The sequence below is a fragment of the Methylocapsa aurea genome, assembly GCF_000746085.1.
Taxonomy (GTDB): Bacteria; Pseudomonadota; Alphaproteobacteria; order Rhizobiales; family Beijerinckiaceae; genus Methylocapsa; species Methylocapsa aurea.
The window spans coordinates 57672-115000 of the sequence record NZ_JQKO01000009.1 but is presented as its reverse complement, the minus strand read 5'-3'; the positions used below and the strand labels follow the sequence as shown (position 1 = coordinate 115000).

Here is a 57329-nt window from a genome sequence, read left to right as displayed (position 1 = left end):
ACCGACAGGTGCATTTTCATGCCCTGCACGCGCCGCTTGATCGTGACGCAGCGCTGGCCGAGCAAAATCGTGCGGCGCCCACCGTCGGCGCGCGGATCCTGGCCGATTCGAGCGGCGATTTCCTGTCCTGTGCCGGGGGTGAAGCTGGCTTGTTTCATTATGTCCGCCTCAGAGAGGGCATCGAGCTAAGCTGTAGTCTGGCCCGCAGAGATGATCGATTTCGCTAACGTCTCTGGTGAATGAACGGTAAAATTCCAAGCTTGAGTCAGTCTGTGCTGCCGCCGGCGTCATCTGCGCAAGAAAAACAACAAATAATATCAAATACGTAAGTCTGCACGCGGCGCATTTTTTTCAAGGCTGCATAGCCGGTTTGTTTTCTCGCCTATGGCTGCCGAGCGATTGGCGTGAAAATTCAAATTTTAGCGATTTCGCTCGCTCCCGGCGCTCCTGCGCATGATGCGATCGATGTTCGCCTTCGACGGCGGGGAAATGCTTGTATGCCGCACTGCAGCAGGATACATCCAATCCTGATTTCCTCATTTGCCGGCAAATTGATTTGTCTTCGATCACGCATGAGGCGCCCCTGGTCGCCTCCTTCATCGAGGCCGCTCGGAGCGCGGGTGAACTCGCGCTTGCGTTTTTTCGGCCCGGGGAAAAGACCATCGCTGAAATTTCGCATAAAGCTGGAGGCTCTCCGGTCACCGAGGCAGATTTTCTCGTCGATCGATTTTTAAAAGAGCGTTTTGAGGCCCTGCTGCCGGAGGCGGGGTGGCTTTCCGAGGAATCCGAGGACTCCGCCGCGCGCCTTTCGAAAGACCTCGTCCTCGTCGTCGATCCGATTGACGGCACGCGGGCTTTTGCGCGGGGGGACCGGGCTTGGGCGATCGCGGCGGCGCTGGTGCAAGGCGGCCGTCCGCTCATTGGCGTTGTCCATGCCCCGGCGCTTCAGCAAACCTATGTAGCGGTCAAGGGCGGCGGCGCTCGCCTCAATGAAGCGGCGATCGAAGTTTCGAAGCTCGGAGCGCTAGAGGCCGGGGCGCGGGTGGCGGCGCCGGTGTCCCTTGCCGAGGAGTTGCGCCGGGCCGGGCTCCAATTTGAGCTGCAGCCGCGAATTCCCTCGCTTGCGATGCGAATCGCCTATGTTGCGTCGGGCGCGCTCGACGCCGGGTTCGCTTCTGAAAACGCCCATGATTGGGACATTGCGGCGGCCGATCTCATCCTTCATGAGGCGCGGGGACGATTGGCAAGTTTAGACGGATGCGCAATTGTTTATAATCGAGGCGAAACGCGCCACGGCGTGCTCACCGCCGCGCCGGAGCAACTCCATGCGCAGGTCAACGCCGCGGTCCGGCGGGCGAAAGGCGCGGCAACGGTTGATCGCTAAGCAAGCTTCCTTTCAGGTTCGAATTGAACCGCAAACCTTCCTGTCCACCCGCAACCCTTCGGACCAGACCATGACCGACGCCCCAGACAAGCAGCTTCTCCATTTCGTGTTCGGCGGTGAACTTAAGGATCTGAACGGCACTGAATTCCGCGATTTGACCAAGGTCGACATAGTCGGAATTTTTTCCGACTATGCGACCGCGGTGCAGGCTTGGAGAAGCAAGTCTCAGGCAACCGTGGACAATGCCCATATGCGGTATTTCGTGGTCCACTTGCATCGATTGCTCGATCCCTCGAAAGGCGAAAGGTGAGAGCCGCGGCGCCCCGTTTGGTTTTTGAAACGGGCGCGGTCCGGGGATCGGCTCCGCATGCGCGGCATGTGGTCCGCCCGTGACGCGCTCCATCCTCCTTCCGCTCTATCGGTTGGCCAGCGCCGGATTTGAACCGTTCTGTCCACTGTACTTGCGCTGGCGCGCCAATCTCGGACAGGAGGATCACAGCCGGTTCGGCGAGCGGCTTGGCCGGCCGAGCCTGGCCCGGCCCGAAGGCAGGCTCGCCTGGCTCCATGGCGCCAGCGCGACGGAGATATTGGCGCTGCTTCCGGTTGTCGAAAAACTCGGGTCGGCGGGTTTCAGCGTCGTTGTGTCGACGAGCCGATTGACCTCCGGCGCGCTCGCGGCGCTGCGGCTGCCGCCAAAAACCCTGCATCAATTCGCGCCGCTCGACATTCCTAAATTCATGGCGCGCTTTCTTGATCATTGGCGCCCGGACATTGTCCTTATCGCGCAATCCGAGATTTGGCCCAATCTGATTGTCGAAACCAGCCGTCGGAAAATTCCCCTGGCGCTCGTCAACGCCAGGCTGTCTGCGCGAGCCTTCCTTGTCTGGCGCAAAATGCCGGGTTTCTTCCGCGCGCTTCTGCGGCGGGTCGATCTTTGCCTTGCGCAAACCGATGGCGACGCGGAGCGCTTCAAGGCGTTCGGCGCCGCGCGCGCGCAGGCCACGGGCAACGCCCTTTACGACTTTGCGCCGGCGCCGGTGGACGCCGCCGCCTTGGCGCGGCTCGTCGCGCGGCTCGGAGCGCGGCCCGCATGGGCTGCGCTTTCGACCTATCCTGGCGAGGAAGAAATCATCCTCGACGTCCATCGCCGGGTGGCGCGTCATTTTCCCGATCTGGTCACCATTATCCTTCCGCGCCACGCCAAGCGCGGACTTGAAATCGCGCTGCGCGCCGCAAAGCTCGGATTGACGGCGCGCGCCCTCTCGAGCGATCGCGAGGGCGACGCTTTGCCCGAGATCTATCTTGCTGGGACGCTTGGGGAAGCCGGATTGTTCTACCGCAGCGTAAGCGCCGTCTTCCTGGGCAAGTCGCTCTGCAGCGGCGGCGGGATCAATCCGATTGAGCCGGCCAAGCTCGGCTGCGCGATCCTGCATGGTCCAGACGTCGCCGATTTCGCGGAGGCCTATTCAGCGTTGGATGGCGCGGGCGGAGCGGGCCGGGTGTTCGATGAGGAAACGCTGGCCGCCGAACTGGCCTTGCTTCTCTTCGACGCCGCGGAACTGCGGGCGATGGGCCGCGCCGCCGCCGATACGGTGGAGCGCCTCGGCGGCGCCTCAACCAGAATCATGCAGGCGATCGAGCCCTATGTCGAGCACGCGATGGTCTCGCGATCGGGAATGGACGCGTGACGCTCCGCCGCGAGCTTGGGCCCGATTAGCGCATTCGGAGCGAATGCAGGCGCCGCTTTGCGTCGGGAAAATACCGCAAGATAAAGAGTCGGAGCTGCCTTCGGCGGATCGGGAAGCACTCAAATTCAATGAGTTGGGCCATGTTCTTATGAGACATCGGATATATCCGATGTCTAAATATCGAAAAAGTCGATCAACTTTCTTAAGAACATGCTCTAGGCGAAGATTTCCCTCATCCGCCGGTCCAATGGATTGCGCCGAGGCCGCGCTCCGCTTCATTCGTCTCCGTGCGCGCGCTCGTTGATCGTAATTGTCTTCATGTTTGAAAAGTCGATCGCGGTCGGCATTTTGGCTTTTATGGCCGCCAATTGAAATGTCTTAATGACATGCTCAAGCCGACGATAGGCTTCCTTGTATTCGTCTGTCGTGGTGGAGAGGTCCAGGGGCTTCAGGCAATATTCGATAATCTCGCGCGGTCGGTCTATTTTGTTCATCCCAATTTCTCCTTGGATCGCAAACGATCAAGTCAACGAGCGCTGCAAAAAAAAAGCCTGCGCCAAAAATCGCCGATTCCGGCCGGAAACGTCATTCTATGCCACAGCGCCCTTGGCCAACAGGATATATAATCTTGCGCCAGTTTGGTCCCGCCCACAGCGGTTGGCGCGGGCGAGGCGAGCATAATCATGCGCTTCGGCGCGACAATGCTGCTTTGCTCGCGTGCTTAAAATTAAGCTTTGGGCTTGACGCCAAGCCTTTGCAGTTTGGCCTCGGGACCGGCGTAGGGCTCCTGCAGATCGACGTTCCAATAGCGCAGATCCTCGATCCGGATCGCGACAGCGGTCACGGCGCAGCGGACATAGGCGCCTGGGCGCAGGATCCGAAACTCGCCGTCGAGATATTCGACTTCGGCTTCCCCCACGGAGATCGGGCGGCGTTCATAGCGGTTCATCAAAATCGGGCTCAATGGAAACGGATTTGAAGCAAGGATAGCGTAGTTTCGTTTGGTTTGCCACCATCGACAGCAAATCCGCGGCGAGAATTGCATTTTGCGTCAATCCTTTGCCCTCATGCGGGGGAGGCTTGGCCGATTCGCCGCCGGTATGGATGCGGTTCCCCGAACCTAGCGAACCTGTCAGGCAATCTAGCCGCCAAACTTGCCGAGCGGCCGATTAAGCTTGTATTGGCAAGCCGACGCATGCGCCTGGATTCTTAAGATTTGGCATGATTTTGATGTTTAGGAGGCTCCATGCTTGAGTTTTCCGCTGCTGGGGTCCGCCTCGCCTTCGTTGACGAGGCGCCGGTTGGTTTTGATCGCGGCGAGCCTATTCTCCTCATCCACGGGTTTGCCTCCAATCATGCGGTGAACTGGTATTTCCCCCAATGGGTCAAAGCCTTGACCGAAGCGGGACGGCGCGTCATCGCGCTGGACAATCGCGGGCATGGCCGCAGCGAAAAATTTTACGATCCCGCCGCCTACGCCATCCAGACAATGGCCGAGGACGCGCGGGCGCTGCTCGATCACCTGCGCATCGAGGCGGCTGACGTGATGGGATATTCCATGGGCGCGCAGATCACCGCTTTCCTCGCCAAATCGCATCCAGATCGGGTGCGCTCGGCAATCCTTGGCGGCGTTGGCCATCATCTTGTCGATGGGGCCGGACTGCCCGCCGGCATCGCCGACGCCATGGAGGCGCGCTCGCTAGAGGATCTCGCCGATCCGATGCAAAGGTTGTTTCGCGGCTTCGCGGAAGCGACCAAGAGCGACCTCAAGGCGCTGGCGGCCTGCCGGCGCGGCTCGCGCCAGGTTTTGAGCGCGGAGGAACTCGGCCAAATCGATCGTCCGGTGCTGATCGCAACGGGAACCGAGGACGAGGTCGCGGGAGATGCGCATAGGCTCGCCGCGATGTTTCCGGCGGCGCGCGCACTGGATATTCCGGGCCGCGATCATAACCGCGCGGTAGGCGATAATGTCTACAAAAAAGGGGTCATCGAATTTCTTGAGGAGCGGCCTTAGGCCCCCGCCAATCCTTTGCAAATGATGCTCGGATCTTGACCGCCTGACTGTTCGGGCCGCGCATGAAACCCAGGCTCGCCGCCCTATATTTCCTGTGGTATGGGCTTTGCTGCAAGCGCATGGGAGCCTCAATCATGAGCATACAAAATCTGTTTGGAGCTGTTCCGTGACCTATGTTCGAGGCGCGGCAAAGATCGTCGATCCGGCTGCGATTGACCCAATCTTCGCGCGCCTGCGCAATGAGGCGCAAGAGGTCGTGCAAAACGAGCCGGAGCTCGCCGGGGCGATTTTTTCGACGATCCTCGGTCAGGGGACTCTCGAGGCCGCAATCATCCATCGCATCGCCACAAGGCTTGGGCATCAGGCAGCGCCGGCCGATCTCATCCGGCAAACCTATCTCGACATCATCGCCGATCAGCCCTCGATCGGGGAAGCCTTCCGGGCCGACATCATCGCGGTCGTCGAACGCGATCCGGCATGCACGCGTATCATCGAGCCGGTGTTCTATTTCAAAGGTTTCCAGGCCATTCAGACGCATCGCCTTGCACATGCGCTTTGGAGCGCCGGCCGGCGCGATTTCGCGCTTTACCTGCAGAGCCGCTCCTCGGAGGTGTTCCAGACCGATATTCATCCGGCCGCGAGGATCGGCAAGGGAATTTTCCTCGATCATGCGACCGGCCTTGTCATCGGGGCCACGGCGGTCATCGACGACGATGTCTCGATGCTGCAGGACGTGACTTTGGGCGGCACCGGCAAGGAAAAAGGCGACCGTCACCCGAAAGTCAGGTCGGGCGTCTTGATTGGCGCCGGCGCTCAAATTCTCGGCAATATCGAGATTGGCCGCTGCTCCCGGATCGCCGCCGGTTCGGTGGTGCTGAAACCCGTGCCGGATCACAAAACGGTGGCGGGGGTGCCGGCCAAGATCGTCGGAGAGGCGGGCTGCGCCGAACCGTCGCGGCTGATGGATCAGATCATCGCCGACGGGCCGATCAAGAAATAGGCCTCGATTTGGCGGCCAGCTTGCCTCCAAGCGAAGCTAAGGTTGCCGCCGCGGGTTTTTTCTGGCAAAGCCACGCTCCCAGTCGGCTTTGGAGATCGCTTTGGAAAAGGCGGAATTGCGAAAATTGCAGGGTTTCCTGCGGCAGGCCCTTGGCAATCAGGCAATCAAGGTCACCCAGGGCAAACATAATCCCGAGGATGCCGACGTGCATCTCGGCGAGCGCCGGATCGGCGCGATCATGGTCGATGACGAGGATGGCGATAGATCCTTCGCTTTCGAGATGCCGATCCCGGTCGAGCGGCCGGTTCTTCAAGACTATTTGCGGCGGCTTTTCGAAACCGACTCGTTGAAGATCATGCCCCGCGGCAAGAAGAGCGATTCGGTCGAATTGAACAATGGCGATGATTTTCTCGGCGTGATCTCGGCGGATGATCCCAAAGGCAAGAGCTTCACCTTGCAGATCGCGATTCTCGACTTTGATCTCGATGCTTTCTAAAGCATGATCCCAAAAAGTTGTAGACTTTTTGGATAAGATCATGCGCCGAAACAAAGCGATAGGAAGCATGATCCCAAAAAGTTGCAGAGTTTTTGGATAAGATCATGCGCCGCAAGAGCTCGCGCTGACGCGGCTTATTTTAATTCAATCTTATTGCCCGTTCGAGACGACCATTGCCCGACGCCGGAGATCGACGACATGCCGCTTTACGCTCTTGATGGGATCGCGCCCGTTCTACCGGAGGATGGCGGCTTCTGGATCGCGCCGGACGCGCAGGTCATTGGCCGGGTGCGGCTGGAGAGGGACGCTTCGATCTGGTTCGGCGTAATCCTGCGCGGCGACAATGAAGAGCTCCTGATCGGCGCGGGCTCCAACGTCCAGGACGGCTCCGTGCTCCACAGCGATCCTGGATTTCCCTTGACGATCGGCCCCGGCTGCACGATCGGCCATCGCGCCATCCTGCACGGCTGCGCGATCGGGGAAAACAGCCTTATCGGCATGGGCGCGACGATTTTGAACGGCGCCCGCATTGGCCGCAATTGCCTCGTCGGCGCCAATGCCTTGGTGACGGAGCGCAAGACGTTTCCCGACAATTCTCTCATCGTCGGCAGTCCGGCTAAGGTGTTGCGCACACTCGACGAAGTCGATGTGAAGGGCCTTCGCGAAAGCGCGGCGCATTACGTCGCCAATGCGCGACGGTTCGCCAAGGGACTCGCGGTCTTGGCGCAATAATCCGCCAAAAGCCGCGCCACGATAGCTGGAAAGGATTGCCAGTCAGGTCGCGATCGGTTCGTCCCGGCGCCCGCCCGGATAGATGCGCAAATGGCCGCGCTGGACAAAAAGATGCGTCTTGGCCGCCCAAGAACTGGCGGCCCAAGAATTGGCGGCCCAGGAGATCGGCGGTTCGGCGCGTCTCGATTGGATCATGGATGGGTCCGTAGCCGCCTCGTCGCGAACAACGCGAAGCGCGCGCAAGACAAGATGTTGCGCCGGCAGCAGTCCGAGCCAGCTCGGCTGGTCGGGGCAAGCAATATGGCCAAGGATGCGCGCTTGCGCCTTGCCGTGATGATGGATCGGCAAGAGCAAGAGCTCGAGCTCCGTTAGTCCATAACCCTCGGGTCCAGCGGCGATCCTGGCGAAAATCGGACAGGCCGAGTCGATGACGTTGAGGAGGAGGGCCGGCATGTTCTGGGCCTCCTTCGGACGCCAGAGATCGATGAAGGAGCGGCCCTTCAATTCAGCGTCGAAAAGAGCGTTGACCCGCGTTCCAGAAAGGCGGAACGGAAATTTTTCCGCCCTGTCCGCCTCAAGCATGAATGTGTCGGCGAGAACATGGCGGATCGCCGCGGGATCGATCTCGGCGCGCTCGGGCGCGGCGCGGCCGCGCCGCAGGCCGTTCCAATAAGCGAACAGGTCGCGGGTTCCCTTCTGTCTCATTTTGGCCTCCATGTCCCGTTTCGGTCCGTCCCAATGCGCCGGTTGGCCCGAAATGATGCGGGTTCGGCGGCGGTCGGCATCGCTTGGATCAATCCAGCAGGCCGCGTGCCAAGGCAAAAGACGGAAGGACAGGAACAGGCGCTATTACGAGAACGCCTGGATGCCGGTGATCGCGCGGCCGAGAATGAGCGCATGAATGTCGCTCGTTCCCTCATAGGTGTTCACCGTTTCGAGATTGGCGAGATGGCGCATGACATGGAATGCGGCCGAAATCCCATTTGCGCCGTGCATGTCGCGCGCCATGCGGGCGATGTCGAGCGCCTTGCCGCTATTATTGCGCTTGACCAGCGAAATTGCTTCAGGCGTCAGCCGATCTTCTTCGAACAGGCGGCCGATGCGCAGCGCCGCCTGAAGTCCGAGCGCGATCTCGGTTTCCATATCGGCGAGCTTTTTTTGGATCAACTGATTGGCGGCGAGCGGCCGGCCGAACTGCCTGCGGTCCAGGCTATAGGCGCGCGCGGCTTCGAAACAGGCCTCCGCCGCCCCCATCGTCCCCCAAGCGATGCCATAGCGGGCGCGGTTCAGGCAGCCGAAAGGCCCTTTGAGGCCCGAGGCGTTGGGCAAAAGATTTTGTTCTGGGACCTCGACCCCGTCCATGATGATTTCGCCGGTGGCCGAGGCGCGAAGGGAGAGCTTTTGTCCGATCGTCGGCGTGGTCAGCCCAGCCATGCCGCGCTCCAGCAGGAAGCCTCGGATCGCATTGTCGTGCGCCGCAGATTTCGCCCAGACCACGAAAATATCGGCGAGTGGACTATTGGTGATCCAGGTCTTGGCGCCCGTGAGGCGATACCCTCGGGAGGTCTTTTCCGCGCGCGCGCGCATCCCCTGCGGATCGGAGCCGGCCTCAGGCTCCGTCAGGCCGAAACAGCCGATCCATTCGCCGCGCGCCAGCCGGGGCAGATATTTTCGGCGTTGATCCTCGGAGCCATAGGCGTGAATCGGGTGCATCACCAGGGACGATTGCACGCTCATGGCCGAACGATATCCGCTATCGACGCGCTCCACTTCGCGCGCGGCCAGCCCATAGGCGACATAGCCGAGGCCGGCGCCGCCATAGGCTTGCGGAATTGTCGGGCCGAGGAGGCCGAACTCGCCCATTTTCGTCATAATAACGCGGTCGAATCGTTCGTCGAGATAGTCATCGGTGACGCGCGGCAGCAGGACCTCTTGCGCGAAAGCCCGGGCCGAGCCGCGCACAAGGCTTTCGTCTTCGCTGAGCTGGCTGTCGAGATCGAAGGGATCGCTCCAGGAGAAACTTTGTTTGGCTTCGCCGCGCGCGGACGCCATCCCCTGGTCGCCCGCCCCTGGGTCTCTGTCGCTTGGGTTTTCCATGGTCTCGATCTCCGTGCGCATTGGGGCGGCGCGATCGCCTTGTCTTCAAGCGGTTCAGATATAGGTCATTCCCCGATGCGCCGCCGGCGCCCAAGATCATTGTTTAGAGTGACGAATCGGCATACTCCTCATCGTAGCGGCGCCTTGAGGGGCAGAGCATCTCGATCAAGGCCATTCACTCGGGGGCGGGAGCCTTGGATAAGGCCAAGGCGATCGCAATATAGAAACAACAAAGTGTGATTTGATCGATGCGACAATTATGAAAACCATACTTTAAGCATGTTGAGCGCATGGATCTTGAGCAAGAAGCAGATTGGCGTCGGTTGGGCGTCGCCGGAGCATGTTCTGACAGCGTCGAGCGGGTTTTTCGACATTTAGACATCGGATAGATCCGATGTCTCATAAGATCATGCTCCAGCTTATTGAAGTTGAGCGATTCCTTTTCGATCAGATAACGCCATCCGATCGCGAAGCGCTCTAATGTCCGTCCTGCTCTCTTGTCGGCGCCATCGGCGCGGCGCGCAGAGATTTGGAGTCCCCCTTGTCGATTGAAAATTTTGGTCGGACGAAGCCATCAGCCGCGGCCGGAACTGCTCCTTCAGGCGCAAAGAAGCCGCATGCGCTCGCTCTCGGCTTTGAACGCATTGGCCTTGTTTCTTTGCGCTTCCCCCTGGCGGTCGCGCTTGTCGCGCTCGCCCTCGCCATCGCCGCCGGCTTTGGCGTCGCCAGGATCAAGGTCGACGATTCGCTCAGCCAATTGTTCCGTTCCGACACGCCGGAATTCAAGCAATATGAAGAGGCGACGCGGCGCTTCCCGTCCAGCGAGTTCGACGTCCTCCTCGTGATCGAAGGCAAGACGCTGCTCGATCGCGATTCGCTCGACAAATTGCGCGATCTCGCCACGGATCTTCAGCTCATCGACGGCGCGCGCGGCATTATTTCGATCTTCTCCGCGCGCCAGCCGCCCGATGGCGGCGGGACGCCGGCGCCGCTGTTTCCAGATCCATTGCCAGAAGGCGACGCCTATGACGCCTTGATCGATCGGGTCAGGGGCAACGAAATCATTCGCGGCAAGCTCATGTCGGAGGACGGCGAACTCACCTTGATCGTCCTTGCGCTCGACCAGGCGATTGTCGCGACCAATGGCCTTCGCGATGTCGTCGGCGAGATTCGCAAGACAATGGCCGAGGATCTCGCCGGCTCCGGTCTGAAAGCCGAGCTCTCCGGCGTTCCGGTGATGCAGCTCGAGATCCGCAACGCGGTCGAACGCGATAGAGTGGTCTATAACGCCATCGGCTTCGTCGCCGGCTGTCTGATCGCCATCTTCTTCTTCCGCCGCGTCTCCTTCATGATCATAGCGGCGGCGCCGCCTTTGATCGCCATATTGCTGGCGCTCGGCGCGCTTGGCTGGCTCGATTTCCGCCTCAACATGTTTCTTAACGTGATGACGCCGCTCATCATGGTCATCAGTTTTTCCGACAGCATGCAATTGACCTTCGCCGCCCGCGATCGTTTGCTCGCCGGCCAGGGCAAATACGAGGCTCTGCGCAACGCGGTCCTGATCGTCGGGCCGGCCTGCGTCCTGACCCATGCGACGGCCGCGCTGTCTTTTCTGGCCTTGCTGTTTTCCGATTCCGAATTGATCCGGACCTTTGGCGAGGCTGGCCTGATCGCCACCCTCATCGCCCTGGTCGCGGTTCTGGTGCTGATGCCCTTGCTCGGAGTTCTGCTCCTGCGCCGCGAGGCGGCTTTCGCGGCGAAGATTGGCGGCGGCGGCGACTTTGGCGTCGACATCCTGCGCCGTTTTTGCGCCTGGATCGCCGCCCGCATGGTCAGCCGGCCGGGACTCTATAGTCTCATCGGCCTTGTCGTGGTTGGCGGCCTAGGCGTCGCCTACGCCAGCCTCGAGCCAAGATACAAGCTCGCCGATCAGGTGCCCGACAAGCAGCAGGCCGTCGCGGCCAGCGGCCGTCTCGACGCCAAACTTACCGGCGCCAATCCGATCGATGTCTTGATCGAGTTTCCCAAAGGCGCCTCGCTCTTTGCGCCGCAAACCCTTGACGCGATCGCCAGGACGCATGCGATTCTCGAAAAACAGGCAGGCGTCGGTAATGTCTGGTCGCTCGAAACATTGCGGCGCTGGCTCATGGAAAAGATCGGCCGCTCGGATGTCGCGGTCCTGAAGCAATATGTCGACATGCTGCCAGAACATCTGACGCGGCGCTTTATCTCCGCCGACCGCGACGCCGTCGTGATCTCCGGCCGGATCGCGGACGCCGACGCGAGCCAGCTTGTGCCAGTCGTCGACGCGCTCGACAAATCGCTCAATGAGGTGCGCGCCGCCCATGCAGGCTACGCCATTGCAGTGACCGGTCTGTCGGCGATCGCCGCGCGCAACAGCGCCGCGATGATTGGAAAATTGAACCGCGGCTTGACCCTCGAATTTGTTTTCGTCGCGATTTTTATTGGCGTCGCCTTCCGCTCGTTCGTTGTCTTGCTGGCGAGCATCCTGCCGGGGATTTTTCCTGTCGTGGCGTCGGGCGCGGCGCTTCACGCCATGGGACAAGGCTTGCAATTTGCGAGCGTCGTCGCGCTAACGGTCTCGTTCGGGCTCGGATTGAGCGCGACGATCCATTTCCTCAATCGGCTGCGTCTTGAGGACAAGCCCGGCGCGGATCCAGGCGACGCGGTCGAACGCGCGACCGTGCTTGTCGGCCCCGCCTTGATCCTGACATCGGTGGTGCTGGCGTGTGGATTGGCGGTCACGATTTTTTCCGACCTGCCGTCGTTGCGCCTGTTCGGATGGCTGAGCGCCTTCGCGATGATCGCGGCGCTTGTCGCCGACCTTCTGATTCTGCGGCCGACCGCCATGTTTCTGCGCAGGCTTGGCGGCCAGCTTGCGATGTGGAAAAAACGCCTCGCCACCCCTAGAGCCGGATGATTTTGGACGGAATCGCAACGCGATCTCGTCTAAGGTCTGAATCCGCCTCTCCTCAAAGAGTTAGAGCATGGCGTCGTCCGAAAAACCGGTTTCCACTTTTCGGTATCATGCTCTAACCGGCGACGCGCTTGAGCCTCATCCCTTGCGCAGCGTGATCGACACGCCTGTCACGTTGGTGCCGCCTTGCGGCCTTATCGTCACCGACTGACTGCTTCCGCGGGTCCGAACATCGAGGCTCGCCGTGAAGGCGCCGCCGGCGACCCTCGCCTGAATCTCCGCGCTGCTGGCGCGGCCGGAAATATTTCCCGATACATTGCGGGTCGCCTCGCTCCAAGAGCCGGACACCGCGCCGCCGTCGTAAAGGATATTGCTGGTGATTTCGAGTTTGTAGCTGTCGCTTGCGCAACGCAGGCTTTGATTCATGGCCCTGCCGCTCGAATGAACTGCATAGGTCGCCTTGCAGCGAATCCTTTCACTGGCGCCATTCGCCAAGGTGATGGAGCCGCCGCCGCTCCAATAACCGGCGAGGCCCACGAACGGGGTATCCGCGCGCTGCGCCAATCCCTGCGACGCGAAGAGGCAGACGCCAGCGGCGACGATCGTTTGCCTGAGTAAAGGAGCGTGAAGCTGCATCAAATGGTATGACATGACCTTTACTTCCCATGACGTGTGCGATCGCAAGGACAAGCCTTGCCGGCGCTGATTTCAAATGAGGACTAATCCCAACAGACAGAAAAATCAACGGCGGGCGGCGATGGGCTGCGGCGCGATCTTTAACGCGCAATCACAGATCGAGTTGCGCCTTGCGCCGCTTCAAGTCGACGCTTGGCCGTGCGACTGGGCTATGGCAAGGCCAAGAATGACGCTTGCAAGGAGAGGAAGCGCCGCGCCGAACAGGCCCACATTGACGAAGGCGAGGACGATCAGCGTAATGGCGCAAGCCGCCCCCGCCGCGGAATAGAAAGAATCGCGGCCGCGACTCGCCGCCCCGCGCAGAAGCGAAAGCACGATCATCGCCGCGGCGAGGACCGCGGCCCAGAGGAAGGGTCTGCCCATTTCTATCGAGATTTTGGCGGCCGCGGTTACGGCGTCGAGTTCGCCCGTCTCGGGAGCGGCGGGCTGATAGATGGGCAGCAACGCCCCGAATGTTCCGGCGCCGGCGCCGGCAAAGGGCGCGTCCGTCAGCATGCGTTGCGTCAACTCGACCGATGCCGGGTCTTTTTTGACGAAGGCCAGACGGGGGTCCGAACTGTAACCGGCGGCGCCTGCCGCCAATGCGATTGCGATCACGCTCGCGGTCACGCCGATCGCGGCGGCGCCCCAGGCGCCCAGATCGAGGCGCCGGACGAGAATGACCGCGCCGAACATGCAGAACCCGCAGCTCGCCGCAAAAATAAGCGAGCCTGATCGGGCCGCGATGAGGGCGATCGCGCAGATGAGAAAGGCGGCCGCGCAGGCGATGGCCCCAAGGAAATTGGCTTCGCGCTGCCCTGGCTTGGTTCTGCGCGATTCACGGCGCTCGAACACGAGAGCGGCGCAGGCGGCGGAAAGAATGATCCCGAGACAAGCGCAATCGAGGGCTTCGGCCCGCGCCGTGGGGAAGCTTGCCCCGAAAATCTCGGCGCAAGCGACGACAAAAGCGATCAGAGCGGTCACGGCGGTCAAACCGACCAAGACAGCTTCGGCGCGATCGCGATTGATTGCGACGGCGGCCGAGAGAAGGACGGCGCCGACAAGCGAAAGATAGCGGGCGAGGGCCATGGCTGTCGCGCCGATGTCGACGCTGATGCTGCCCGCAACGCTATGGCGGAATCCGGCGGCGACGCTCGCCCACACCGGATTCGCCAAATCCAAAACGCCCGCCCATGGCTCGGCGCGCCATGCGGGCAGAGGAAGCATTTGGAGGCAGATCCAGATTGCCGGAACCACCGCGCCGATCGCAAAAGGCCTGATGAGTCTGGCCAGGCGCTGCGCCTCGCCGGCCGGCGTGCTTGTTGAAACGATCATGAGACCGCTCGCCACAAGCAGGGGAACGAGGGAAGGCAGGAGGCGCCCTTCCACGGTGAGGAGAGCTGGACAAAGACTGACAAGGCCAAGAAGAATGCCGAGCGCAATAAACATTGACATCGTCTGTCGAGAGAAAAGGGAAAGAAAACGCCCTCGCCATGGCGGAGGCGACCGGCAATTTTCCTCTTGGCAGAGTAAAGCAACGCTAGAGCATTTTCAAGCGTAGGGAGCCGCGCGGAAGAGCCGCCTCAAACCGCGGCGAGGGTAGGTTTTTTCTCTTGAAGAAACCATCGATAGACTTCAGCGATGCCGTCTTCGAGCTTTGTCTTCGGCTGCCAGCCGAGGGCGGCCAGCCGCCCTGAATCCATGAGTTTGCGCGGAGTGCCGTCAGGCTTGCCGGCGTCGAAGACGAGGCTTCCTTCGAAGCCGACGACGCGGCCGATCGTCTCGGCGAGATGGCGAATGGTCACGTCCGAGCCAGCGCCGCAATTGATCGGTTCGTCGCCGTCGTAGCGGTCCATCAAGAACACGACGGCGTCGGCCAGGTCGTCGACATAGAGGAACTCCCGCAAAGGCGTCCCTGTGCCCCACACGACCACTTCACTCTTGCCGGCCTCCTTGGCCTCGTGGAACTTGCGAATGAGGGCCGGCAGCACGTGACTCGTCGACAGGTCGAAATTATCGTTTTGACCATAGAGATTGCAGGGCATGACCGAGATGTAGCGTCGCCCATATTGGCGCCGATAGGCTTGACACATCTTGATCCCGGCGATCTTGGCGATCGCATACCACTCGTTGGTCGGTTCGAGCGGCCCGGTCAGCAGCGCCTCTTCCTTGATCGGCTGCGGCGCGAATTTAGGATAGATGCACGACGATCCGAGAAAGACCAGCCTTTCGACGTCGGCCTGATGCGCGGCCTGGATGACATTTGTCTCGATGACGAGATTTTCGACCAAGAAGTCAGCCGGGTAGGTGTCATTGGCAAGAATGCCGCCAACCTTGGCCGCCGCCAGAATGATGACATCGGGCCGTTCCCGCGCCACCCATCTCCGCACGGCGTCCTGTTCGCGCAGATCGAGCTCCTCCCGGCCGGCGGTGAGAACTTCGGCGCCCTCCCTGGCGAGCCGGCGCAGGATGGCCGAGCCAACCATGCCGCGATGCCCGGCGACCCAGATCCGCCGCTTGGCGCCGGCTTTAGCCGAAAACGTGGTCATGACGCCTCCTTAGACCCGGCCGCGCTTTTTCATCACGATCAGATCACTGGCGACCATTTCCGACACGAGCTGCGGGAAAGTGGTCGTATGCTTCCAACCGAGCTTCTGGAACGCTTTGGTGGGATCGCCAAGGAGCAGATCGACCTCGGTCGGACGAAAGTATCGAGGATCGATTTCGACGAGGCATTTGCCGGTCTTGGCGTCGAAGCCGCGCTCGTCGACCCCGGTCCCCTTCCAGCCGATTTCGACGCCGATCTCGGCGAAGGAGCGTTCGACGAATTCGCGAACCGTATGGGCCTCCCCGGTCGCAAGAACGTAATCATCCGCTTCAGGCTGCTGCAGAATGCGCCACATTCCGTCTACATAGTCGCGGGCATGGCCCCAGTCGCGCTTGGCGTCGAGATTGCCCAAGAAGAGCTTGTCCTGCAGGCCCAGATGGATCGCGGCGACGGCGCGGGTGATCTTGCGGGTGACGAAGGTCTCCGCCCGGGTCGGCCCTTCATGGTTGAACAGGATGCCGTTCGAGGCGTGCATTCCATAGGCTTCGCGATAATTGACCGTGATCCAATAGGCGTAGAGCTTGGCGGCGGCATAGGGAGAGCGCGGATAAAATGGCGTCGTCTCGCTTTGCGGGATTGCTTGCACCTTGCCATAAAGCTCCGATGTCGAAGCTTGGTAGAAGCGCGTTTTCGCGCCGAGATTGAGGATTCGGATCGCCTCCAGAATCCGCAGCGCGCCGACAGCATCGGAGTTCGCGGTATATTCCGGCGTTTCGAAACTCACCTGCACATGGCTTTGCGCGGCGAGGTTGTAAATCTCATCGGGCTGGACCTCCTGGACGATTCGGATGAGATTGGTCGAATCGGTGAGGTCGCCATAGTGCAGGAAGAAGCCAACATCCGATTCATGCGGATCATGGTAGAGATGATCGACGCGATCGGTGTTGATCAGCGACGACCGCCGCTTCACCCCATGCACGATGTAGTCTTTCGACAGAAGGAGTTCGGCGAGGAGGGCGCCGTCCTGCCCCGTGACGCCAGTGATCAAGGCGACCTTTTTTGAAGTCATTCGCGGCAAATACCTTTAAAATTGTTTGCAAATTACTTGCAGCTCCAGCGGATCGCTCCGCCGATTGTGCATAGCAAAAGCACTAGCAGAAAAGCGAACTGGTGGCCAGACGTCCCGGCGCATTGAATCGATTGCGCGAGAAAGATCGCGGCTCGATCGGCGCGCTTAAACCAAGTGGGTCACGGGAGCGGCGTCCGAGGCCGCGCTCTGGCTCTCTCCCTGCGCTTCGGCGACAGAGACGGCGGTCATGTTGACGATGCCCCGCGTCGTCGTCGAAGGCGTCAGAATATGGGCCGGTTTTGCGGCTCCGATCAGGATCGGGCCGACCGGCAGGGCGTCTGCTATGACCATCGTCATCGTATAGGCGATATTGGCCGCGTCGAGATTGGGCATGACGAGGACATTCGCTTCGCCGGTCAGGCGCGAAGAGGGCAGCACGCGGTCTCTGATCGCTTGAGACAAAGCGGTGTCGGCTTGCATTTCGCCGTCGACCTCGAGTTCGGGCGCGCGTTTGCGCAGAATTTCCAGCGCCTCGCGCATTTTCACGGAGGAGGGCGCCTCGTCCGAACCGAAATCCGAATGCGATACGAGGGCGATCTTCGGCTCCAGGCCGAACCGCCGTACATGGCGGGCGCACATCAGCGCCATTTCCGCGATCTCGAATGCGGCGGGATCATGCCGGACGTGGGTATCCGTGAGAAAAAAGGCGCCCTTGCTGGTGATCATCAGGCTCATCGCGGAAAATTCGGTCGCGCCAGGAACGAGACCGATGATGTCCCTGATGTGGCGCAGGCGGGATTTGAAGCGCCCGTCGAGACCGCAGAGCATCGCATCGGCATCGCCGCGCTTCACGGCGATCGCCGCGATCACGGTCGAATTGGTCCGCACCAAGGTGCGCGCGGCGTCCGGGGTGATCCCGCGCCGTCCGGCGCAGGCGAGATAGGTGGCGACATAGTCGCGATAGCGCGGATCGTCCTGCGGATTGACCAGCTCGAAATCGCGCCCGGGGCGCACCGAGAGACCGAACCGCTCGAGCCGCGTTTCGATGACTTTTGGGCGGCCGATGAGAATCGGCTTCGCGATGCCTTCCTCGACGATGGTCTGGATTGCGCGAAGCACCCGCTCATCCTCGCCTTCCGCGTAAATGACGCGCCTGGGGTCGGCCTTGGCGGCCTGCAGCAGGGGCTTCATGATGAAGCCGGAGCGGAACACGAAGCGCGACAGCGTTTCTTCATAAGCGGTGAAATCGGCGATCGGCTTTCTCGCGACGCCGCTCGCCATGGCCGCTCTGGCGACGGCGGGAGCAATGCGCAGGATCAGGCGCGGATCGAAGGGCGAAGGAATGAGGCTGTCATTGCCGTAACGGCGGGTCTGTCCGCCATAGGCCCTGGCGACGACGTCGGAGGGCGGCTCATGCGCCAATTGCGCGATCGCCCGCACGGCGGCGAGTTTCATCGCCTCATTGATGGTCGAGGCGGCGACATCCAGGGCGCCGCGAAAAATATAAGGAAAACAAAGGACGTTATTGACTTGATTGGGATAGTCGGAGCGCCCGGTGCAGATCATCGCGTCCGGCCGCGCCAAGATCGCTGCCTCCGGCTCGATTTCGGGCGTCGGATTGGCGAGCGCCATGATCAGGGGCCGCTCGCCCATCTCCTTCACCATGTCCGGCTTTAGGACGCCGCCGGCCGAAAGGCCGAGAAAAACATCGGCGCCGCCAATGACATCCGCGAGACCGCGGGCGTTAGTGTCCCGCGCATAGACCTCCATGCGGGCGTTCATCAAGGCCGCGCGGCCCTTGTAGACGACGCCTTCGATGTCGGTGACGAAAATATTCTCGCGCTTGGCGCCGAGTTCGACGAGAAAATCAAGACAGGCCAGCGCCGCGGCGCCGGCGCCGGAGGTCACGATCTTGACGGCGTCAATGGATTTGCCGGAGAGCTCCATGGCGTTCAAAACCGCCGCGCCGACGATGATCGCGGTGCCGTGCTGATCGTCGTGAAACACCGGGATCGACATGCGCTCGCGCAGCCTGCGCTCGACCTCGAAACATTCCGGCGCCTTGATGTCCTCGAGATTGACGCCGCCGAAGCTCGGCTCCAGCGCGGCGATGATGTCGACGAGGCGGTCGACGTCGTTCTCCGCGATCTCGATGTCGAAAACATCGATTCCGGCGAATTTCTTGAACAGGACCGCCTTGCCCTCCATAACCGGCTTGGCGGCGAGCGGACCTATGTTGCCGAGGCCGAGCACAGCCGTGCCATTGGTGACGACCGCGACGAGGTTCTGGCGAATGGTCAGCTCAGCCGCGGCGGCGGGGTCGGCCGCGATTGCGAGACAGGCGGCGGCGACGCCGGGAGAATAGGCGAGCGCAAGATCGTGCTGCGTCCCCAACGGCTTCGTCGCCTGGATCTCGAGCTTACCGGGACGCGGCGAACGGTGGTAATGGAGCGCGCTCGATGTCAAGTCGGACGTGACGGATCGGGCCATGGACACTCGCTATCGGAACTTCTCGCACGCAATACGCGGACCGCGCCGCGAAGTCCACAAGGCTAACGGGCTTGGGGGCGTGGAGATAAGCCCTTATAAGGCTGCCGAACGAAATAAGGAGCATTCATGGCCGCCGACGGAGCAAGCCAAGTCGCGATCCTGCGCGACGTCGCGAGCCTGCGGGCGCAGGTCGCGCAATGGCGGGCGCAAGGCGAAACAATCGCCTTGACGCCGACCATGGGCGCGCTTCATGCCGGACACGTCGCGCTGCTGCTTGAAGCGAAGAGATGCGCGCGTCGGAGCGTGATGTCGATTTTCGTCAATCCGACGCAATTCGCGCCTACGGAGGATTTCGAGAACTATCCGCGCAGCCTTGAGGCCGACGCCGCCAAGTTCGCGGCGGCCGGCGGCGATGCGCTCTTCGCGCCCAGCGTCGAGGAAATGTATGGGGAGGGGTTCGCCACAAAGATCGTCGTCGGCGGACCCGCCGAGGCTGGCCTTGAGGATCGGTTCCGGCCGACGCATTTTTCAGGCGTGGCGACGGTCGTGGCGAAGCTGCTCAACCAGTGCCGCCCCGATGTCGCGATCTTTGGCGAAAAGGACTATCAGCAGCTCAAAGTCGTGACTCGCATGGCGCGCGACCTCGATATCGATGTTGCGATTCTCGGCGCTCCGACTATTCGCGAACCGGACGGCCTCGCTCTGTCCTCGCGCAACATCTATTTGTCGGCGCAGGAGCGGGCGGCGGCGCCAAATCTTCATGCCGCCCTGGCCCGCTGCGCTTTTGACATCAACAGCGGAATTTCAATTGACGCGGCGTTGGCGGCGGCCAAAGCCAGCATCGCGGCAGTTGGTTTCGAGGCGGATTATGTAGAGGCGCGCGACGCCCAAACGCTGGCGCCGATCGCCAGGCGCGAGGATGGCCCGATGCGCCTGCTTGCGGCGGCGAGGCTCGGCAAGACGCGGCTCATCGATAATATCGCCGTGTGAGGCGCAGTCCGTTGCGTTGCTTTCGGACGAACCCAAACCCCGCGGTTCCCAAACGGAATGCGAGCAGACGACATGAATGTCCGGCAACAAATCGTTCGCGCAACCATTCGCGGCAGAGTCCAGGGCGTCGGCTATCGCGCCTGGGTCGTGCGGGAAGCAGAGCGGCGCGGAGTGACGGGCTGGGTGAGAAACCGTTCGAATGGCGACGTCGAGGCCGTCTTTTTCGGCGAGCCGGAAGCGGTCGAGGCGCTCTGCGCAGCCTGTTGGCGCGGGCCTCCGCTCGCCCGGGTCGAGGGGATCGATGTCGTCGCAGCGGATGAGGCCGCCGTTGGGGAGACAGGCATGGGATCAGGGTTTCGTCAGATCGCCACGCTTTAGGATGCCAGCAGCGCTTCGGCCGCGCAGTTCGCCGGCTCGAGCGCCTTCGCAATCCTCTCGAATCGAAAGGCGCTCGCTTTCATGCCGGCGTCAAAGGGCCAAAGCCCAATCGAATGCAGCGGTTGGCCGTAGGCTCGTCAGGGAGTGACGTCGATCCCGGCCCCCTGGCAATGGGGCTGTTTGAACTGACTCGGATCGATGGCCGCAGTGGGGTAATAGGAAATATTGTCCGCTTTGACGCCGCCGGGGATCGATGCGTCGAGGGCGGCGAGATGGCGCATGCGAAAGGCGATGGCGTGATCCGCGCAGGACGTGTCGCCGCTCACTCCAAGGCCGCCGATGACCTTGCCGCTTTGATAGAGCGCGACGCCGCCGCCGAAGGTGATGATGCCGCCGGGGGTTTGGCCTCTCCCTCGCCCTAGCGATCCTTGACCCAGGAAATCGGGATTGAAGGGATTCGAATTGTTGAGGCCATAAAGCGATCCGCCCGGCTGGGTCGGGCCATAGAGATTGGCGGTCGACAAGGCGAGGGCGCTATTGCTGAAATCATTCGCGGTGCCGGCCTTGGCGATGGCGATGGCTCGGCTTCCGGGCCACGGATCATTGCCGGAGTTGATCACCGAGCAAAGTTGTCCCTTGCGGTCGACGATGGCCGACCACATGCGGTTGGGCGAGAATAGGCCGCCGTTCTTGTCCGGATAATTTGCTGGATTGATCACGACCGCGAGCTGCGATTGAACCTTGTTTACGGTCGCCGCCGCTATGTCGCATGCCTGCTCATCGGCAAATGCCGGCGTGCAGAGCAATCCGAGGGTGAGCGTAATGAGAGCTTTTTTCATGGCGTCCTCCGTGAAAATGTTATTGGTCCATGCGCCAGAAAATCGCCCGTCGGCGGATCGATTTGGGCGGGGAATCTGAACGATGGCGCAATTGTAGGTTGCTGCGGGAGGCTATTCGAAGCCGATGGCAATGGTCAAGACTCTGCTTAATCGATTCCGAGGTCCGATTTTCAGGCTTTTCAATAGCCGTCGCCGCGCCAGTCCGCGAAAAGGCGCTGGATGCGCGTCTTGGGTTGGCGATTTTCCCTGAAGGATGCAGAGGGCGATCAGAGGCGAGCGCGTGCGGTCGGATGGCCGGCGTGGTAAGGCAAGAGGGATTTTAGGAGCAACACGATGCGGCGGATTGCGTTTCCCATGGCCAGTTTCATCCTTATGGGCCTCGCTCTGGCGGGCTGCGACAAATGCGGCGAGCCGGTCAAGTTTAATCTCCCGAGCCTTCCCAGCGCCTGCTACGACGCTCCGCGCGAAAAGTGAGCGCGTTTTTCCGCATGGCGCAGAAAGCCAAATTGTTTGGCCGCAAGAGGGGAGAGGAAGGCGGCGGCACGTCCGGCGAGGCCGCGCCGGCGCGAACGCAATATTATCGGAAACGCGCCGCGACCATGCGGGTCAGCGCGTTCGGCGGCAATGATCTCGTGAAACATGGCGCGTCGCGCTATGATTTGCGCGACCCCTACCATATTGCGATCGATTTGAGCTGGAGAGACTTCGCCCTCGCCTTCGTCGGCGCGGAACTCGCCATCAACACAGTCTTCGCCTTGTTCTATCTCGCGAGCCCAGGGTGCATCGCCAATGCGCGGCCGGGCTCCTTCTTCGACGCCTTTTCTTTCAGCATCGAGACTTTGGCGACGGTCGGTTACGGGGTCATGGCGCCGGTGACGCCCTATGGCCACGCGGTTTCAACCGTGGAGATCGTTTGCGGAATGGCCTTCACTGCGATCATGACAGGTCTCGTCTTCATTCGTTTCTCGAGGCCTAGGCCAAAAATCCTCTACGCCAAGCAGGCGGTCATCACCAGCCATAACCGTTCGCCGACCCTCATGCTTCGGATAGCCAATGGCCGCCTGACCCTGCTCACCCATGCCTCCGCGCGGCTTGGCGTGCTGTTGTACGAAAAGACCGCCGAAGGCCAATCTTTTCGGCATTTGCACGAACTCCATTTGTCGATTTCCAGCCGCCCCTTCTTTCCGCTGACCTGGACTTTGATGCATCATATTGACGCCAAGAGCCCCCTCTATGGCTATGACGCCGAACAATTGGCGCAGGCCGACGCGCAACTGTTCATGACAATCGAGGCGCGCGACCACGCGCTCAGCGCTTTCGTCTATGACCTGCACATCTATAGCCACGCCGATATTTTATTCGGCATGCACTATGCCGACGCCGTCATGATCGACGATCAGCGGCGCTCCTTCGCCGACCTCCACCGCTTGAGCCTGGTCGAACCCGACGAGCCGGGCGCGCCTTGCGAATCCTGACCAATCATTCACTCTGGCGCGTTCTCGATCGGATCATATTGTTTGGCGTCGAAGCCGAACAGGTCGAACGAGCGCTGCATATGCGGCGGCAAGGGGGCGGTGACGTCGAGCGCGCCGCCGCGCGGATGCGGCAGAATCAAGCGACGCGCCAGGAGATGCAGCTTGCGTTCGACGGAGTCGGGGATCGTGCGCAGCGGATCGTTGCGGCGCGGGTCGTTCTTCGGCTTCAAGCCATATTTGGGATCGCCGATGATCGGATGGCCAATCGCCTCGGCATGGGCGCGCAATTGATGCGTGCGCCCGGTGATCGGCTTCATCGACAGCCAGGCCAGCCGCGGCGCGACTTTGTCGACTGTGGCGTAATAGGTCACCGAATGGCGCGCATCCTCCTCGCCGTGGCTCGCCACCCGCATTTTTTCGAGTTTCGCCCGCGCTTCGGCGCCCTGGCCGGCCGGCCGCGCTTCGCCCCTCTCGCCGCCCATGCCTTCGCCCTTCGCCAGATAAAGTGAGATGCGCCCTTGCGGCGGCTTGGGCACGCCTTCGACCAGCGCCCAATAGATTTTGCGGGCCTGGCGCGAGCGGAATATGGCGCCAAGATCGGCGGCGATCCGGCGCGTCTTGGCGACGAGCAGGACCCCGGACGTGTCGCGATCCAAACGATGAACGAGCATCGGCCGGTCGCCGCGCTCATTGGGCAGCGAAGCCAGCATCCCATCGATATGCCGCGTCATTCCGGAGCCGCCCTGGACGGCGAGGCCGTAAGGCTTATCGAGGACGATGAGGTCGCTGTCTTCGTAAAGGATCATGTCGCGGAGAGCGCGCTGATCGGCTTGCGAAATCTCAGGCGCTGCGGTCACAGCCGGCGCGGCGAGATTCAAAGGCGGCACGCGCACGTTTTGGCCCTGGGCAAGGCGCGTCGCCGTTTTGACCCGGGCGCCGTCGACGCGGACCTCGCCGGTTCGCACGATCTTGTTCAAATGCGACAGCGAGAGCGAGGGAATCCGCCGCTTGAACCAGCGGTCGAGGCGCATCCCCTCTTCGTCTTCGCTTACCTGAAATGTTTGCACGCTCACAAGATAGCCTCCGGAGCATGATCGCGGAATCGATCATGCTCTTTCTCCGTATTTTTGCAATTTTTAGCGCAGGATCTCGTCCTCACGCCATCCGCCTCTAAGAAATCCCTGGCGGCGCGGACGACGTGCGAATGGGGCGATTATTTGAGCTCCGCCGCAATCGGCGGGAATTCGCAGCGCCAGCAGGGGTTGTGCAGAGCTTACGGCATTGGCCGCACAAGATCGCCTTCGCGCAGGAAGGAGCCGGCGCGGGCGACGACTGTGTCGCCAGCGGCGAGCCCCTCGCGGATCTCGGCGTCATGACCCTCGAGGAGGCCGACGCTCACCCGCCTCGTCTCGATGCGGTTGTCGCGCACGACCTGCACGATCGAGCCTTGCGGCCCATAGAGGATGGCGGAAAGCGGAACCGCGGCGCCGCAACTGCGCCCGGTGTCGATTGCGACCGTCGCGAAGGCGCCGGGCTTTGCGCCGGCATTGCCGCGCATCTGGATGCGGGCGCGCCCGACTTGCGTCCGGGGGTCGATCTCGGGAAGAATCAGCCGGACCGTTCCGGCGATTTCAACCGAATCCAGCGTTTCGATGTGGGCGGTTTGGCCTGGTTTGACCTTTGCGAGCGCAGCCTGCGGCAGGTCGACGACAAGCTCCAGTTCGCCATCGCGAATAATGCGAAACATCGCCTCGCCGCGGGCGGAGACCGGCATCCCAACGGGCAGTTGACGATAGGTCAAAACGCCCTTCGCGCCTGCAGTCAGCGTCGCCTTGGCCGGCGCGCCAGGCATCCAGTCCGGCCGCACCAGTTGAGCGAGCGGCTGGCCGACTCCGACCCAGGCGCCATCTTCGACGAGAATCTGGGCGACCTGAAGCCCCTCGGCGTCGGGGCGCACGAGGACCTCATCGCGCGGCGCGACAATGCCGCTCAATTGTAAAGTGTCGACGAAACACGCGGCTTTCGCCTTGACGACGCTCACCGCCATGCTCGCGGGGTCAGCCGGACCGGCCGCGCGCGTCGCGCTGGGAATGAGGAGCGTCGCGAGGGGCAGGGCGAACGCGAGAAGAGCTCGGCGCCAGCGATGCGGGATCATGTCGCGCGAGGCGTGCTGTCTCAAGCTAAGCCCTTCCCGGAGCGATGACGGCGGCGCGTCGAAAAATCCGCGCAAAGGACGCGAGCGAAGAACGAAAGTGGCGGAGGTTGGAGGCCTCGCCCGGAATCGAACCGGGGTGCAAGGATTTGCAGTCCTCTGCGTAACCACTCCGCCACGAGGCCTCCGTGCGACGAGCATCAAAGCCTGCGCCCGAGAGGCTATAGCAAAGGAAGCCGCGCGGGCGCAAGAAATGCTTCTCGAAAAGCAAAGGAGGAGCCGACCGAGGCCTCGGCTCGTCATGGCGTCGGGCGGCGGGCTCGTCGCGCGCGACGCGGCGAAGATTACCGCTTTGCAAAGCCGCGGCAAGCTTGCTATATGCCCATCCACTCGCTTCGCGCGATCCCTGATAGCTCAGCTGGTAGAGCAATCGACTGTTAATCGATCGGTCGCAGGTTCGAGTCCTGCTCAGGGAGCCATCCGACCGGCTTTGATTCTTTGAATCGGAGCGATTTCTTTTCAATCAGATGAATCGATCCGATTGGATCCCGCCGCCATGGGCGCTCGCTGCGCGGAAGTTTGGCGCGAGCGCCGCTTGAAGGTTCGATCGATCAAAACAGAAGGCCTTGCGCCTTGTTCATGCGCGTTGCGGCGGTCTTTGTGCATATTGGCTTCGCGCCTTGCGCGGCGGATGGAGCGGCCGGCATTTGCACCTGCGGCGAATCATTGGCGACTTTGTTCACTTCCGGGCCGATTTCAAAAAACGAGAGGACGTCGTTCTCGGGCGGTCGCAGCAATCCGAAAGCCTCATCCGCGCGAATTTCATCCGGATCGAGCCAAATGTCGATATCAGCCGATTCGAGGATCGCGGGAAGGCGTTCATGGATGGCGGCGGTCGCGCCATTGGCGGCCGTCGTGATGATGCAGGCGGTATCCTGCTCCTCGCCATTCGGACCTGTCCAGGTTTCCCACAGACCGGCCAGGCCCAAGGGCGCGCCGTCCTGGCGGTGAAAGAGATAGGGTCTGCCGGCTTTCGCTGTTTTGGCGGGCCGGCGCCATTCATAGAATGCATCGGCAATGAAAAGGCAGCGGCGGCGCTTGAAGGCGCTCCTGAAGCTCGCCTTGGTCAAGAGCGTTTCGCTTCTGGCATTGACAATGAGAGGGAATTGTTTGGGATCCTTGACGAATTGCGGGATGAATCCCCATCGGACAAGGATGAGGCGCCGCTCGATTCTCCCTCTCGAATCGAACGCGGCGCGTAGGATTGGAACCGGCTGCGTCGGGGCAATATTATAGCGCGGCGGAAAATTCGGCTGCTCGACATAGCGGAAAAAGCTCCGCATCGCCTCGGGCGGCAAGGTGATGGCGAAACGCCCGCACATCAGACTTTCCTTAATCTCTCGCTGACGGCCGATTTCAAGGTCATTCGCAGCCAGATGTCGGATAGAGCGCTTTCCGTTTCGGCGGAATCAGAAAGCAGCTCTAGGTCTTTGTTTTGTCGCATTTTCTTAACGCGAACCGGTATCCATTTCGCTCGGAAATGCTCTAATATGATGCGCCGCGGTCGATGGCGAGGACAGCCTGATGCAGATTTTTTTCGTTGAAATCAAGTGCGCGCTCGGCCGCACCTATGAGGTCGCCAATGCTCTCGCTCAAGCCGAAATCGCATCGGAGATCTATTCGATCGCGGGCAGCTACGATATCCTCGCCAAATTCTATGTCGGCAAGGAGGTCGACATCGGCCGGTTCATCGGCGAGAGACTCCACGTTATTCCAGGCATTCTCGACACCAGGACGATTATCGCCTTCAAGGCCTTCTAAGAAAGCCGCGCTGAAGGGAAAGCCAGCCATCCTTATTCGGCGGTAGCCTCGAGGCAGGCGCAAAACTGTTCGAGACAGGCCTTGCGCTCAAAAATCTGGGCGAGCTTGCGCCCATCCCCCAGCGCCGGATGACCGCCCTCGGAGAGGAGGCGCCCGATCTCGGCCGCCATCGCGACGCTATCGCCGGCCGGGACAAGGATGGCCGCCCCGTTCAAGACCTCGAAAAGTTCGGTCCCCGCATCGGCCGTCGCAAGAACGGGCTTTCCGCTGGCAAGCATTCCGCCGAGTTTCGAGGGCAGCACCAGATCGGCGGCTCCCTGGCTCTGCGGCAACACATGCAGATTGGCTAGGTTCAACAGTTCGCAAAGCCGCGCTTCCGGCTGCAGCGGCAGGAAATGGACGGCGCGCAGGTCAGCATAATCGCGCATGAGGCGCTGCTTTTCGGGGCCGTCTCCAGCAATGACGAAATGCAGGTTGGGCTTGCCGGCGAGCAGCCGCGCCGCGTCGAGAACGACTTCGAGAGCCTGTTTCGCGCCGACATTGCCGGCATAGAGAATCACGAAATCGGCATCGCTCAAGCCAAGCTCGCGGCGGAATCCATTTGGCCCGTCGAGGGGTTTGATTTTGCCTAAGTCGACCCAGTTGCGGACGATGCCGATCCGGCTCGGCTCGACGCCCTTGGCGATCAGGCGTTTGCGCATTTGTCCGGAAATCGTGATCACGCCAGTAAATCGCCGGAGCAGCCAGGATTCGGCTTTCGCGACGCAGCTCTTTAGCCAGCCCCCTTTCAGATGACCGACCGCGAAGGCGGCATCGATTTCAAGGTCTTGCACATGGAGAATGACGCGCGCGCCGAAAAGTCGGGCGAGAAGCGCGACGGGAGCGACGAATAATGTCGGCTCGATGCATAGAACGAGGGCTGGCCGGGTTCGGACGATTCGCCAGAGCGCCACGGGCGCGGAACTCAAGGCGAAGCTGGCCGGCGCCACGAGGCGCCAGATCCCGCGCATCTCGGTGCGAAGCACAAGCGGGCAGCGCAAAACCTTGACCCCATCGCGCATTTCGCTCGCATAGCGCAGAGCGCGAAATGGCGGAGCGACGCGCCAGCCGGGGTAATGCGGCGGCGCCGTGACTACCGCCGCATCATAGCCGCGCTCGGCCAGATAGGCGCCGATTTCGCCTGTAAAGCGGCCGACGCCGATCATTTCAGGGGCATAATTGATGCCGTAAATCAGGATCTTGCGTTTTGAGTTTGCATTGGCGGATGGCGGCATAGAGATTTGACACCTGATTGGACGAAAATAAGTCGAGAGGCGATTGCCCTTACGACCGACGGAGGGCCAACCTATGGTTTCCATTCGTTTCAATGAGGTGTCGCAGCCTTTGCCGCTGTGACAAATCGCGCTTCGCTATCTTCTTATTCGAGTCGCGGGGGCCCCGTCCGGGATTGGCGTGAGCCGATTCGTTCGATGATTGCGCCCAGACGACTTATGGATAGCCAATGGTTGGCGAGACGGCGATGGCCTCGCGCCAACCCTTTTGACAAACGCCGGACTTTGCCTTTGCGGTCTCTGGCTGGGCCGCGTCGATCGCCGCGCGATCAGCGCACCGTCTGAACCGTGGTCGTGCCGACCTGCGTCGTAACCGACGTCGACGGCGTCGCCGGCGTGACCAAGGTCTTGCCGCGCAGAGCGGCTCGCGCGACCGAGGAGGCTGTGGCGGTGTCGGCCGCATTGATTGCGGTTACCGAGACGTTATTCAAGAAGAACAAGAACTTGTTGACTTCGACTTCGGCGGCGTTGGCGACGAAGATAATGTCCTGGTTGCGCATTTGCAGCCGCGTGGCGAGGAAATAACCGCCGGGATCGCGGAAGCTGACTTGGAAAATGATCGGAACAAGGTCGCCTTGGAACCGGTTCACGTCCGCGCCAAGCAGTTTTGCGACCTCTCTAGGCTCCCTCCGATAGAGAAATACGGCGCCTGGGTCCGCGCGCGCGTCTTGCAGCCCACCGGCCTTGGCCACCGCTTGGGCGAGATTGATCCGCCAAGCGTCGAAATTGAATTCGCCTTGCGAGCCAAGAGAGTCGATCGCGCCGGTCGCGCCGAAGGCGAGGAATTTCTGCTGCTCGCGATAGACATAGATCCGATCGCCTGGCTGGATATAAATATTGTTCGAAGCGTTCATCACCAGATTTTCGAACGGCACCGTAGCCCGGCGCTTGTCTCGTTCCAGCATGACCCAGGTTTCATAACCTTGTCCTCGGATGCCGCCCGCCCGCGTTATAGCGTCGAGAATGCGGTCTCCCGCGCCGGTGGCGGGAACGGCGAATCGAAGCGGAGTGTTCACTTCGCCGACGACGCTGATCAGCGAGGTCCGCTGCTGCGATAGGGTCACAACGGCTTGCGGCTCGATCGCGCGGTTCTTGATCTTTTCAACGATCGCGTCTTGAACCTGGACGTTGGTGCGTCCGGCGGCCCGGATCGTTCCGGCGAAGGGTATGCTGATATTGCCGTCGTTATCGATCACCTGTTCCGGCAGATTCACGAAGTTGCCGGGACGCACGCCCGCCTCCAACGGGATGAACAAGCCGCCCGCCGCCGCCTCGAAGATGGTGACGGCGACAATATCGCCGATTCCGAACTTGATGTCTGACGATGGCCGCCGGTCGGTAAAGGTGCCGGCAAGGCCCTTTGGCTCGTAAGCCGCGAGAATGTCGATTGTCTCGGGGGTGAGCTTGACCAAAGCATAGGGAACGGTCTCAGAGGTTTCCTTCAGGACATCGACGGAGGTTGGCCCGGCTATGGGAAAAAATGAGCAGCCGCCGACACCCAGGAGCGCAAGGGCGAGCAAGGAGATCGAGCCCGATCGAAAGGCCAGCATGAACATTATCCTTCTTAAACCTCACCAGAAGAGATACCCCGTGATCGCCCCGCGAGCCAGAAAAACCTACGAGTCTTGTTTGGGTAAACGTACAGTATATGAAAACCTGTTACAAATTTAGCACAGCTTCGCCGAGGGACTGCGCGCGAAAAGGGTTGCAAAGGCTTTCCCTTGGCGGAAAGCAGACGTCAAGCACCCATCTTGATTTGTATTACGCGGCTTTCTAAACTTTTGGCCCTGATTATTTGCCAGGCTATCAATACAAACATCATGACAGATCGCAATAGCGTCGATCATTATCAATGACCGCCAGTTTACGCGCAGAACTATCATTATCTCTTTCAATATAGTTAAGCTGTGACAAAATAGGCATCGGCTGCCTTTCCTATTTATATCCTGATAAATTAATTATATCACAGCCGACAAGAGGAGCCGCGCGCTCCGGGCGAACAGGCCAAGGGGCTGCGCAGCATTTCCCAAAACTCCGGCCAAAAAAGGCCCGGCGCGGATCTTTGGCAAGATTTTCTGCTTTCCTTGCGCCCCAAGAGGAAAGGGCGATTGGCGCCGCATCCAGCGGCCTGTCGGAGCAGGAATTGCCAATACGCTTGGAAAAATAGGATAGAGAGCCTTGGCCATTGGCGCCCGCCCCCACATCGCCGTTATTGGAGCTGGCCCGGCTGGGTTGATGGCGGCCGAAGTCCTCGCGCAAGGCGGGGCTGCCGTTTCCGTCTATGATCGAATGCCGGCGCCCGGACGCAAATTTCTGCTCGCCGGCCGCGGCGGGCTCAACCTCACCCATAGCGAGGATTTTGACGCCCTGATCCTTCGCTATGGCGCCGCTGCGCCGCGGCTCAGGCGCGCAATTGAAGCTTTCTCGCCAAATGCGCTTCGGGCATGGTGCGAAGGGCTTGGCCAGACCACCTTCGTCGGAACGAGCGGGCGCGTTTTTCCGCATTGTTTCAAGGCCTCGCCTCTCTTGCGCGCCTGGCTCAATCGTCTCGGATCGATGGACGTCGCCCTCCATCCACGCCATCATTGGTCGGGCTGGGACGACAACGGGTCGCTTGTCTTCATAGGGCCGGAAGGGCGCATCAGGCTGACGCCGGACGCCGTGGTGCTGGCTTTGGGCGGCGCAAGCTGGCCGCGCCTTGGCTCCGATGGCGGCTGGACCGGCCCTGTGGCGAAGGTCGGCATCGCCGTCGCGCCGCTGCGGCCGGGCAATTGCGGCTTTATCGTCGGCTGGTCTGAATTTTTTAAGAGCCGCTTCGAAGGGCAGCCGCTGAAAGGAATCGAACTTTCGTTCGGCGGCCAGACTGTGCGCGGCGACGCGATCATAACCCGAACCGGGATCGAGGGCGGCGCCGTTTATGCGCTGTCGGCGCCATTGCGCGAGGTCATCGAAGCGGATGGCGAGGCTCGGCTGCACATCGCGCTCCGTCCCGATCTCTCCGAGTCCGACCTGGCGCGACGGATCGAGGCGCGAGACCGCAAGCAATCGCTATCGACATTCCTCCGCAAGGCGATGAAACTGGCGCCGGCGGCGATCGCCTTGCTCCAGGAGGCGGCCCACGCATCGCCCGAGCTCTTGTCGTCGATGACATCGGCGCGGCTCGCGCAATTCATCAAAGCCGCGCCCATACGCCTTGTCGGCGTCGCGCCGATCGAGCGGGCCATTTCCACGGCGGGCGGGATTCATTTCGACGAACTCGACGCCAATTTTATGCTGGCGCGCCGCCCCGGAGTCTTTGCCGCTGGCGAAATGCTCGACTTCGATGCGCCCACGGGGGGCTATCTCTTGCAGGCCTCTTTCGCGACTGGCGCGGCGGCCGGTCGGGGGGCGCTGGAATGGCTCGGCCTTCGCGCGGAGGACGCGCCGCCGGCGCGCTGATTCACGGCGAAGGGGCAAGGCGGCGGCAAAGCTCGATGCAGCCTGTCACGCCGCGTGCGTGTTCTCGTCCTCGCCGTCCTCGCCGGGCTGATCGAGAATGTCCAGGAGCCGGCGCGCCCGCATCTGGTCTTGCGGATCCAAGGCCGCCACTTTTTCCAGCGCCGCGCGGCCTTCCTCGATCCGGCCGAGCCGGGCGAGCAACCATCCCGTGGCGCGCAAGGCGAATAGAAACAGACGCGGATCGCCATCGAAATTGGTGAAATTGGCATGTTCCGAGGTCACCAGGCGCCAGTCGCTCGGAAAGCCATTGCGCTTGGCCGCCTCGGCGACCCAGGCTTCGACATGGGGCAAAGCCGCGTCGAGCCGGCGCCGGTAGTAATAGAATTTGTAGGCGCCGTAGCGGACCGCGAGATGGTCCGGCGCGATCTCGAGCGCGCGGATGATATGCGCCTCGGAAGCGATTTCGTCGTCCCAGCAAAGCCCCACCGCATGCAGCGCGCGCTCGGCTTCAGCGGGAAGGTCGCCGCCGTAATAGCGCCTCTCAAGCCATTTTTCGTCGTCCATCGCGTCCTGACCAATGTTGCCTCGCGCCCAAAAGGAGCGCTTTAAGTCGCATTCCTGCGCGCGGGCTAAGTAGGCTCCCTTTGCGCGGCGGGCAAGTGTGGCGATTGGCGCATAAATTGATTATCGGGACCGCGCCGGCTTACAACGCGAAAAACCTCCTTCGAGACGAGGCGTCTGCTAAGCTGCCTCGGGCGCTTCGGCGCATAGCAATGTTCGACGCTTGCAGGAAAGTCTGAACCATGCTGCGGCATGCTCTCGCGCGGATCGGCGCGGCGATACCGACGCTGCTCATTATCGTCGCGCTTGCTTTCTTTCTCATGCGTCTTGCGCCCGGCGGCCCATTTGATTCCGAGCGCGCGCTCGATCCCGACATCGCGCGAAATCTTCGCCGCATCTACCGGCTCGATTTGCCGCTCATTCAGCAATTCTGGCTCTATCTGCAAAGCCTCCTTCGCGGCGATTTTGGCCCAAGCTTTCATTGGCGCGATTTTTCCGTCAACGAACTCTTCGCCAAGGCCCTGCCGATCTCAATGCAACTTGGCGCCGAAGCCCTGCTTCTTGGGCTCATCGCCGGCGGAGCGCTCGGCATCGCCGGCGCCGCCTCGCAACGCGGCATTGGGGCGGCGCTCGTCGATGGCGTCGCGCTGTTTGGAATTGTCCTGCCGGCCTTTGTGGTCGCTCCCTTGCTGCAGCTCTTCTTCGGTTTGACGCTGCATGCCTTGCCGGTTGGCGGCTGGAGCGATGGGGCGTGGAAAAATCAGGTTCTGCCGGTCGCGACGCTCGCCTTGCCGCAGATCGCGGTGGTGGCGGGGCTGATGCAGGCGGGGATGCGCGACGCCCTTGCCATGCCGCATATTCGCACCTTGCGGGCGTTTGGATTGCCGGCCTGGCATATCAACGCCCATGCGCTGCGCGCCGCCATATTGCCCGTGCTGTCTTATCTCGGGCTCGCCGCCGCCAATGTGCTCACCGGCTCCGTCGTCGTCGAAACCATTTTCGGGATTCCGGGCATGGGGCGCTATTTCGTCGACGGCGCGCTCGGACGCGATTACACGCTGGTCATGGGCGCGGTTGTCATCGTCGCGGGTCTTGTTGTCGGCTTCAATCTCCTTGTCGATCTCGCTTACGCCTGGCTCGATCCGCGCGTGCGCCATGAATGAGGCCTTTCGAAACGCGCGCTCCTTTGCGGAGCGTTTGTCCGCCTTGGGTCTTGGAGCCGGCGGCGGCTCCGTCCAGATCAGCCTTGCGATCCTTGCGCTGATCGCGCTGCTTTGTCTTTTCGGTCCGCTCGTGTCCAGCCATGCTTATGATCGCGTCTATCGCGATTATGTTCTCGCCGAACCATCGCTGTCCGCGCATCCCGATGCCGCGGAGGTCGCCTTGGCGATCGAGACCATCGCGCGGCGGATGCCGGCGCGGATCGAGGCCCTGCGCGTGGATGGCGATAGCCTCCATGCAACGCTTTTCAGCGACAGGCCGATCGACGCGCGGGCCCTGCGGGCGTTCGAGCGCTCGGATGTTTTTTCAGCTCCGCGCATTGTCGAAACGCAGGATGGGGGGCGCCGAATGCGCATCGACGCGCCGTTGAAGCGGACGGTCTTTTTGTTTGGAACCGACGCCAATGGCCGCGATCTATTGACCCGCACCCTCATTGCAGGCAGAGCCTCGCTCGCCGTCGGCCTGCTCGCCTCGATGGTCGCGCTCTTCATCGGGGTCGCCTATGGCGCGATCGCCGGATATGCCGGGGGACGCGTCGACGCCGCGATGATGCGGATCGTCGAGATCATTTACGCGCTGCCTTTCATCTTCTTCGTCATCGTTCTCGTCATGGCGTTCGGCCGTCATTTCGCGCTGATCTTCATCGCGATCGGCGCCGTCGAATGGCTCGATATGGCGCGCATCGTTCGCGGCCAGACGCTGTCGATAAAGCGCCGGGATTACGTCGTCGCGGCGCAGGCCCTCGGCGCAACCGCGCCAGCGATCATCTGGCGCCATATCCTCCCAAACGCAGCGGGTCCGATCGTCGCCTATTTGACCCTGCTCGTTCCGCAAGTGATCCTGCTTGAGAGCTTCGTGTCATTTCTCGGCCTTGGCGTGCAGGAGCCGTTGACGAGCTGGGGCGTTCTGATCGCGGACGGCGCCCGCAACATTCAGGGCGCGGCCTATCTTCTCGTCTTTCCGGCGATTTTCCTTGGGGCGACTCTCGGCGCCCTGCAAAGTCTCGGCGCCGGCCTTTTGCGCCGCTTCGACGCCAAGAGCGATTAAGACATGCCGGGCCAAGAGATCCTCGGTTTCCACAATCTTTGCGTGACCTATGGCGCGCGCCCTGTTGTCAAGAATGTCAGCTTCGCGCTCGCGCGGGGCGAGGCGGCGGCGATTGTGGGCGAATCGGGCTCGGGCAAAAGCCAAACGGCGCTGGCCGCCCTGAGGCTGCTGGCGCCCGAAGCATCGACGACCGGCTCCGTCAAATTCGAGGGCGCCGACCTTTTGACCCTCCCAGAAAAGCGGCTGAATGCGATCCGCGGCCGGCGCATCGCGATGGTGTTCCAGGAGCCGATGTCGGCGCTCGACCCCTTGTTCACGGTCTCCACGCAGATCGGAGCGATTTTGCGCCACCAGGCCGGCTTTTCTCGCCGCGCGGCGAGGGCCCGCGCGCTCGACCTTCTCGATCTTGTCGGGATCGCCGAGCCGGCGCTTCGGGCGCACGCCTATCCGCATGAGCTGTCCGGCGGCCAACGCCAGCGCGTCGCGATTGCGATGGCGATCGCCTGCGGCCCCGATGTGCTGATCGCCGATGAACCGACGACCGCTCTCGACGTCACGGTCGCCGCCCGCATCCTCGATCTTCTCGCCGATCTTAGACAGAGGCTGGGGATGGCGATGATCTTCATCAGCCACGATCTTGGCCTCGTCCGCCGCTTTGCAGATACGATCCATGTCATGCGCCAAGGCGAAATCGTCGAAAGCGGGCCCGCCGCCGATCTCATTGCCCATCCGCAGCGCGCCTATACGCGGATGCTGCTCGCGGTCGCGCCGCCGCCTCGCCCGCCGCGCCCGCTTGAGGGCGCGCCCGAAATCCTCAGCGCGCGCGACGTCACCGTCCGTTTTCGCCTACGCGGCGGCTGGTTTGCGAAGGGCCGAGAGATAAAGGCGGTGGACGCGGTGAGCCTTGTCTTGCGCAAAGGCCGCACGCTTGGCGTCGTCGGCGAATCGGGTTCCGGCAAATCGACCCTCGCCCGGGCGCTTCTGAAGCTCGCGCCGGCGGCCGGCATGATCAGTTTCGAACACCGCGACCTGACGCCGCTGAGTGGGGCGGCGATGCGGCCGTTGCGCCGCTCCATGCAGCTTGTTTTTCAAGATCCTTACGGCTCGCTCTCGCCGCGCCTGCGGGTCGGCGAAATCGTCGCCGAGGGCTTGCGCGCGCACGAGCCCTCAATCACCCGCGCCGAGCGCGACGCGCAGGCGGCCCGCGCCTTGGAGGAGGTCCTGCTCGATCCAGCCCTGCGGCATCGCTATCCGCAGGAGTTTTCCGGCGGCCAAAGGCAGCGGATCGCCATCGCCCGCGCGATGATCCTGAAGCCGAAGCTCGTCGTGCTCGACGAGCCGACCTCGGCGCTCGACCGCTCGGTGCAAATCGAAATCCTGGCTCTGCTCCAACATCTGCAGGACGCCCATGATCTGACCTATGTCTTCATCAGCCATGATCTCGCCATCGTTCGCGCCATGGCCGACGAAGTGGCGGTGATGAAGGACGGGCGCATCATTGAACAGGGCGAGGCGCGGCGGATCATGGATGCGCCGCGCGAGGCCTATTCGCGTGCGTTGATCGCCGCAACCTTTCAGACCGGCGGCATATGAGCGCGGCCGGCCGAATTCGCCGCTTTCCGGCATCGCCCAAGGCTGACAGCGCGCCAGTGTGTTATGCTATTGATAAAACGAGGCGGTAAAAGCGCCCGGTTGGACAAGGACTGCGAGCGGCGCAAATTTGCCTCGAACGTCCGTCAAAATTGCTGGTCCCGCCGAGGGCAGGACCTTGCCCGTAACATTCAACCGCAAGGTGAGACATGCTTTTTGACGGTCAAACAGTCAAGCTCGAATGGCCCGGCGAACGGCAAGAAGAAGGAATTGCCGAACTTCGATTCGAACGCGGCGCCGAGCCCGTCAACAAGCTCGACGCGCTGACATTCAGCGAATTACGCCGCGCGCTTGAAATCATTGCCGCCACTCCCGCCATCAAGGGCGTGCTCATCGCCAGCGCCAAGGACGCCTTTATTGTCGGCGCCGATATTTTTGAATTCACCGCGATCTTCAAGCGGCCGCCGGAGGACATTGTCGCGTTCGTGGCGCAAAACAGCGAGATCATCACCGCGCTCGCCGATCTTCCGGTTCCGACCGTGGCGGCGATCAACGGGCTGGCGCTCGGAGGGGGGCTGGAGCTTGCGCTCGCCGCCGATTTCCGGGTGATGTCGAGCGCGGCGCGGATCGGCTTTCCTGAAGTTCACCTAGGGCTTTTTCCGGGTTATGGCGGGACGGTCCGATTGCCGCGCCTCATTGGCCTCGTCGCCAGCGCGGAATGGATTGCATCGGGCGCTCAGCAAAAGCCTGAGGCGGCGCTTGAGGAGGGCGCGGTCGATGCGGTCGTGGCGCCTGAGGACCTGCGCGCGGCTGCGCTGGCGACGCTGGAGCGGGCGATCGAGGCGCCGGGCGAATGGAGCCAGCGCCGGCGCGATCTGAGAAAGAGCCTTCGCATCGCGCCCGAGGAGGCCTCGCGCCTGCTTGACTCCGCGAAGGCGGCGGCGGCCAAAACCTTGCCGCATCTGCCTGCGGCCCATATCGCGCTCGAACTGCTGGAGGCGGCCTCGGACCTCGACCGCGACAGCGCGCTGACGCTCGAAGCGCAGGCCTTCGCCAAAGCCGCCAAGACCCAAGCCGCGGCCTCGTTGGTGACGATCTTCATCAATGAGCAGGCGCTGAAAAAGATCAGCCGCGGTTATGCCAAAAAGGCGGCGCCGGTGCGCAAGGCGGCTGTCGTCGGCGCCGGCGTGATGGGCGGCGGCATCGCCTATCAGAGCGCGGCCCGCGGCGTGCCGATCATCATGAAGGACATTGCCGAGCAGGCCCTCGACCTTGGCATGTCGGAGGCGCGCAAACTCCTCGCCAGACAGGTGGAGCAGGGCAGGCTGGATCAGGCCAAGGCCGATGCGATCCTGGGGGCGATCGCGCCGGGCCTAACCTATGAGGGATTCGACGGGGTCGATGTCGTGATCGAGGCGGTGGTCGAGAATATCGCGGTCAAGAAAGCGGTGTTGAGCGAATTGGAAAGGGTGACCGGCGAGGCTGCGATTCTCGCCTCGAATACCTCCTCGTTGCGAATCGGCGATTTGACGGAAGGGTTGCGGCGGCCCGATAAATTCATCGGGATGCACTTCTTTAACCCAGTCCCGCGAATGGCGCTTGTCGAGGTGGTGCGCGGCCCCAAAACCTCGGAGGAGACGATCGCGACCATCGTCGGCTATGCGGATGCGATGGGCAAGACGCCGATTGTCATGCAGGATTGCCCGGGCTTTGTCGTCAACCGCGCGCTGACGCCCTATCTCATCGCGTTTTTGCGGCTGGTTCACGATGGAGCGGATTTCGCGCATGTCGACAAAGTCATGGAAACATTCGGCTGGCCAATGGGTCCCGCCTATCTGATCGACGTCATAGGCATGGATATTTCTCATCATGTCGTCGAGATCGTCTCGGCTGGTTTTCCCGAGCGCATGCAAACATCCTTCGCCAGCGCGATCGATATTTTGCTGCGCGAGAAACGTCTCGGCCAAAAGAACGGCCATGGCTTCTATAAATATGCGAAAGACGCGAAAGGCCGGCCGCGCAAGGAGCTCGACCCCGAAACCGACCGCCTCCTTGCCGAGGCGCGGCCGAATGGCAAAATTGCGATCGGCGAGGACGAGATCGTCGAGCGCATGATGCTGCCGCTGATTTTCGAGGCCGCCCGCTGCGTCGAGGATGGCGTCGTCGGCTCGCGGGGCGAGGCGGACATGAGCCTCATCCTCGGCCTCGGCCTGCCGCGCTATCTCGGCGGCGCGCTCAAATATGCGGATCACCTCGGCGTCGCCAACGTCGTCGCGAGCGCCGCGAAATGGGAGAGCCTTGGCGCCATTTATCGCCCGAGCGAGGGCTTTTCCGCGATGGCCGCTGCGGGCGATGTTTTTTACCCTGCATAAGCGCCGAAAGCGTCCCTTGTCCCGAGGGGGCCCGGACTAATCTCGGCGGCGGGGCTAACGTTGTAAGACACTTCTTGCAGCGGGTTATTTGCCGCCGCCCGATGGGAAGGAGCTTGGTGTCGCGCCAGCGCCGACGCCTGTCGAATGAATGGCCGATAGGACTTCGGGGCGCAGCGTCAAAAAGCGATCCAAGACGAGAAGCGCGACTGCGACGGCCATGATTGCAACGGTGATCGAAAGCCAGCGGGGCGTCGCGACTGGAGGCGTCGGTCGCGCTGAGGAATAGCGCCGTCCGCTTCGTTCTTGGACGGTGAGGCCGGTTGGCTCCCAATCAATGCCGAAATCGCTGAAAACTCTTCCCATAACCCGCCGCACCGCGACCCCTACGATCTCAGACAGCTCCTTCTTGACGGCGTCCGTGATCAAGGGACCGGCCCAGCTGATGAGAATAACGGTTCCAGTAACGATGATGCTTCCTCTCGAAAAGCCGACTTCCGCTTGGATGGCGAATCGATGCATCAGAACCTTTCGCACTTCGCGCTGGATATCATCGGCGATGTCATCAGCCATTCTACTGAGATCAGATATCTTATTCTTTTCTGCTTGCGCCTTTTGCTCCTTGGTTTCGGCAATCGGCCATCCAGAAAAGTTTGCCTCGCCGGATATTTCGAATACTAGGATTTCAGTCTCGTCGACCATAATATTCGCTCCCAATTCGATGATCTTGCGTCGCCCGCCTATCATGCCGAGTTCAGGATCGTCGGCTCGTTGCTGGAAATGATCAATGCGCCTCGTCCCAGTTCTGCGCGGCCTTGGCGTCGACTTGCAGGGGGACAGAGAGCCGCAAGGCGGGGTGGGGCGCCTCGATCATGATCTTGCGCACCACATCGATCGTCGCCGCGACCTCGGCGTCGGGCGCTTCGAAGACCAGTTCGTCGTGAACCTGCAAGAGCATTTGCGCCGATAAGTTTGCGCGCTCCAAAGCCTCGTCCATCCGGACCATGGCGCGCCTTATGATGTCGGCGGCCGAGCCCTGGATCGGCGCATTGATCGCGGCGCGCTCGTTGAACGCGCGCTCCGATGGATTTGAAGCGCCGATGCGCGGGTAATGGCACTTGCGCCCAAAAATCGTCGTCACATAGCCGGTCTCTCTCGCGATTTTCTTGGTCGAATCCATATAGGCGCGAATGCCCGGGAAGCGTTCGAAATAGCGCTTGATATAGGCCCCGGCTTCCTCGCGCGGTATGCCGAGCTGATTGGCGAGGCCGAAGGCCGAAATGCCGTAAATGATGCCGAAATTGATCGCCTTGGCGCGGCGGCGCACTTCCGATGGCATGCCCTCGATCGGCACGCCGAACATTTCCGACGCCGTCATCGCGTGAATGTCGAGATTCTGAGCGAAGGCCGCCTTTAACTGCTCGATATCGGCGATATGGGCGAGCAGCCGCAATTCGATCTGCGAATAATCCGCAGAGATCAGCTTGTATCCTTCGCGCGCGACAAAGGCCTTGCGGATCTTGCGCCCGGCCTCGTTGCGCACCGGAATGTTCTGGAGGTTCGGCTCCGAGGAGGATAGGCGGCCGGTGGTCGTCGCGGCGAGCGCATAGGATGTGTGCACGCGGCCCGTCGACGGATTGACGAAATTGGGCAGCGCGTCGGTATAGGTCGATTTGAGCTTCGCGAGTTGGCGCCACTCGAGAATTTTCGCGGCGAGCGGATTGCCTTGTTCGGCGAGATCGTCGAGCACGCCGGCCGCCGTCGACCAGGCCCCCGTGGCGGTCTTCTTGGCGCCCGCAAGGCCCATCTTGCCGAAGAGAATGTCGCCGAGCTGCTTTGGCGAACCGAGATTGAAGCGCTCGCCGGCGATGTCGAAAATCAGCGCCTCCAACCGCGCCATGTCCTGCGCGAATTCCCCTGAAAGCCGGGCCAGAATCGCTCGGTCGATTGAAACGCCCCGCGCCTCCATGCGGCTCAAGACCTCGATCATCGGACGCTCGAGCGTCTCATAGACGGCGGTCATTCGCTCGGCCGGCAAACGCGGCTTCAAGACCCGCCAGAGACGCAAGGCGACGTCGGCGTCCTCGGCGGAATATTCCGTCGCCTTGTCGATGGCGACGCGGGCGAAGCCGATGAATGTGCGCCCCGAGCCGGCCACTTCGCCAAATTGAATCGGCTTATGGCCCAAGTGCTTTTCGCTGAGGACGTCCATCCCGTGATCGGTGCGGCCGGCGTCGAGCACATAGGAGAGCAGCATCGTGTCTTCGACCGGCCGCACCGCGACGCCGCGTTGCCGGAATACGAGCCAATCGAATTTCATGTTCTGCGCGATCTTCAAAACGCTTGGCGCTTCGAGCAGCGGCTTCAGCCGCTCCAACACGCCATCCGTCGGCAACTGGCCGGGCAGAAGATCGCCGCCGCCGAAAAGATCGCTGGCGCCTTCGCCGCGATGCCGCAATGGGATATAAAAAGCGCGGCCTGGCGCGCTGCACAAGGAGATGCCGACGAGTTCGGCGCTCATCGCATCGAGCGAGGAGGTTTCGGTGTCGATCGCGACAAGCCCGGCCTCGAAGGCGGCGCCGATGCAATCCTCCAGCTGCTCAAAACGGACGATCGTTTCATAGCCCTTGACATCGAATGGCTCCGCCGGCGCCGCGGCGGCGCGCGCCGCCGCCAGTTGGCCCGGCCCGGTGGCGATGATGGCCTGCGGCGCCGCCTCGCCATAGCGGGCGTTGCGCTTAGGCGTGGGGGAGGGCGCCGCGCCCGGCGGCGGCGTTTGCCCCGCCGGGGCCTCCAAGGCGGCGGTCTGCGGAGCGGGCGCCGTCTCGCCATTGCGGCCGCGCCAGCCCGCCGGCCCTGCGTAGGCGGGATCGGGCTCGACGGAGCCTGGGTCGATTTGATAGGCCTCGGCGGCGCGCTTGGTGATCGTCGTGAATTCCAAGGCCTTGAAGAAAGCGACGAGCACCGCGCCATCAGGCGGATGAAGCCCAAGATCGTCGATCGGCACTTCGAGCGGAACGTCGCGGACAAGAGCAACGAGCTGTTTCGAGGTCTTGATCAGCGCGACGCTGTCAGGCTCCGTCAATGTCTCGCGGCGTTTGGGCTGCTTGATCTCGCTCGCGCGGGCGAGCAGCGCATCAAGATCGCCATATTCATTGATCAGTTGCGCCGCCGTCTTAAGACCTATGCCCCGCGCGCCTGGGACATTGTCGGTCGAGTCTCCGGCGAGCGCCTGAACGTCGACAACCTTTTCCGGGGAAACGCCGAAATAGGCGACAACCTCGTCCGGTCCGATGCGGCGCTCCTCCCGCGCCCCCTTGGCGCCGGCTTCCCCAGAGGCCGGGTCATACATGGCGACGCCCGGCCCAACGAGTTGCATCAAATCCTTGTCGGCGGAGATGATGAGAACATCGGCGCCGCGCGCGCGGGCCTCGCAAGCATAGGTTGCAATGAGGTCGTCGGCCTCGTAGCGGTCCTGTTCGATCGGAACAAGCCCGAAGGCGCGCACGGAGGCGCGCATCAAGGGAAATTGCGGAATCAGGTCTTCCGGCGGCTCCGAGCGATTGCCTTTATAAGGGGGGTAAATCTCCTTGCGGAAGGAGTTTTCGGATTTGTCAAAGATGATCGCCAGATGGGTCGGCTTGATCCCGGCCGCGCCCTCCCGCACGAATTGGAAAAGCTTGGTGCAAAAAAGCCGCACCGCTCCGGTCGGCAGATGGTCCGAGCGGTAGTTATATTTAGCGTCCTGCCGGATCGATTGGAAATAGGCGCGAAAAACAAAGGATGACCCGTCGACCAGGAAAATATGGTCCCCGGCTTGGACAGGGCGGTGGACGAGCGGCATGGTCCCAGCATTCTTGGCAAAAAAGGACGAAAGAGCTGATTCAGCATAAGCCGGTGCGGTTACAAACGCCACCGAAACCAAATCGCTGGCCGGTCCGGCCCCGCTCGCCCCTCGCAACGGCGGAACTGCCGCGGAATCGGTCCATGGCGACGGTTTCGATGCAACCAATGTCGCTTCCCCTTCGTTCTGACCGAAGACGGCTTCGACGGCTTTGGCAGGGAGTCCGAGTCATCATAAGCCTCCTTCACGAATCCTGTCGCGGCCCCGCCCGCTCCCTCGCCATCCCTTCCTCGTCCATGGACGCAAACATCCAACCATGCTCGCTTTTTGAACCGAGACCTGCTCTTGTCGCGACCGAATGGCGGCGCGAGACGCCTTTGCAATCCTGCCTCTCGCTGGGCGCGCGGCCTTGGATTTGAGCGAGCCGCTGGTTTCGACTGGAGCGATAAAATATTTACTAGGAGCCACAGGGTGAAGCTGGATAACGAGTTGGATTTCGAGGCTGTGTTCAATAGCCTTCCATCGCCGCACATGGTGATGAACCCGAATTTCGACATCGTGGCCGTGAACCAAGCCTATCTCGACGTGACCATGCGGGTGCGGGACAGCCTCATCGGGGTCAATGTATTCACCGCCTTTCCGGCTGCAGGAGAGAGTCGCCGCATTTTGCAGGAGTCGTTCGAACGAGTCCGCGACGAAGGCATTGTCGACGTGCTTCCTGTCCTGCCTTACGCGATCAAGGGCAGGAAAGGGTTCGAGCTGAGATCATGGAGTTGCACCCATGTGCCGATCCTCGGAAAGGATGGCAAAGTCGCGTTTTTGCTGCAAAACACGCAGGACATTTCACAGTTCCAGGATGCTTGCAGCGTTGCGGGCCTGTCTGCGGCAGGGCAACCACAGAGAGCCGACCTCGGCGAACGAATCGAAATCGTGCAGGTGCTCAATCAGACTCTTTTGGCGACCGCTCACCATCTGCATCGCTTGTTCATGCAGGCCCCGAATTTCATGTGCGTCTTGCAGGGGCAGGACCATGTCTTCGAAATGGCCAATCTCGCCTTTCGCCGCCTTGCCGGCGGACGCGACCTCATTGGCAAGGCGGTGCGCGAGGCTTTGCCGGAAGTCGCGAACCAGGAATATTTCACCATTCTGGACAGCGCCTTTCGGACCGGCGAAGCATTCGTCGGCCGTAAGATGCGCGTCTTCCTGCGCAACAAGCCAGACGGCGTGGCGGAAGAATATTTCGTCGACTTGGTCTGCCAGCCGATCATGGGCGAGAGCGACAAGGTGACCGGCGTTTTTGTCGAAGGCGCCGATGTCACGGATCATGTCCGGAGCGAACAGCGCCAAGCGCTTTTGATCCGGGAGCTGCATCATCGCGTCAGGAACACGCTTGCAACCGTGCAGGGGGTGATGAACACAACCGCCAAGAGCTCCGCGACGATCGAGGATTTTCAGGAGGCCTTCACCGGGCGGATTGCGTCGCTCGCCAAGACGCATGCTGTGATGACGGAGGAGTTGGAGCAATGCGTCTCATTTCAGCATTTGCTGAACCAGGAGCTCGGTCCTTATTGCGATGAGCAAGGCCTGCGCATTCGTCTTACCGGTCCGGCTATCGACCTTCCCTCGCAAATTGCGGTTCCGCTGGGCATGGCCGTGCATGAACTTACGACCAACGCGGCCAAGCATGGCGCATTGAGCAAAGAGGAAGGCCGCATCGAGGTCTATTGGACCCTCATCGATGCGGCCAACGGCCCCGCGCTTTTGTGCGAATGGACCGAACGGGACGGGCCGGTCGTGACGCCGCCGATGCGCGAGGGATTTGGATCGATGCTGCTCAATCGCGTGCTCTCGCAGCAGATCCGGGCGGAAGTGAAAGTCGCTTTCGAACCCGAAGGATTTCGCTTGCGCATGATCGTTCCATTGCAGACGGAACGGTAACGTAGCGCGTCGCGCTGTGGAAATATTTGTGTTAGGAAAATCAGCGCAGAGCGCGAGGCGCTGGCGGCGGCGTCAAAGGATGTCGACGTTGCGGGACGGCAATGCCTGAAGGAGGATGAACATGACCGGAAAAGCGGACTTTACATCGGCTGAGTGGAGCATGATCCTGAGCAGCCCGATGCTGGCGGGCATGGCGGTCAGCATCGCCGACCCGAGCGGACTCTGGGGCATGATGCAGGAGGCGATGGCGAGCGGCCGGGCGTTGCTCGAAGCCGGAAGCGATCCCGGCGCCAGCGATCTTGTCAAGGCCGTCGTCGCGGATATGGAAACCTCGGAAGGCCGGACGGCGGCGCGCGACGCGCTCAGGTCCGAACTTAACGGAAAAACCTCGGCCGAGATCAAACAGAGAGCCTTCACAACTCTTGGCGAAATTGGTTCAGTGCTGGACGCCAAGGCGCCCAAGGACGCGGCTGCGTTCAAAGGTTGGCTCAAGCATATCGCCGAACGCGTCGCCGAGGCGGGTTCGGAGGGCGGCTTCATGGGCTTTGGGGGCGTCAAAGTCAGCGAAGCGGAGAAGGCCACGATCGCTGAAATCGCGACGGCCCTGAAGATCGCCTGATAGGGCATTTACGAGTGAGGTGGGCGCCGGTTCGCGTCAGCAGAATGCGATGCGATAAAAAGCTAGAGTTGCCTTCTGATTCCTGTAAATCTGAAAGCGCTCGATGGCGTCGGCAAGCCGCAATCGTTCCCCTCGCGGCAAGAGTTGGCGTGAGGAATGCATTGCCATGCGCTCGGTTTCATATACGCATCGATCATATGACTGAGTGCAATTCAGGCGGTGGGCGTTTCGGCTCCGTATTGAGCGACTGTTGCATTGGCACCCTGTCGCACGGCGGGGAGTAGGTGATCGTCGTTTGCCATTCCGACATCATCCAATTCTTTGAATCCGAGCGATGCTTTGTCGATCAGATAAGGCCATCTGATTGGGGAGCGCTCTGTCAGCGATTCGAGCGGCGTGGTTCTACTGGGGGGCAACTCCCTGGAAAGTTTGAACGGATCGAATGAATGCGTGAAAACTTGGAATTTGGCTCAAATCCCGGCAATTTGGGGATGCATGCATTCGTTCCAGATGATCTGGCTCATTCATCGGCTCTTGTAGTGGCGCTCCACGGCGGTCAGCAGTCGGCGGATGAATATGACCAGGGCGCTGGATGGTCGGCCTTGGCGCGGCAACACGGGTTCGCCGTCCTCTATCCCGAGCAGAGAGGCGAAAACAATTCGCAGAACTGCTTCAATTGGTTCAACGAGAAGGATATCCAGCGCGAGGAGGGAGAAGTCGCCTCCATTCGCGCGATGATCAAGAAAATGCTTTTGGATCATAATCTGGATCCAAATCGCATTTTCGTGACCGGGCTTTCTGCCGGCGGGGCGATGGCTTGCGCGCTCCTCGCCGCTTATCCCAGTCTGTTTTCCGGCGGAGCGGTCATTGCCGGCCTGCCCTATCGGGCGGCTTTAGGAACTTTTGACGCCTTTATAGCCATGTCTTTCGCGCCCGGCCGCTCCGCGAAGGAATGGGGCGATCTTGTCCGCCAGGAATCGCCAGGACAAACGATCTGGCCCAGAATTTCGGTTTGGCATGGGACCCGCGACGATATTGTTTCTCCCGCCAATGGTTCGGCGCTGGTGCGGCAATGGATCGATCTTCATCAGGTCGATGAGGCCGGCGCTGTGGAAGACGAGATCGATGGGCAGACCCGGCTGTCTTGGCGCAACGCGGCGGGGACCGTCGTTGTCGAACATTATGTCATCGACGGGATGGCGCATGGGGTCCCCGTGAAGGAAGCTGCCGGCTTCGCGAGAGCGCCGTCTCCTTTCGTTCTCGAAGCCGGAATATCCTCAACCTTTCACATTGCGAAATCCTGGGGCCTGCTGCGCCAGGAGCCGGTCATGACGGCAGGTCCTGGAAAGCGCCGCGGAGCGCTTCGCGCCGGACCTGCCGCAACTCTCTGATAGCAAGCCTGCGTTCTTTCGGAGTCGCAGGATCCGCATCCATGGAACGCGCCGCGCCGCAGTTCGCCCTGAGTGAGGCCTGCGCCGGCTCGGCGGCCGCGCGCGACAAAGTCGAAACAATATGCGCCGTTCCGATCGCTCCAAGACAAACAGCGCTGCGGCGTCAGGCTAAGGCAAGCTCGGCCCGCCATCTTGGTTGAAGCGGCTGCCGCCGCCGCTTTCAGATCCAATGGAATCAGAGAGCAACGCTCACTCATGTCTTGTCGCCTCGTTTGATGCGAACGGGTGTCTGCTTCGCCTGAAATGCGCGAGCTGGTCCCAAGAAGTTTCGGACTTCCTGGATAAGGCCACGCGTCGAAACAAAAGCCGAAACAAAGAGGGAGCATCGGGGATTCCGTTTAGAGACATCATGCTCTAGAGGATGCATGAGCCTATTTCGCGTTTCAGCATTTCCGGTTTCCGTCGGCGTCGGTCTCATCCTCGCCTCTCTCGCCGCAGGGTTCGCCGAGCAGCCGCCAATCATTCACTATGCGCCGGCGGAAAATCTCGAGCACATCGATGTCGCGCTCATCGATCAAGCGCAAAGCACGATCGACATCGCCGCCTTGTCCTGGCCGATTGGCCGGTGATGCAGGCCTTGAGCCGCGCCGCGAACCGCGACGTCAGGGTTCGCATCTATTTGGACAGCGGACGCATCGGCGAGCGAGAGCCGACACCGCCATTCCTGGACCTCTTCAACAATCCAAGGATCGAAATTCGCTTCAAGCGCTCAGGGGCGCCCTTGATGCATCTCAAGAGCTATCAGATCGACGGTCGATTGCTCCGAACCGGCGCCGCCAATTTTTCCGCCGTCGGCCTGAAGCGACAGGACAATGATCTCATCGTCATCGAAAGTCCGGCCGCGGCCGCGGCGTTCGAGCGCCATTTCGAGGCGATCTACGCCAGGAGCGAACCATTTCCGCTCGCCCACGGGCGGTAATCAAACGCGGGGCGAAGCGCTGTTGATTCGCCGCTCGTTCAAAATGCAAGCGGCGCGCACGCGTTAGGCTTCGGTCCGAGCGCTCGCCGAGGCGGAAACGCCTCCTTCGTCAGTCGAACTCCACGCCAGGACGCCCGAGGTTCGTCCGAGCGCGCTCCCGCCTCGCTGCCGCCAAGCTTCTTTTCCTATTGAAAGGCTACGTTCAGGATCTCGTAGCTTTTGCCGCCGCCTGGGGTGTTCACCTCTACCGAGTCGCCGATCTTCTTGCCGATCAGGGCGCGCGCGGTCGGCGACGTGATCGAGACTCGCCCAGCCTTCACGTCGGCCTCGCTTTCGCCGACGATCTGGTAGGTTTTCTTTTCTTCTGTATCCTCGTCGACCAGCGTCACCGTGGCGCCGAACATGATTGTGGTGCCGGAGAGTTTCGACACGTCGATCACCTCGGCGCGGGACAATTTGTCCTCGAGCTCGGCGATGCGCCCTTCATTCAAGGATTGGGCTTCCTTGGCGGCGTGATATTCCGCGTTTTCGGACAAATCGCCATGCGAGCGCGCCTCCGCAATCGCTTGGATGATGCGCGGCCGCTCGACTTGCTGGCGCCGCTTCAACTCCTCTTCGAGGGCGAGATGCCCGCCCGCCGTCATGGGAAACTTGTCCATGCTGATTCTCTTTCACGTCTTGTTCTAGGTCTTGATTTACTAGGCTCTTTCGCGCCACGGCCTTGCCCCGGCGCGCCTTCCGCTTTGGTTTCCGACTTTGGCTTCGCTGCGCCAAGGCCGATATCGAGATCCCCGGCATTGTTCGACAAGCGCGGAAAAGCGCGCCAACTGCCTCTTTTCCAAGGAATAAGCGTCTGACCGCGTCAAGAAACGCCGCCTCATGCGCCATGCCTTGAAGGGTAACAGACACCTTCGCGAAACCGACCGCAAGTGGCGCCGTTTCACAAAGCTGCGGGAAGGTCCTGCGCGCGGCGTTCTTGCCGCGTTCTCTCGCTTTTCGTGATTCAGGGAAAATAATCCTGAAGCGCGCGAACTTCCAGGTCGCCGGCCAGATAGGCCTTTATTCCCTCCGAGGCGGCGATCGCTCCCGCCAGAGTGGTATAGTAGGGAACCTTATGCAAGAGGGCGGCGCGGCGCAGCGAGCGCGAATCGGCCAAGGCCTGCGCTCCCTCGGTCGTGTTCAAGACAAGCTGGATGCCGCCGTTCTTGATCGCGTCGACGACATGCGGCCGGCCTTCCGACACTTTGTTGATTCGCTGCGCTTGCACCCCCTTGGATTCCAAAAAGCGCAAGGTGCCGCCGGTGGCGTAGATCTTGAAACCCAGTCCGGCGAGTAATTGCACGGTTTCGAGCACCCGGGGCTTGTCGGCGTCGCGCACCGAAACGAAGACCGCGCCCGTCGTCGGCACTTTGGTGCCGCCCCCGAGCTGGCTCTTGGCGAAGGCGATCGCAAAAGAGCGATCGAGCCCCATGACCTCGCCGGTCGAGCGCATTTCCGGTCCAAGCACCGTATCGACGCCGGGAAAACGGGCGAAGGGAAACACGGACTCCTTGACGCCGACGTGATCGAGAGGCGTCGAGCTCAATCCGAAACTGCTCAAGCTTTCGCCGGCCATGATTCGCGCCGCAATCTTGGCGATCGGCGCGCCGATCACTTTAGCGACGAAAGGCACCGTCCGCGCCGCGCGCGGATTGACTTCGAGGACGTAGATTTCGCCGTCCTTCAGCGCATATTGCACGTTCATAAGCCCGCCGACGCTCAGGGCCAAGGCGAGTTCGCGGGTCTGGCTTTCGAGTTCGGCGATTTTTTCCGGGGAGAGCGAACGGGGCGGCAGCGAGCAGGCGCTGTCGCCGGAATGAATGCCGGCCTCCTCGATATGCTCCATGATGCCGCAGATGAAGGCGTCCTTGCCGTCGCAAAGCGCGTCGACGTCGATCTCGACCGCGTCCGACAAATAGCGATCGAACAGCAAGGGATTCTTGCCAAGGACCGTATTGATCTGGCCGGTCTTGTCATTGGGATAGCGGGCCTTGACCTCGGAGGGCACGAGGCCGGGCAAGGTGCCGAGGAGATAATCGTCGAAGGTCGCGGTGTCGTGGATAATCGCCATGGCCCGGCCGCCGAGCACATAGGAGGGGCGCACCACGAGGGGCAGGCCAAGTTCGGCCGCGACAATGCGCGATTGCTCGACCGAATAGGCGATCCCATTCATCGGCTGCTTCAGGCCGATCTTGTCGAGCAGCCGTTTGAAACGATCGCGGTCCTCGGCGAGATCGATGCAATCGACCGAGGTCCCAAGAATTGGAATGCCGGCCTTCTCGAGGGCATGCGCGAGTTTTAGCGGCGTCTGCCCGCCAAATTGCACGATCGCGCCTTTGAGCCGCCCGGCCTCGCTCTCCTTGGCGAGGATCTCAAGCACGTCTTCGTCGGTCAGCGGCTCGAAATAGAGCCGGTCGGAGGTGTCGTAATCGGTCGAGACGGTCTCCGGATTGCAATTGATCATGATGGTCTCATACCCGACCTCACGCAGCGCGAAGCAGGCATGGCAGCAGCAATAATCGAACTCTATGCCTTGTCCGATCCGGTTCGGACCGCCGCCGAGAATCACGATTTTTTCCCGGCTCGACGGCCGCGCCTCGCAGGCCGGCGCGCCGGCGAAAGGCGGCGCATAGGTCGAGTACATATAGGCCGTGGGCGAGGCGAATTCGGCGGCGCAGGTGTCGATCCGCTTATAGACCGGATGGACGCCGAGCCGCTTGCGCAAGGCGCTCACATCGGCTCTTGGCGCATGCGCAAGGGACGCCAGCCGGGCGTCCGAGAAGCCCGCCGCCTTCAAGAGCCGGAGATTGGCTGCGTCGCCGGGCAGGCCATGGGCGCGGACCTTGGCTTCCAGATCAAGGATTTCCTGGAGCCGCTCGATGAACCAGCGGTCGATCCGGCAGGCCTCGTGGATCTCGTCGGGCGTCATGCCGCGCCGCAGCGCCTGCGCCACGACGAGCAGGCGGTCGGGCGTCGGACATCCCAGCGCCGCGCGCAGCACATTCATGTCGTCGCCGAGACCGAGCCCATCGATTTCGATCTCGTCGAGACCATCGAGCCCGGTGTCGAGCGAGCGCAGCGCTTTCTGAAGGCTTTCGGCAAAGGTCAGGCCGATGGCCATCGTCTCGCCGACCGATTTCATCGCGGTGGTCAGCGTATTTTCCGCGCCGGGGAATTTCTCGAAGGCGAAGCGCGGAATCTTGGTCACGACATAGTCGATGGTCGGCTCGAACGAAGCCGGGGTCGCGCCGCCGGTGATGTCGTTGGCGATCTCGTCCAGCGTGTAGCCGACCGCGAGCTTGGCCGCGACCTTGGCGATCGGAAAGCCGGTCGCCTTCGAGGCGAGGGCGGAAGAGCGCGAGACGCGCGGGTTCATTTCGATGACGATCATCCGCCCGTCTTCGGGATTGACCGCGAATTGCACATTGGAGCCGCCGGTCTCGACGCCGATCTCGCGCAAAACCGCCAGCGAGGCGTCGCGCATGATCTGATATTCCTTGTCGGTCAGGGTCAGCGCGGGAGCGACGGTGATGGAATCGCCGGTATGAACGCCCATCGGATCGATGTTCTCGATCGAGCAGATGATGATGCAATTGTCCGCCTTGTCGCGGACGACCTCCATTTCATATTCCTTCCAGCCGAGCACGCTTTCCTCGACCAGGACCTCGCTGGTCGGCGAGGCGTCGATCCCGCGCTCGATAATATCGATGAATTCGGCCTTGTTGTAGGCGATGCCGCCGCCCGTGCCGCCCATCGTGAAGGAGGGGCGGATGATCGCCGGCAGACCGATGTCGTCGAGGATCGCCAAGGCCTGGCTCAAGGTTTTGATCTGGCGCGAGCGCGGCGTCGAAAGGCCGATCCGGGTCATCGCCTCGCGGAAGCGTTCGCGATCCTCGGCCATGTCGATCGCATCGGCGCTGGCGCCGATCATCTCTACGTCGAATGTGTCGAGGACGCCCATTTTCTTCAAGGAGAGGGCGCAATTGAGGGCGGTCTGGCCGCCCATCGTCGGCAGGAGCGCAAAGCCGCCGGGGCTTGCATAGCGCTCCTTGGCGATGATCTTGGCGACGATTTCCGGGGTGATCGGCTCGACATAGGTGCGATCGGCCATGTCCGGGTCGGTCATGATCGTCGCCGGATTGGAATTGACGAGGACGATCCGATAGCCCTCCTGGCGCAGCGCCTTGCAGGCCTGGGTTCCGGAATAGTCGAATTCGCAAGCCTGGCCGATGATGATCGGCCCCGCGCCGATGATCAAAATCGTCCCAATGTCTGTCCGTTTCGGCATTTCGTCCTTTTCCCCGTTGCGGCGGGGGTTGAGGGTTTGGGCGCACAAAAAAAGGCCGCGCTGTCGGCTTTTTCGGCCGGAGGGCGTCCTTGGGTAAAAGCTCGAAACAGGGTCGTTTCGAGTGCCGGAGGCTCCCTGGAGCGATTTCCGCTTGCGTGGAAGCGCCCTTGGCTTTGGCTTGGCTATTGCTCGGGCGTACGGGCTTCGAGCAAGGCTCGGTGAAGATGGAAATGCTCTCTAGACCAGAATTGGGCCGGTGTGAACCCTGAGGGCGGCGGCAGGACGAGGGAGTTTACACTTCAGGCGAGCCGATTTGCTACGGAGGCTAGCATCCAGCGGACCATAAGATGATCTAAGGCTAGTTCAACGCTTGCCTTCTCGTTGAGGCCGAGAGAATGGATCCGCAGGAATTGGGGTTATTTTGAACGGTGGTGCGGCCGCTCGGAATTCAACGGGTTTGGCGTCGAATTCCTTCTTAAGCTCATTCATTACCCGTGTACGTTCCAGCTCTACCCAATGGCAAGCCACTCCCACCAGCTCACGGAGAAAGCCTTTTTCCGGAAAATCGGTAAAACTTGTGCTCAGATTCAGCGACAAGACGTCCAGAGCGGTCAATCCAACGGATCGGACCACGAGAACGAAAACTCCACCAAAGAGCTGTTCGTCGTGTGCGACAACTCGATTGCGGATTAGCTTGAGACGTTCGAATTTTGCTCGCTGGTCAGGATTAAAGACCTGTTTGGACTTGAGTGGCTTGAGGCGGTGGCCGTTCGTGCTCTCAAAGCATCTGCAAAACGCCAATAAGGCGGACTCGTCCAACGCTTCTTCAGTAGGGTTAGGAGAATTGCTTTTTGTGGCTAGATCGAGCCAGTTCAAGGCACGTAGAAGGTCTGCTCCAAAGACAGAAAGCCGCTTCAGTTCGTTGGAAAGCTTACCGTCAACACCATGAACTGTTGCGTCGGCTGGATAACCATCGAGCACTATCGAACCGTTTTCAAAGCGAATACCGCCAAACAATTGTTCACCTCATGTGTCTAGAAGGCTTTTGGCACTTCAATATGAGCCGGGCGCACGTCTGCCACAGCTCGAGCTACAATAGGTTTATGCTTCTTGGTGTGACTGGCTTTGCTTTGCGCCCACGCCGCCTCACTCCCGCCCCTGCGGTTCGATCAGCCCCTCCAGCGGATAGCCCTGAAACATCTTGTCCGTCGCCAGCACGACGTGGCCGTGGAATTTCTCGATCCCAAGGTCGCCCCGGCTCATGAAATCGCTGAGCTCGTTGTAATGATCGATGTCGCGGCAGATCACACGCATCAGATAATCGATCCGGCCGCCGATCTTATAGCATTCCAGCACTTCCTCGCGCTTGCGGATCGCCGCCAAAAAGCGCTCGAAATCGGCTTCCCGGTGGTTTTCCAAAATCACCTCGACGAGAAGCATCACTGTGCTGCAGATTTTCGCCAGATCGAAATCGGCGACATAGCGGCGGATCAGCCCGTCCTTCTCCAGCGCCTTGACCCGCTCGAGACAGGCGCTCGGCGAAAGATGCACTTCCTCGGCGAGGCGGACATTGCTGATCCGCGCGTCGAGCTGCAGCCGCCGCATGATCTTGAGGTCCATTTCATCGACGATATGGCGTCGCGGCATGGGCGCGCTTCCGGGTTGCTGCTGCCTTGATTCGTAAAGGATAACCTCTGAAACGGGGGACGGGCGAATTTTTCCGCGCAGGCGCCGCCTCGCCGCGGATTTTCTGCGCCGAAACGGCTGATTTCCGGGCCAAAAACGCCGCTATTCATGCAATCCTTTCCTTGAGGAGCGAAATCTTCCGAGCCTGGACCGGAGCAGCCGCCATGTCTCTCCAAAGCATCATCGACCTTGAATCCCGCTTTGGCGCTAAAAACTATGCGCCGCTGCCGGTTGTCCTGGCGACAGGGCAGGGCGCGTATCTCTACGACACAGAGGGCAAGCGCTATATCGATATGATGAGCGCCTATTCGGCGGCGAGCTTCGGCCACCTCCATCCACGTCTCGTCGCTGCGATGAAGCGCCAGCTCGACCGGCTCGATCTCGTCTCGCGCGCCTATCATTCCGACAATCTCGGGGCCTTTTGCCAGGATCTCGCCAAGCTTGCGGGTCTCGACGCCTGCCTGCCGATGAATACCGGCGCGGAAGCGGTCGAGACTGCGATCAAGGCGGCGCGCCGCTATGGTTATGACGTTCTGACGATCCCGGAGGACAAGGCGGAGATCATCGTCGCCGCCGGAAATTTCCATGGCCGGACGACATCGATCATCGGCTTTTCGACCGATCCCGCCTGCCGGCGCGGGTTTGGCCCCTTCGCTCCCGGTTTCGTCACGGCGCCCTACGGCGACGCGGCCGCGCTCGAGGCGCTGATCGGACCCTGCACCGCCGCCGTCCTCGTCGAGCCGATTCAAGGCGAGGCGGGCGTCATCGTTCCGCCTGAAGGCTATCTGGCTAGTCTGCGCCGGATTTGCGACCGGCATGGCGTCTTGTTGATTTTCGATGAGGTCCAGTCCGGTCTTGGGCGCACTGGGCGCAATTTCTGTTTCGAACATGAGAACGCGAGGCCCGACGGCCTCATTGTCGGCAAAGCCCTCGGCGGCGGCCTGATGCCGGTTTCCGCCTTCGTCGCGCGGCGCGGCCTCATGGATGTGTTCGATCCGGGCAGCCACGGCTCGACCTTTGGCGGCAATCCGATTGCGGCGGCGGTTGGCCGCGAGGCAATTCGCGTTCTCGGAGAAGAAAATCTGTCCCGGCGCAGCGCCGTTCTCGGCAAAGTCTTGCTCGAAGCGCTTCGCGCCGTCGATCATCCCGGGATCGTCGAGATTCGCGGCAAAGGGCTTTGGGTTGGCGTCGAACTCGACCCGGCCCATGTCAACGCGAAGGATGTGTGCCTTTCCATGGCTCGGCGCGGCGTCCTGACCAAGGAGACCCATGCGACCGTCATTCGATTCGCCCCGCCCCTCGTCATCGAGGAAGCCGATCTCCTTCAGGCGGTGGACCTTTTCCATGACGCGCTTGTCGAGGTCCATTCCGCCGCCGCCGTGAGCTGCGCTGAGCAGATTTAGGCTGGGCGCAGCGCCGACTTTGCCAAGCGCGCGATGATTGGCCAGAGGAGCCTTGTGGGCTCTGGTGCAAACTTTCGGAATCAACGCAACGAATTGATGGGGAGCATGAGTCAGAACTGCATTCCAGATTTCGCGCGCGGTTTTGCCTTTGACGAGAAGCTTGCCGAGTTTGAATTGACCTTTTCTGATCCGATGCATCAGTTCGATGCCGGCTCTGGTGATTGAGGCGCTCCGAAAGCGCTTCAATCCAAGCATGGGACCCAATCGAAGTTTGATCGATCGATGGTCCTGCTCGATCATATTGTTGAGATATTTCGAGGACCTGATTTTGGTTCGCTTGCCTCGATGATGTTCGCCAAGGATTTCCCGGGCCGTCCGATGCGAAGCCTGATAGCCATCAAGCGCGATGGCGCGCGGCAGCCGCCCCTGGCTCTTGAACGCCCGACGGAAAAACGCCGTGGCGGCTGCGACATCCTGCTTGGCGCGGAGGAGGAAATCCACCGTCTTTCCTTGCTTGTCGACGAAAGTGGAAGAAACATTGGCGTCATGCGGTGAGCTGCAGTCTCCCGTCACGTAGTCGTCTGTCGAGCACGGCGACCCTGGCCTGAAGCACACGCTGCGCCCCCTGCGGAGACCAGCGCAACAGAGACCGTATATTTTCGAAATGGTCCCCCCGGCGCACTTGAATTCGATTTCTCCGGTTCGGTCGTTCTCGAAAAGTGACTTACAGGATACGCTCAAATGCTGGATTCGCATCGAGGCATGAAACCAATCCAGAATATGACGCACAGAAGGGTTTGTCGCGCGCCGTACAGTGTCGATGAGGGACGGATCGCCGTCGCTGAAAACGACGACCTCTCGACCCGGGAGCCAACCCTGCGCCTTCATCGCACTACGAACGATTTCATGCCGCGCGGCGGAAATATTCCGCATCGTAGCGAAATGTGATGGAGGCCGGTCTTTCGCCTCGACGCGACCCATCACCACCTCGAAGTGTCTCGTCTGGTACCCGGGAACGGCGCGGACGTAGGCGCCGTCGATGAAGACCGACATCGGGTCATCGCCCGCGCGGCTCATGCGATAAGGAGCTTGGCGATCTCGTCCTGCGATCTGATCGGCAACCGTAGCAAGGCGGGATCTGACCCGTGTGTGATTGTGCTTCCTGGTAGTCGGAACGAACATGTTCATGATCCGAGCGGCATCGCGAAACGGATGACGGGCGCCGAGCTCAGCGAGCACATGGTTCTGGCGTCGTTCGACCGGGCACGAGCTCCGTGACCGCAGGGCCGGCACGGCCTTCTTGCAGGCCAATGTTGCACCGGCAGGCACGAAATCGCGGAGCTTTGATCACGATTTTTCCGAACAAGGTCTGAATTCGCCGCGACTGATAATCATGGATCGGCCGCCGAGCACCGCATCCAACGCAAGAGCGGTGCTTCATGACTGTTTGATCGAATTGGTCCTGGGCGATCCGGGTCTGAAGCTGTTCGAGAACAGCCTTGCCCTCGGCTATTTTCAAACCGAAGTTGGAGCCATCGGATCGGTCAAGATCGCGAACAATCGTCACGAGCTCGGATACTTCCAATCGCTTGCCGTCGGCGTCGATCGCCTCCAGCCGCACCGTCCATTTAACAATTCCAGCCGTTTGCGGCACCCCCTTCGCTGCGGCGCGCCGCTATGCCCAAATTGTTACACCAGAATTTCTTCCACTCCCGCAGTCCTCCTTCTCATGTCAAAAGACATACCTCAGGGTGGACCAGTTCAATGGGGGCGGATCACGCAGGCGTTCGCCGCATAGAACGTTGCGGAAAAGCGCGATCGTATTGTGGCGCTTTGCCTTCGGCAAGCGCTATTCCGGCCAATAGTCTGTCGGCGCGCCCGTTTGCCCGACGGGACGCTCTTTCGCTTCGACGAAACGCGATCCGGCTATTTCGCGACGGGCCCGAGCGACGTCAGATGAGGGAGAAAAAACGGATGCGCTGTTTCCAACGCCCTTGAAGCGCGCAGCACGACGGCGTCGCCATATTGTGGGCCGACGATATGAAGCCCGACGGGCAACCCGTTCAAGTCGAATCCCGCAGGAACCGACGCAGCCGGCTGCTGCGTGATGTTGAAGGGGAATGCGAAGGGCGTCTCTGGCGCCGTTCCGACGCGAGGAACGGGATTCGATGAAATGGGCGTCACCAGCAAGTCGTATTGCTGGTGGAAGCGTCGCATCAAAATTCCGAGTTCAGTGCGGCGCTCGTTGGCCTCTACCACATCCGCAAGCGCATACCGCTCCAGCCTTTCGACGCGAGCCCGAATGGTGGGATCGACAAGTTCTAGTCCCGCGTCGCCGATCTCACGGCGCAGCCGGATGGCGCGTTCGGCGTTGATCGCGTCGATGATCGGCGAAGGGTCGCGAAATCCAGGATCAACCTCTTCGACAATAGCCCCTGCATCGGTCAACCAGGACACAGCGCGGTCGATGACAGCGATGATTCCAGGATCGACGGTCAGATATCCCAAACTTCGACTGTAGCCGATGCGAAGACCCTTGACGCCGCCATCGAGATTGGCGGTCCAGTCCCGAACGTCGCCCGGAATGCTGGTCCAGTCGCGCGCATCGGGCGCGGCGATCACATTGAGCAGCAAAGCCGCGTCTGTCACCGTGCGGGTGATGGGGCCAATATGGAAAAGGCCGCCATTGTGCGGATAGCCGGCTACCCGGCCAAAGGTCGGCTTGAACCCGAATACGCCATTCACCGACGCGGGATTGCGGATCGACCCTCCGCCGTCAGTGCCCACCTGCAGCGGCCC

General features: G+C 61.4%; 50 protein-coding genes, 2 tRNA genes and 1 pseudogene (2 of these 53 cut by a window edge). 27 read left to right on the top strand and 26 right to left on the bottom strand.

Going from position 1 to position 57329, the window contains the following annotated elements; all coding sequences use genetic code 11:
- A protein-coding gene (locus DL86_RS07120; protein WP_051952910.1) for a DUF6101 family protein crosses the window boundary here: on the bottom strand, positions 1–158 show its 5' portion. Its footprint begins 382 nt before the window's first position; only the first 158 of its 540 coding nucleotides appear in the window; it begins with the start codon at positions 156–158; the stop codon falls past the left edge of the window.
- A gap of 335 nt (positions 159–493) precedes the next feature.
- On the opposite strand from DL86_RS07120, the gene DL86_RS07115 reads away from it, so the two are divergent.
- The 3 genes from DL86_RS07115 (at position 494) to DL86_RS07105 (ending at position 3072) form a co-directional block, all read left to right on the top strand.
- On the top strand, positions 494–1384 hold the full coding sequence (locus tag DL86_RS07115) for an inositol monophosphatase family protein (RefSeq protein ID WP_342585857.1): 891 nt from the start codon (positions 494–496) through the stop codon (positions 1382–1384).
- Positions 1385–1454: 70 nt separating this feature from the next.
- Complete coding sequence (locus DL86_RS07110) at positions 1455–1694, top strand: DUF4170 domain-containing protein (RefSeq protein WP_036259761.1); 240 nt, start codon at positions 1455–1457, stop codon at positions 1692–1694.
- A gap of 79 nt (positions 1695–1773) precedes the next feature.
- Positions 1774–3072 (top strand): 3-deoxy-D-manno-octulosonic acid transferase, encoded by a 1299-nt coding sequence (locus DL86_RS07105; protein ID WP_036259758.1) that lies wholly within the window; start codon positions 1774–1776, stop codon positions 3070–3072.
- Between the two features lie 275 nt (positions 3073–3347).
- Here DL86_RS07105 and DL86_RS07100 read toward each other — a convergent pair whose 3' ends face one another.
- A complete protein-coding gene (locus DL86_RS07100) occupies positions 3348–3566 on the bottom strand; it encodes a hypothetical protein (RefSeq protein WP_036259755.1) in 219 nt (72 codons plus the stop codon).
- A 233-nt stretch (positions 3567–3799) separates the two neighbouring features.
- The gene (locus tag DL86_RS07095) at positions 3800–4021 is read right to left on the bottom strand and encodes a DUF2093 domain-containing protein (RefSeq protein WP_036259752.1); all 222 of its coding nucleotides are present in this window, start codon (positions 4019–4021) and stop codon (positions 3800–3802) included.
- Between the two features lie 297 nt (positions 4022–4318).
- On the opposite strand from DL86_RS07095, the gene DL86_RS07090 reads away from it, so the two are divergent.
- The 4 genes from DL86_RS07090 (at position 4319) to DL86_RS07075 (ending at position 7314) form a co-directional block, all read left to right on the top strand.
- Positions 4319–5086, top strand: a complete 768-nt coding sequence (locus DL86_RS07090; RefSeq protein WP_036259751.1) for an alpha/beta fold hydrolase — start codon at positions 4319–4321, stop codon at positions 5084–5086.
- 166 nt (positions 5087–5252) lie between these two features.
- Positions 5253–6086 carry a serine O-acetyltransferase gene (gene cysE, locus DL86_RS07085; protein ID WP_051952941.1) on the top strand — a complete coding sequence of 278 codons (834 nt, stop codon included), beginning with the start codon at positions 5253–5255 and terminating at the stop codon, positions 6084–6086.
- 100 nt (positions 6087–6186) lie between these two features.
- The gene (locus DL86_RS07080; protein WP_036259936.1) at positions 6187–6582 is read left to right on the top strand and encodes a DUF3126 family protein; all 396 of its coding nucleotides are present in this window, start codon (positions 6187–6189) and stop codon (positions 6580–6582) included.
- 198 nt (positions 6583–6780) lie between these two features.
- On the top strand, positions 6781–7314 hold the full coding sequence (locus DL86_RS07075) for a gamma carbonic anhydrase family protein (protein ID WP_036259935.1): 534 nt from the start codon (positions 6781–6783) through the stop codon (positions 7312–7314).
- Positions 7315–7356: 42 nt separating this feature from the next.
- On the opposite strand, the gene DL86_RS18660 is transcribed toward DL86_RS07075, so the two are convergent.
- Together DL86_RS18660 and DL86_RS07065 are read right to left on the bottom strand one after the other, a co-directional pair.
- Entirely contained in the window at positions 7357–8019 is a 663-nt protein-coding gene (locus tag DL86_RS18660) for a PAS domain-containing protein (RefSeq protein WP_162180402.1), read from the bottom strand.
- A 144-nt stretch (positions 8020–8163) separates the two neighbouring features.
- Positions 8164–9366 carry an acyl-CoA dehydrogenase gene (locus DL86_RS07065; protein WP_036259933.1) on the bottom strand — a complete coding sequence of 401 codons (1203 nt, stop codon included), beginning with the start codon at positions 9364–9366 and terminating at the stop codon, positions 8164–8166.
- A gap of 592 nt (positions 9367–9958) precedes the next feature.
- Between DL86_RS07065 and DL86_RS07060 the strand changes: the two genes are divergently transcribed.
- Positions 9959–12352 (top strand): efflux RND transporter permease subunit, encoded by a 2394-nt coding sequence (locus DL86_RS07060; protein WP_036259930.1) that lies wholly within the window; start codon positions 9959–9961, stop codon positions 12350–12352.
- A gap of 135 nt (positions 12353–12487) precedes the next feature.
- On the opposite strand, the gene DL86_RS07055 is transcribed toward DL86_RS07060, so the two are convergent.
- The 5 genes from DL86_RS07055 to DL86_RS07035 form a co-directional block, all read right to left on the bottom strand.
- The gene (locus DL86_RS07055) at positions 12488–13000 is read right to left on the bottom strand and encodes a hypothetical protein (protein ID WP_245276285.1); all 513 of its coding nucleotides are present in this window, start codon (positions 12998–13000) and stop codon (positions 12488–12490) included.
- 165 nt (positions 13001–13165) lie between these two features.
- A complete protein-coding gene (locus DL86_RS07050) occupies positions 13166–14479 on the bottom strand; it encodes a hypothetical protein (RefSeq protein WP_156964522.1) in 1314 nt (437 codons plus the stop codon).
- Between the two features lie 128 nt (positions 14480–14607).
- Complete coding sequence (gene fcl / locus DL86_RS07045; RefSeq protein WP_036259745.1) at positions 14608–15573, bottom strand: GDP-L-fucose synthase; 966 nt, start codon at positions 15571–15573, stop codon at positions 14608–14610.
- Positions 15574–15582: 9 nt separating this feature from the next.
- Positions 15583–16641: a GDP-mannose 4,6-dehydratase gene (gene gmd, locus DL86_RS07040; RefSeq protein ID WP_036259743.1), complete on the bottom strand. Its 1059-nt coding sequence runs from the start codon at positions 16639–16641 to the stop codon at positions 15583–15585.
- A gap of 165 nt (positions 16642–16806) precedes the next feature.
- Positions 16807–19131 carry an NADP-dependent malic enzyme gene (locus DL86_RS07035; RefSeq protein WP_036259742.1) on the bottom strand — a complete coding sequence of 775 codons (2325 nt, stop codon included), beginning with the start codon at positions 19129–19131 and terminating at the stop codon, positions 16807–16809.
- A 126-nt stretch (positions 19132–19257) separates the two neighbouring features.
- Here DL86_RS07035 and panC point away from each other — a divergent pair, with 126 nt between their 5' ends.
- Complete coding sequence (gene panC, locus DL86_RS07030; RefSeq protein WP_036259741.1) at positions 19258–20121, top strand: pantoate--beta-alanine ligase; 864 nt, start codon at positions 19258–19260, stop codon at positions 20119–20121.
- Positions 20122–20193: 72 nt separating this feature from the next.
- The gene (locus tag DL86_RS07025; RefSeq protein ID WP_036259928.1) at positions 20194–20499 is read left to right on the top strand and encodes an acylphosphatase; all 306 of its coding nucleotides are present in this window, start codon (positions 20194–20196) and stop codon (positions 20497–20499) included.
- Between the two features lie 137 nt (positions 20500–20636).
- On the opposite strand, the gene DL86_RS07020 is transcribed toward DL86_RS07025, so the two are convergent.
- Complete coding sequence (locus DL86_RS07020) at positions 20637–21338, bottom strand: heme-binding protein (RefSeq protein WP_036259738.1); 702 nt, start codon at positions 21336–21338, stop codon at positions 20637–20639.
- A gap of 333 nt (positions 21339–21671) precedes the next feature.
- On the opposite strand from DL86_RS07020, the gene DL86_RS19730 reads away from it, so the two are divergent.
- Entirely contained in the window at positions 21672–21812 is a 141-nt protein-coding gene (locus tag DL86_RS19730; protein WP_156964521.1) for a hypothetical protein, read from the top strand.
- Between the two features lie 14 nt (positions 21813–21826).
- Positions 21827–22813 carry an ion channel gene (locus DL86_RS07015; protein WP_051952905.1) on the top strand — a complete coding sequence of 329 codons (987 nt, stop codon included), beginning with the start codon at positions 21827–21829 and terminating at the stop codon, positions 22811–22813.
- An 8-nt stretch (positions 22814–22821) separates the two neighbouring features.
- Here DL86_RS07015 and DL86_RS07010 read toward each other — a convergent pair whose 3' ends face one another.
- The 3 genes from DL86_RS07010 to DL86_RS07000 form a co-directional block, all read right to left on the bottom strand.
- On the bottom strand, positions 22822–23886 hold the full coding sequence (locus DL86_RS07010) for an RluA family pseudouridine synthase (protein WP_036259737.1): 1065 nt from the start codon (positions 23884–23886) through the stop codon (positions 22822–22824).
- Positions 23887–24086: 200 nt separating this feature from the next.
- The gene (locus tag DL86_RS07005) at positions 24087–24992 is read right to left on the bottom strand and encodes an efflux RND transporter periplasmic adaptor subunit (RefSeq protein ID WP_245276284.1); all 906 of its coding nucleotides are present in this window, start codon (positions 24990–24992) and stop codon (positions 24087–24089) included.
- Between the two features lie 84 nt (positions 24993–25076).
- A tRNA-Cys gene (locus DL86_RS07000) sits at positions 25077–25150 on the bottom strand.
- A gap of 218 nt (positions 25151–25368) precedes the next feature.
- On the opposite strand from DL86_RS07000, the gene DL86_RS06995 reads away from it, so the two are divergent.
- A tRNA-Asn gene (locus DL86_RS06995) sits at positions 25369–25444 on the top strand.
- A gap of 132 nt (positions 25445–25576) precedes the next feature.
- On the opposite strand, the gene DL86_RS06990 is transcribed toward DL86_RS06995, so the two are convergent.
- Complete coding sequence (locus DL86_RS06990; RefSeq protein ID WP_036259735.1) at positions 25577–26347, bottom strand: SOS response-associated peptidase; 771 nt, start codon at positions 26345–26347, stop codon at positions 25577–25579.
- A 202-nt stretch (positions 26348–26549) separates the two neighbouring features.
- On the opposite strand from DL86_RS06990, the gene DL86_RS06985 reads away from it, so the two are divergent.
- Entirely contained in the window at positions 26550–26786 is a 237-nt protein-coding gene (locus DL86_RS06985; protein ID WP_036259733.1) for an Lrp/AsnC ligand binding domain-containing protein, read from the top strand.
- Positions 26787–26818: 32 nt separating this feature from the next.
- On the opposite strand, the gene DL86_RS06980 is transcribed toward DL86_RS06985, so the two are convergent.
- Together DL86_RS06980 and DL86_RS06975 are read right to left on the bottom strand one after the other, a co-directional pair.
- The gene (locus DL86_RS06980) at positions 26819–28060 is read right to left on the bottom strand and encodes a WcaI family glycosyltransferase (RefSeq protein ID WP_036259732.1); all 1242 of its coding nucleotides are present in this window, start codon (positions 28058–28060) and stop codon (positions 26819–26821) included.
- 326 nt (positions 28061–28386) lie between these two features.
- Positions 28387–29667, bottom strand: a complete 1281-nt coding sequence (locus DL86_RS06975; protein ID WP_084572776.1) for a polysaccharide biosynthesis/export family protein — start codon at positions 29665–29667, stop codon at positions 28387–28389.
- Positions 29668–30295: 628 nt separating this feature from the next.
- Here DL86_RS06975 and DL86_RS06965 point away from each other — a divergent pair.
- A complete protein-coding gene (locus tag DL86_RS06965) occupies positions 30296–31555 on the top strand; it encodes a BaiN/RdsA family NAD(P)/FAD-dependent oxidoreductase (protein ID WP_084572763.1) in 1260 nt (419 codons plus the stop codon).
- A gap of 45 nt (positions 31556–31600) precedes the next feature.
- Here the strand turns inward: DL86_RS06965 and DL86_RS06960 are convergent, their stop codons facing one another.
- On the bottom strand, positions 31601–32119 hold the full coding sequence (locus DL86_RS06960; RefSeq protein ID WP_036259729.1) for a hypothetical protein: 519 nt from the start codon (positions 32117–32119) through the stop codon (positions 31601–31603).
- Positions 32120–32358: 239 nt separating this feature from the next.
- Between DL86_RS06960 and DL86_RS06955 the strand changes: the two genes are divergently transcribed.
- The 4 genes from DL86_RS06955 to fadB all read left to right on the top strand — a co-directional run bounded on the left by DL86_RS06955 (position 32359) and on the right by fadB (position 38346).
- Entirely contained in the window at positions 32359–33279 is a 921-nt protein-coding gene (locus tag DL86_RS06955) for an ABC transporter permease subunit (protein ID WP_036259727.1), read from the top strand.
- Positions 33272–34384: an ABC transporter permease gene (locus DL86_RS06950; protein WP_036259725.1), complete on the top strand. Its 1113-nt coding sequence runs from the start codon at positions 33272–33274 to the stop codon at positions 34382–34384. The genes DL86_RS06955 and DL86_RS06950 overlap by 8 nt, the downstream gene beginning before the upstream one ends.
- Before the next feature lie 3 nt (positions 34385–34387).
- Positions 34388–35977 (top strand): ABC transporter ATP-binding protein, encoded by a 1590-nt coding sequence (locus tag DL86_RS06945; protein ID WP_036259724.1) that lies wholly within the window; start codon positions 34388–34390, stop codon positions 35975–35977.
- A gap of 206 nt (positions 35978–36183) precedes the next feature.
- A complete protein-coding gene (gene fadB / locus DL86_RS06940) occupies positions 36184–38346 on the top strand; it encodes a fatty acid oxidation complex subunit alpha FadB (protein WP_036259721.1) in 2163 nt (720 codons plus the stop codon).
- A gap of 84 nt (positions 38347–38430) precedes the next feature.
- Here the strand turns inward: fadB and DL86_RS06935 are convergent, their stop codons facing one another.
- Together DL86_RS06935 and polA are read right to left on the bottom strand one after the other, a co-directional pair.
- Positions 38431–38916, bottom strand: a complete 486-nt coding sequence (locus tag DL86_RS06935; protein WP_156964520.1) for a hypothetical protein — start codon at positions 38914–38916, stop codon at positions 38431–38433.
- A gap of 211 nt (positions 38917–39127) precedes the next feature.
- Positions 39128–42187 (bottom strand): DNA polymerase I, encoded by a 3060-nt coding sequence (gene polA / locus DL86_RS06930; RefSeq protein WP_036259715.1) that lies wholly within the window; start codon positions 42185–42187, stop codon positions 39128–39130.
- A 471-nt stretch (positions 42188–42658) separates the two neighbouring features.
- On the opposite strand from polA, the gene DL86_RS06925 reads away from it, so the two are divergent.
- The 5 genes from DL86_RS06925 to DL86_RS20095 all read left to right on the top strand — a co-directional run bounded on the left by DL86_RS06925 (position 42659) and on the right by DL86_RS20095 (position 47114).
- Positions 42659–44125, top strand: coding sequence for a sensor histidine kinase (locus DL86_RS06925; RefSeq protein ID WP_051952903.1), 1467 nt, complete (start codon positions 42659–42661; stop codon positions 44123–44125).
- 121 nt (positions 44126–44246) lie between these two features.
- Positions 44247–44744, top strand: coding sequence for a hypothetical protein (locus DL86_RS06920; protein WP_036259914.1), 498 nt, complete (start codon positions 44247–44249; stop codon positions 44742–44744).
- Positions 44745–45190: 446 nt separating this feature from the next.
- Entirely contained in the window at positions 45191–46135 is a 945-nt protein-coding gene (locus DL86_RS06915) for an extracellular catalytic domain type 1 short-chain-length polyhydroxyalkanoate depolymerase (protein ID WP_084572762.1), read from the top strand.
- Positions 46136–46560: 425 nt separating this feature from the next.
- Complete coding sequence (locus DL86_RS20100) at positions 46561–46764, top strand: phospholipase D-like domain-containing protein (protein ID WP_051952898.1); 204 nt, start codon at positions 46561–46563, stop codon at positions 46762–46764.
- On the top strand, positions 46764–47114 hold the full coding sequence (locus DL86_RS20095; protein WP_051952896.1) for a phospholipase D-like domain-containing protein: 351 nt from the start codon (positions 46764–46766) through the stop codon (positions 47112–47114). The genes DL86_RS20100 and DL86_RS20095 overlap by 1 nt, the downstream gene beginning before the upstream one ends.
- Before the next feature lie 185 nt (positions 47115–47299).
- Here DL86_RS20095 and greA read toward each other — a convergent pair whose 3' ends face one another.
- From greA to DL86_RS06890, 4 genes are all read right to left on the bottom strand, one after another.
- Complete coding sequence (greA, locus tag DL86_RS06905) at positions 47300–47773, bottom strand: transcription elongation factor GreA (protein ID WP_036259713.1); 474 nt, start codon at positions 47771–47773, stop codon at positions 47300–47302.
- Between the two features lie 344 nt (positions 47774–48117).
- The gene (gene carB, locus DL86_RS06900) at positions 48118–51441 is read right to left on the bottom strand and encodes a carbamoyl-phosphate synthase large subunit (RefSeq protein WP_036259910.1); all 3324 of its coding nucleotides are present in this window, start codon (positions 51439–51441) and stop codon (positions 48118–48120) included.
- A 363-nt stretch (positions 51442–51804) separates the two neighbouring features.
- Positions 51805–52458 (bottom strand): hypothetical protein, encoded by a 654-nt coding sequence (locus tag DL86_RS19725; protein WP_156964519.1) that lies wholly within the window; start codon positions 52456–52458, stop codon positions 51805–51807.
- 129 nt (positions 52459–52587) lie between these two features.
- Positions 52588–53088: an Lrp/AsnC family transcriptional regulator gene (locus DL86_RS06890; protein ID WP_036259709.1), complete on the bottom strand. Its 501-nt coding sequence runs from the start codon at positions 53086–53088 to the stop codon at positions 52588–52590.
- Positions 53089–53291: 203 nt separating this feature from the next.
- On the opposite strand from DL86_RS06890, the gene rocD reads away from it, so the two are divergent.
- A complete protein-coding gene (gene rocD / locus DL86_RS06885; protein WP_036259707.1) occupies positions 53292–54530 on the top strand; it encodes an ornithine--oxo-acid transaminase in 1239 nt (412 codons plus the stop codon).
- Between the two features lie 54 nt (positions 54531–54584).
- A complete protein-coding gene (locus tag DL86_RS20445; RefSeq protein ID WP_245276282.1) occupies positions 54585–54755 on the top strand; it encodes a hypothetical protein in 171 nt (56 codons plus the stop codon).
- Here DL86_RS20445 and DL86_RS20810 read toward each other — a convergent pair.
- Positions 54699–55052 (bottom strand): annotated as a pseudogene (locus DL86_RS20810) (DDE-type integrase/transposase/recombinase); the annotation flags it as partial. The gene DL86_RS20445 and the pseudogene DL86_RS20810 sit on opposite strands and share 57 nt — an antisense overlap.
- A 778-nt stretch (positions 55053–55830) precedes the next feature.
- Here DL86_RS20810 and DL86_RS19720 point away from each other — a divergent pair.
- On the top strand, positions 55831–56328 hold the full coding sequence (locus tag DL86_RS19720) for an FYVE zinc finger domain-containing protein (protein ID WP_156964518.1): 498 nt from the start codon (positions 55831–55833) through the stop codon (positions 56326–56328).
- Positions 56329–56456: 128 nt separating this feature from the next.
- Here DL86_RS19720 and DL86_RS06865 read toward each other — a convergent pair whose 3' ends face one another.
- Positions 56457–57329 carry the 3' portion of an amidase gene (locus DL86_RS06865; RefSeq protein ID WP_036259701.1) on the bottom strand. The gene runs 504 nt beyond the window's last position, so the window shows 873 of its 1377 coding nt (coding positions 505–1377); its start codon lies beyond the right edge, outside the window; its stop codon occupies positions 56457–56459.

What these genes read in the sequence shown, in the direction of transcription:
- DL86_RS07110 (WP_036259761.1), top strand. Translation starts at nt 1,455, where the DNA reads ATGACCGACGCCCCAGACAAGCAGCTTCTCCATTTCGTGTTCGGCGGT.
- DL86_RS07100 (WP_036259755.1), bottom strand. Translation starts at nt 3,566, where the DNA reads ATGAACAAAATAGACCGACCGCGCGAGATTATCGAATATTGCCTGAAG.
- DL86_RS07095 (WP_036259752.1), bottom strand. Translation starts at nt 4,021, where the DNA reads ATGAACCGCTATGAACGCCGCCCGATCTCCGTGGGGGAAGCCGAAGTC.
- DL86_RS07090 (WP_036259751.1), top strand. Translation starts at nt 4,319, where the DNA reads ATGCTTGAGTTTTCCGCTGCTGGGGTCCGCCTCGCCTTCGTTGACGAG.
- DL86_RS07075 (WP_036259935.1), top strand. Translation starts at nt 6,781, where the DNA reads ATGCCGCTTTACGCTCTTGATGGGATCGCGCCCGTTCTACCGGAGGAT.
- DL86_RS18660 (WP_162180402.1), bottom strand. Translation starts at nt 8,019, where the DNA reads ATGAGACAGAAGGGAACCCGCGACCTGTTCGCTTATTGGAACGGCCTG.
- DL86_RS07065 (WP_036259933.1), bottom strand. Translation starts at nt 9,366, where the DNA reads ATGGCGTCCGCGCGCGGCGAAGCCAAACAAAGTTTCTCCTGGAGCGAT.
- DL86_RS07055 (WP_245276285.1), bottom strand. Translation starts at nt 13,000, where the DNA reads ATGTCATACCATTTGATGCAGCTTCACGCTCCTTTACTCAGGCAAACG.
- DL86_RS07050 (WP_156964522.1), bottom strand. Translation starts at nt 14,479, where the DNA reads ATGTCAATGTTTATTGCGCTCGGCATTCTTCTTGGCCTTGTCAGTCTT.
- fcl (WP_036259745.1), bottom strand. Translation starts at nt 15,573, where the DNA reads ATGACCACGTTTTCGGCTAAAGCCGGCGCCAAGCGGCGGATCTGGGTC.
- gmd (WP_036259743.1), bottom strand. Translation starts at nt 16,641, where the DNA reads ATGACTTCAAAAAAGGTCGCCTTGATCACTGGCGTCACGGGGCAGGAC.
- DL86_RS07035 (WP_036259742.1), bottom strand. Translation starts at nt 19,131, where the DNA reads ATGGCCCGATCCGTCACGTCCGACTTGACATCGAGCGCGCTCCATTAC.
- panC (WP_036259741.1), top strand. Translation starts at nt 19,258, where the DNA reads ATGGCCGCCGACGGAGCAAGCCAAGTCGCGATCCTGCGCGACGTCGCG.
- DL86_RS07025 (WP_036259928.1), top strand. Translation starts at nt 20,194, where the DNA reads ATGAATGTCCGGCAACAAATCGTTCGCGCAACCATTCGCGGCAGAGTC.
- DL86_RS07020 (WP_036259738.1), bottom strand. Translation starts at nt 21,338, where the DNA reads ATGAAAAAAGCTCTCATTACGCTCACCCTCGGATTGCTCTGCACGCCG.
- DL86_RS19730 (WP_156964521.1), top strand. Translation starts at nt 21,672, where the DNA reads ATGCGGCGGATTGCGTTTCCCATGGCCAGTTTCATCCTTATGGGCCTC.
- DL86_RS07015 (WP_051952905.1), top strand. Translation starts at nt 21,827, where the DNA reads ATGGCGCAGAAAGCCAAATTGTTTGGCCGCAAGAGGGGAGAGGAAGGC.
- DL86_RS06990 (WP_036259735.1), bottom strand. Translation starts at nt 26,347, where the DNA reads ATGTGCGGGCGTTTCGCCATCACCTTGCCGCCCGAGGCGATGCGGAGC.
- DL86_RS06985 (WP_036259733.1), top strand. Translation starts at nt 26,550, where the DNA reads ATGCAGATTTTTTTCGTTGAAATCAAGTGCGCGCTCGGCCGCACCTAT.
- DL86_RS06980 (WP_036259732.1), bottom strand. Translation starts at nt 28,060, where the DNA reads ATGCCGCCATCCGCCAATGCAAACTCAAAACGCAAGATCCTGATTTAC.
- DL86_RS06975 (WP_084572776.1), bottom strand. Translation starts at nt 29,667, where the DNA reads ATGCTGGCCTTTCGATCGGGCTCGATCTCCTTGCTCGCCCTTGCGCTC.
- DL86_RS06960 (WP_036259729.1), bottom strand. Translation starts at nt 32,119, where the DNA reads ATGGACGACGAAAAATGGCTTGAGAGGCGCTATTACGGCGGCGACCTT.
- DL86_RS06955 (WP_036259727.1), top strand. Translation starts at nt 32,359, where the DNA reads ATGCTGCGGCATGCTCTCGCGCGGATCGGCGCGGCGATACCGACGCTG.
- DL86_RS06950 (WP_036259725.1), top strand. Translation starts at nt 33,272, where the DNA reads ATGAATGAGGCCTTTCGAAACGCGCGCTCCTTTGCGGAGCGTTTGTCC.
- DL86_RS06945 (WP_036259724.1), top strand. Translation starts at nt 34,388, where the DNA reads ATGCCGGGCCAAGAGATCCTCGGTTTCCACAATCTTTGCGTGACCTAT.
- fadB (WP_036259721.1), top strand. Translation starts at nt 36,184, where the DNA reads ATGCTTTTTGACGGTCAAACAGTCAAGCTCGAATGGCCCGGCGAACGG.
- DL86_RS06935 (WP_156964520.1), bottom strand. Translation starts at nt 38,916, where the DNA reads ATGGCTGATGACATCGCCGATGATATCCAGCGCGAAGTGCGAAAGGTT.
- polA (WP_036259715.1), bottom strand. Translation starts at nt 42,187, where the DNA reads ATGCCGCTCGTCCACCGCCCTGTCCAAGCCGGGGACCATATTTTCCTG.
- DL86_RS06920 (WP_036259914.1), top strand. Translation starts at nt 44,247, where the DNA reads ATGACCGGAAAAGCGGACTTTACATCGGCTGAGTGGAGCATGATCCTG.
- DL86_RS06915 (WP_084572762.1), top strand. Translation starts at nt 45,191, where the DNA reads ATGCGTGAAAACTTGGAATTTGGCTCAAATCCCGGCAATTTGGGGATG.
- DL86_RS20100 (WP_051952898.1), top strand. Translation starts at nt 46,561, where the DNA reads ATGAGCCTATTTCGCGTTTCAGCATTTCCGGTTTCCGTCGGCGTCGGT.
- DL86_RS20095 (WP_051952896.1), top strand. Translation starts at nt 46,764, where the DNA reads ATGCAGGCCTTGAGCCGCGCCGCGAACCGCGACGTCAGGGTTCGCATC.
- greA (WP_036259713.1), bottom strand. Translation starts at nt 47,773, where the DNA reads ATGGACAAGTTTCCCATGACGGCGGGCGGGCATCTCGCCCTCGAAGAG.
- carB (WP_036259910.1), bottom strand. Translation starts at nt 51,441, where the DNA reads ATGCCGAAACGGACAGACATTGGGACGATTTTGATCATCGGCGCGGGG.
- DL86_RS06890 (WP_036259709.1), bottom strand. Translation starts at nt 53,088, where the DNA reads ATGCCGCGACGCCATATCGTCGATGAAATGGACCTCAAGATCATGCGG.
- rocD (WP_036259707.1), top strand. Translation starts at nt 53,292, where the DNA reads ATGTCTCTCCAAAGCATCATCGACCTTGAATCCCGCTTTGGCGCTAAA.